The following is a 57,671-nucleotide window of genomic DNA, read 5'->3' on the forward strand; positions in this document are numbered from 1 at the left end:
CTGCTTGTTGCCGAACGTGAAATTGTTCATCGTGCCCGGCGCCGACGCCAGCACACCCAGCGCGCCATACAAGGCGTTGGTGATGCAGCTGGAGGTTTCCACATTGCCGGAAACTACCGCTGCCGGGTAGTGCGGATTGAGCATGGAACCGGGAGGAATGATGACGTTAAGCGGTTTCAGGCAGCCAGCATTGAGCGGGATTTCATCGTCCACCAGCGTGCGGAATACATACAGCACTGCGGCCATGCAAATGGCGCTGGGGGCGTTGAAGTTATTGCTCAGTTGCGGCGAGGTACCGGTGAAGTCGATGTCGGCGGTTCGCGCTGCGTGGTCGATGCGCAGGGCAACCTGAATCACTGCGCCGTTATCCAGCTTGTATTCGTAATGGCAATCCTTGAGCGTGCTGATGACGCGGCGCACGGCTTCTTCGGCGTTGTCCTGCACATGGCCCATGTAGGCTTGCACCACGTCCAGACCATAATGCGCGACCATTTTCAGCAGCTCTTCCACGCCCTTTTGGTTAGCCGCAATCTGCGCCTGCAAATCGGCCAGATTGTGCGGGATATTGCGTGCCGGATACGGGCCGGAGGACAAGAGCGCAATCGTTTCGGCTTCCAGGAAGCGACCACCGCGCACTAGCTGGAAGTTATTGATCAGAATGCCTTCTTCTTCCACGGTGGTGCTGTTGGCAGGCATTGATCCTGGTGTGATGCCGCCGATATCGGCGTGGTGGCCGCGTGAGCCGACGTAGAACAGGATGTCGCGCCCGCTGGCCTCGAAGACGGGCGTAATGACCGTAATGTCGGGCAAGTGCGTGCCGCCGTGATACGGATCGTTGAGCATGAACACATCGCCGCGCGTCATCTTGCCGGCATTGTCGCGGATGATGGTTTTGATGCTGTCGCCCATTGAACCCAGATGCACTGGGATATGCGGTGCGTTGGCGATCAGGTTACCGTCGGCATCGAACAGGGCGCAGGAGAAGTCCAGCCTTTCCTTGATGTTGACGGAAATGGCCGTGTTTTGCAGTCGCAAGCCCATTTGTTCCGCAATGCTCATGAAGAGATTGTTAAACACTTCCAGCATGACCGGATCGGCCGTGGTGCCCATGGCCTTGCGTTGCTGGCGCACTTCGTAGCGGGTCAGGAGCAAGTGATTGAGTTCGGTCACTTCGGCCATCCAGCCCGGTTCGACGATGTTGGTGGCATTCTTTTCCGCGATGATGGCAGGGCCGCGCACGATGTCGCCGGGACGCATGTCCTCACGTTTGTAGAGCGCGGTGGTGTGCCATTTTCCAGCCGAAAACAGTTGCACCGATTCTGCCGAGGGCAATGCGCCGTCGCGTGCGGGCAGCACTTCCACGGTTTCATTTTTGTCGGTCGACACGCCGATGGCTTCGACCGAAACGGCTTCGACCATCATCGGTTTGTCGTGCATCAGGAAGGAGTAGCGTTTCTGATAGGCGCTCTCGAATTGCCCGATCATCGCGGGCAGGGTATCGAACGGCACGACGATGACGGAATCAGTGCCGTCGTAGCGCAGGTGGACGCGCTGGACGATATCAATCCGGGCGGCTGCCACGCCTTGCGCCAGCAGATCGCTACGGGCGTCGTCGGCCAGCGTGATGAATTGTTGTTGCAGGGTTTCTACGGCGGCGGGCGATAACTGGATTTCCACGGCCTGTTCCCGCATGGCAGTCTGATCTGCCAGACCCATGCCGTAGGCCGACAGGACACCCGCCAGAGGATGGGCAAAGACGCGTGTCATGCCCAGAGCATCGGCGACCAGACAGGCATGCTGCCCGCCTGCGCCGCCGAAGGTGGTCAGGGTGTAGTCGCTGACATCGTGGCCGCGCTGCACCGAAATGAATTTGATGGCGTTGGCCATGTTGCCGACGGCAATGTCGATGAAGCCTTCTGCCACTTCTTCTGGTGTGCGTCGGTTACCGGTGCCCTGGAATATTTCTTCCGCCAGCAGCGTGAACTTGGCGACGACGGCGTCGCGGTCCAGCGGCTGGTCGGCGTTCGGGCCGAACAGGGAGGGGAAGTGTTGCGGCTGGATTTTCCCGAGCATGACGTTGCAGTCGGTCACGGCCAGTGCGCCGCCGCGTCGGTAGCTGGTGGGCCCCGGATTGGCACCGGCGCTGTCCGGGCCGACGCGGTAACGGGCGCCGTCGAAATGCAGAATTGAGCCGCCGCCAGCGGCGACGGTATGGATACTCATCATCGGCGCGCGCATGCGCACACCGGCGACCTGGGTTTCAAATTCGCGTTCGAATTCACCGGCGTAATGCGAGACATCGGTAGAGGTGCCGCCCATGTCGAAGCCGATGATTTTGTCGAAGCCCGCCGTCTGCGCGGTACGTACCATGCCGACGATGCCGCCGGCCGGGCCGGACAGGATAGAGTCTTTGCCCTGGAAGCGGTGGGCGTCGGTCAGGCCGCCGTTGCTTTGCATGAACAGCAGTTGCACGCCGTCCATCTGGCTGGACACTTGTTCCACATAGCGGCGCAGGATGGGGGAGAGGTAGGCGTCGACCACGGCGGTGTCGCCGCGCGAGACCAGCTTCATCATAGGGCTGACTTTATGCGAGACGGAAATTTGCGGGAAGCCGATTTCCTGCGCAATTCTGGCTACGGCTTCTTCGTGCGCGGTGAAGCGATAGCCGTGCATGAGCACGATGGCGACGGTGCGGAAGCCTTCGTCGTAGAGCTTGCTCAGTTCGGTTCTGACGTGGGCTTCATCGAGCGGCGTGATGATGTCGCCGCGCGCGCCGACGCGCTCGGTCACTTCGATGACTTTGGAATACAGCAATTCAGGCAGGATCAGGTGACGGTCAAACAGGCGCGGCCGGTTTTGATAGGCAATGCGCAAAGCGTCGCGGAATCCCTTGGTAATGAGCAGGACGGTGGGGTCGCCCTTGCGTTCCAGCAAGGCATTGGTCGCCACGGTAGTCCCCATTTTGACGGCTTCCACCAGATCGGGAGAGATGGCTTGATCCTGGGCAATCCCTAATAAGGACTTGATGCCGGCGACGGCGGCGTCTTTGTATTGCTCGGGGTTTTCGGAGAGCAGTTTATGCGTCAGCAGATGACCATCCGGGTGGCGCGCCACGATATCGGTGAAGGTGCCGCCCCGGTCAATCCAGAATTGCCAGCGTTTGTCTTTTTCACCGTGGGATGTCTGTTGCGGTTGGTTCATGTTGTTGACCTTTCGTTTTGGTGCGCTCAGGTGCGCTCAGGTGCGCTTAAGTGCGTCTGGTGTCACCGATCGCACCACTATTCCTATCATCTTGCACGCAAGTCGTGCAGCTCTTGGTATCTGTCGATCAATTTGCCGCGCCCGTCGGAGCCTAAATCTGCCCGGAATAATAATTTCTATAGGAGCGCGGTGGTTTTATCATCTATTCCCGATAATGTGGCACAGGAATTGCTAATGTTTTAATCTGCTAAATATCGATGAATTGTTTGATGAAACGATGATTATTTGTTGACATAGTATATTCACAAAAGATAGGATTCAACAAAAATTTGAACTAAATACGGCAGGAGATCTTCTTTATTCTTTCTTGGAACGGCATCAAAAAAATCATTTTTTCTGGGATTTTTTTGGCTTCCTTGCGCCTTCGATTAAGCGGTCTGCATGGCGCACTTCAAATGATCGGAGGTCTTATCGCCTCTGCTCAACGAAAGAATGGCAATAGACGAAGAACGGTGCGATCCTGTCTGCCGTCGGAATGGTTTTGCGGGCAGCGCAGGACGCATAAAAGAACTGTCCGGTAAGTAAGAGTAAGGCAGCAACTATTAATAGCGGTGAAATATCTCTGGCAATAATGGAGAGGCGCAGGATGAATGCAGATGGATGGGAGTATCTGTCGGATCATTAACCACAACAGAACAACAACAGGAGTGTCACACCATGCTTAAACAACTGTACAAGAAAACGCTGCAAGTCGGAGTGGTGATGTCGATTTGTCTGACTGCGCACGCGCAGCAGGAAGTCAAAATTGGGGTGATTTATCCCTTGAGCGGTGCGGCAGCCTCCAGCGGCGCAGAAATGAAAAATGCGCTGGAACTGGCAACTGACATTATCAATAACGGTGCCAAGGGCATTCCTAACCTCCCATTTTCAGCCGGCGGCGGTTTGCCCCGACTGAAAGGCGCGAAGATCAAACTGGTTTTCGCCGATTCGCAAGGCAATCCGCAAGTGGGTGCGACCGAAGCCGAACGCCTGATCACGCAAGAAAAAGTGGTCGCCATCGTCGGCAGCTATTTCAGCAACGTCACCGCGACCACCAGCCAGGTCGCCGAACGCTACAAGATTCCGTACATGAATCCTGAATCGTCCTCTGCTTCGCTCACGCAACGCGGCTTCAAATGGTTCTTCCGCACGACCGCGCACGATGATTTGTTCGTTTCCAATTTCTATGAATTCTTCAAGGACCTGGAAGCCAAAAAAGGCATCAAGATCAAACGCCTCGCTGCTTTCAATGAAAACACCTTGTGGGGCAATGAAACCACCAAGCTGGAAACCAAGCTGTCGCAGGAAAAGGGCTATGAGCTGACCAAGACCATTGTCTATCCCGCCAAAAGCACGCAGCTGACATCGGAAGTGCAGTTGCTGAAGGCCGCCAATCCACAAGTGATCATGCAATCGTCCTATCTGGGCGACGCCATTCTGGCGATGAAAACCTATAAGGAACTGGGATATACGCCTGACATGATATTGGCCAATGACGCCGGTTTCATCGACACCGAGTTCGTCAAGACTTTGGGCAAGGATGCCGATTACATCATTACCCGCGATGTCTGGTCGCTCGATCTGGCCAGCAAGAATCCGCTGATCAAGCAGGTCAACGATTTGTTCTTTGCCCGCTACAAAGCCAATTTCACCGGCAATTCCTCGCGCACCTTTACCGGTCTGATGACACTGGCTGATGCGATCAACCGCGCCGGTTCCACCGAACCGGAAGCGATCCGCAAGGCGCTGGCAGAAACCGACATTCCCGGCAACAAGCTGATCATGCCGTGGAAGGGCGTCAAATTCGACGACCATGGTCAGAACGTCTACGGCGCTGGGATTTTGCTGCAAATCATCAATGGCACTTACCACACCGTATGGCCGTTCGATGTCGCAACGACAGAGCTGGTCTGGCCTATGCCTAAATGGGATCAGCGTAAATAGTCCCTTGGTCTGAGTGAGTTGTAGTGAGTTGCAGCAAGCCGTCTGCCGCAGGCAGACGGTGCAGGATGCTGGCCGACGTGAATCCCCCGTATGCAGTGGGATTCATCGGCGGCAGCCGCGCCACCCTCAAGAGGAAACCATGACCTTCGATATTCTTTTGCAAACTTTCATTTCCGGCCTGTTGATTGGCCTGATTTACGCCCTGGTCGCCATCGGGCTGACGCTGATTTTCGGCGTCATGGATATCGTCAATTTTTCGCATGGCGAATTTATGATGTTCGGTATGTACTCCAGTTTCTGGCTGTTTTCGCTTTATGCGCTGGACCCTATATTTACCTTGCCGCTCACTGCTCTGTTCTTGTTTGCGCTGGGTGTCATTCTGTACAAGTTAGTCATCCGAAAAATCACGGATGCGCCTATGGTGTCGCAAATTTTCACGACCTTCGGACTGATGATTTTGTTTCGCGGCATCGCGCAGTTTTTCTGGAAGCCGGATTTCAGAACCATCGAGAATTCGCTCGTCAGCGGCCACGTCTCGTTCGGTGGGCTGTATCTCGGTTTGCCGCAACTGACTGCCGGTGTGGGCGCGCTGGTCGTCACTGCCGCGATTTATTTTTTCCTCACCAAAACCAAGCTGGGTGCGGCATTGGAAGCGACGGCCGCCGATAAGGAAGCTGCGCAACTGATGGGCATCGATTCGCAAAAAATGTTTGCGCTGGCCTGGGGACTGGGTGCGGCCTGCGCCGGCGTTGCCGGTGTGCTGCTATCGACCTTCTTTCCTATCTTCCCTGAAGTCGGTGCCAATTTCATCCTGATTGCTTTTGTGGTGGTTAACCTCGGCGGCTTCGGTAGCGTGGTCGGGGCGCTGATTGCCGGCATTCTGGTCGGCGTGATCGAAGTCATGGGCGGCTTGCTGCTCGGACCGCAATACAAACTGGCGATTGTGCTGGTGCTGTTTCTGGGTGTGCTGATGTTCCGCCCTCAGGGTTTGCTGGGCAAGGCTCAGTAAATTTTTCCAGTGCTTAGTTGCGGTGGTAAATCCAATTGATCAGCGGTTCTTAGTAAAAGGTTTTCCATGAACATGCATTCCAACCTCCTGCCTGCCGCAGAAGCGCCGCGCCGGCAGGTCTTCAGTAAAAGCGTACTGGCATTGATTGCGCTGCTGGCGATCGCATTGCTGCTGCCCTTGTTCGTCACCAATCCGTCGCACCAGAATCTGGCCATCCTGATTCTCATGGCGGCGCAGATGGGTGTGGCGTGGAATATCGTCGGCGGCTATGCCGGGCAGATCTCGCTGGGGAATGCGGCGTTTTACGGCATCGGCGCGTATTCCTCCTCGATCCTGTTCACGCTGCTGGGGGTCAATCCCTGGCTGGCGATGCTGGCCGGCGGTGTGCTTGCTGCATTACTCAGTCTGGTGATCGGCTTCTCCTGCTTCCGTCTCAAAGGCCATTATTTCGCGATGGCCACTATCGCCGTGGCCGAGATCATTCAGATCGTTTTTACCAACTGGGATTTCGCCGGTGCCGCAGTCGGACTGACCATTCCTATGGACAAGGACGGTTGGAGCGTCATGATTTTTTCCTCCAAGGAGCCGTACTACTACATTGCTCTGGGACTGTTATTGCTGACGCTGCTGGCCAATTTTCTGATCGAAAAAAGTTTCCTCGGTTATTACTTCCGCGCCATTAAAGATGAGCCGGATGCGGCGCGCAGTCTGGGCATCAGTCTGAGTCGCTACAAGCAAATGGCCTTTGCGGTCAGCAGTTTCTTTACCGCGCTGGGCGGCAGCCTGTACGCGCAAAAAGAACTGTATATCGACCCTGCCTCAGTATTTGGAACCGGACTGTCGATCAAGATGGCGCTGGTGTCTATCCTCGGCGGCTTGGGGACGCTGTTCGGCCCGGTGCTGGGCGCGGGAATTCTGACTGCCATCGAAGAAGGTACCCGCATGTTGTTCGGCGGTTCCGGGCGCGGCACCGATCTGATTATTTACGCCGCCATCATCATCGTCATTGCCGTGTATTACCCCAATGGCGTGATCGGCTGGGTGCGGGCATGGCTGTCCAAACGCAGGGCGGTGCGGCTGCAAGCTGCAGCAGGAGAAAACCAATGAGTTTATTGCGCGTAGAAAACGTCACCAAAAAATTCGGCGGCGTAACGGCCAATCAGGATATTTCTTTTACTGTCGGCGCGGCGCAAATTGTCGGTCTGATCGGGCCTAATGGCGCGGGCAAGACCACCATGTTCAATTGCATCGCCGGTTATGCGCCGCCCACCAGCGGCGCAGTATGGCTGGGCGACCGCAAAATCTCCGGCCTCAATCCCGAACAATGCGCTGCGGCGGGCATTGCCCGTACTTTTCAGGTGGCGCGCACTTTCACCAGCATGACGGCGCTGGAAAACGTGATGGTCGGCGCATTCCTCTCCAATCGTTCGGTAGCGGCAGCGCGCAAGGCGGCGCTGGAGTTGCTGCATTTCGTCAACCTCGGTCGTTTTAGCGACAAGCCCTCCGGCAGCATGACGATCAGCGAACAACGTCGTCTGGCCGTGGCCCGTGCGCTGGCGGTCAAGCCGAAATTGCTGCTGATGGATGAAGTCATGGCCGGTCTCAATCCGACCGAAGTGCGCGAAACCGTCGAGGTCGTGTTGAAAATACGCGAGCAGGGGATTGCTTGTCTGATCGTCGAGCATGTATTGGAAGGCATCATGCCGATCGCCGATGCGATTGTGGTGCTCGATTACGGCAAAAAGCTGGCGGAAGGCACGCCGCAAGAGGTGGCCAACGATCCGCGTGTGATCGCCGCCTACCTGGGGGATGAGTAATGTTAAAAATTCGTAATTTGCGGGTCAGCTATGACGGCGTGCTGGCGCTTTCCAAGGTCGATATCGATGTTAAGCCGGGACAGATCGTGGCGCTGGTCGGTGGCAACGGCAACGGCAAATCGACCACCTTGCGCGCCGTGGCGGGTCTGAACCGGGCGGATGCCGGGACGGTGGCTTTCGACGGCAAGGAAATTCAGCAGATTCCGGCGCACGACCGTGTCGGCCTGGGCTTGTCGCTGGTGCCGGAAGGGCGACGCATTTTTGCCCGGCTGACGGTGCAGCGCAATCTGGAACTCGGCGCTTACACGCGCCACGATGCGGCCGAAGTGCAGCAATCGCTGGAGGAAATGTACGACATTTTCCCCATCCTGAAAGATCGTAGAACTCAGCTCGCCGGCACCATGAGCGGCGGCGAGCAGCAGATGCTGGCGATTGCGCGCGGATTGATGGCCAAGCCAAAAATGCTGTTGCTGGATGAGCCGTCGTGGGGCATTGCACCCAAATTCGTGACCAAGGTGATGGACACGATTCAAGAGGTGAATCAGCGCGGCGTGTCGATTCTGCTGGTAGAGCAAAACCTGCATAAGGCGCTGGCCATTGCGCATTACGGCTATGTGATCCAGACCGGCCGCATCGTCATGCAAGGACAGGGGCAGGAATTACTGCATAACGACGATATTAAAAAAGCTTATCTGGGAGGTTTGTGACATGAGTGCATCTCCACGCAATTCAAGTAATTTAAGCGCAGCGGCCATTCGCGGCATGTGTCGTTCCGGTGAACTGACCGGGCCGACCAGCGGACTGGCGGACGACCATGTGCAAGCCAATCTGATGATCGTGCCGCGCGAATACGCCTTCGATTTCCTGCTGTTTTGTCAGCGCAACCCCAAGCCCTGTCCACTGGTTGAGGTGCTGGAGCCGGGCCAGTTCATGCCGTCTTGCGCTCCCGGTGCCGATATCCGCACCGATTTGCCCGGTTATCGCGTGTACCGCGACGGTGTGCTGACGCAAGAGCCGACAGATATTCTCGACTTATGGCAAAACGATTTCGTCAGCTTCCTCATCGGTTGCAGCTTCTCATTTGAGAGCGCGCTCACCGACGGCGGCATCCGATTGCGCCATATCGAGCAGCAGCGCAATGTCGCGATGTACAAGACGAATATGCCTTGCCAGCCGGCAGGTCGCTTTCAGGGTAATGCCGTAGTCAGCATGCGGCCGATCAAGAGTCGCGATGTGGCGCGGGCGGTGGAAATTACGGCCAGACTGCCGCAGGTGCATGGCGCGCCGGTGCATATCGGGCACCCTCAGGTCATCGGGATTGAGGATCTGGCGCTGCCCGATTTTGGCGATGCGGTCGAGATACTCGACGACGAATTACCCGTCTTCTGGGCCTGCGGAGTAACGCCGCAATATATCGCTGAAATGAGCCGGATTCCCCTGTGCATTACCCATGCGCCGGGACGGATGTTTGTGAGCGACAAAAGAAATTAATCTGTCCTGTAGTGGGCGTTTCCTCCACACAGACGTGGCTCGACGTGCTGATCTGGCCGGCGGCGCTGTTCAGGTTCGTCAGTGCATAGTGAACCTGCGCCCGGACTAATCGCCAGCCTGACTGCACGATAGTCGCGTGGAAGTAAAATAGCCCTCAATTGACTACCGACCCATTTAGCCTGGAGTGCCACATGGCCGTTCCCAAAGACCAAAAACAAAGCACTGTCGCCGCCCCCGAGTCTCCCAAACCCAAGCAGCCTATCGTGTCGTCGCTGCATCTGGCCTCCGGCCGCAGCGTGGAGCTGAGTGAATTCGAATTCGGCCTGATCATTGCCACCAATGCCTTCAATCGCTGGGCGGTACGCTGCATGGCGGCCGCTGGCGTGAAAGACATGACGATTACCGACGTTCTGGTCTTGCATCACATCAATCATCGCGCCCGTGAAAAGAAGCTGGCCGACATTGCGTTCATCCTCAATATCGAAGACACGCATGTAGTCAATTATTCCCTGAAAAAACTGCACGGATTGGGACTGGTCAGCACCGAGCGCAAAGGCAAGGAAGTCTTGTATTCCACCAATGACGCAGGGCAAAGCCTGTGCAAAAAATATTTCGAAATCCGCGAGCAAGTGCTGGTGTCCGGCTTGTCCGGCGACGGCACCGAAAGCTTTGAACTGGCCGAGCTGGCGCGTTTCCTGCGGCAGTTGTCCGGCTTGTATGAGCAGGCGGCCCGTTCCGCTACCTCCATGTAGGGATTTGGCACAGTGCTGGAATAAAAACAAAAACCACTGTTTATTTGTACAGTGTTTGTGCTAAAGTACAAACTCTTACAACGACAGGAACTACTGCCATGACACAATTCGAACTCGCTTCGGCTACTCGCTTCGGTCTGCAAACCAGTCCTTCCACTTTCTATATGCGTCTTGGCCGGCGCGAATTGTTCATTTGCCGCGACACCTATGTGCGCCGCTATCGTGTCAACCCGCTCATCGAATGCAGCGCCGGCGTTGAAGCCGGACATCTGCAGATTCTGCTGCTGCGCCGCTGGTTGCTCGTACTCTCTCGCGCCCCCGGCTGAGGAACCACTGATTAAGCTACTGCGCGACGCAATCTCAGGGCTGCGATGCTCGTCGTACTTGAGTACGACTGCGCTTCTTACCCTGAGCTTGCGGCGCTCGCTACGCTTACTCAGCGGTTCCTGTGCAGTGCGGAGGGAATGCTGCTGCGGGCGTAATCATAGGGGTGTGATGCTCGTCGTACTCAAAGTACGACTGCGTTTCTTATCCTGACCTTGCGGCGCTCGCCACGCTTACTCAGGGGTTCCTGTGCAGTGTGTGGATTAGGGAAAAGCTGCTTCCGGTGATGACGGGGGTCTTTCTCCTCACTGAATCATCAGATGCTTATTTCTGAACCAACCGCGCTGAATCTGTTTATCGCGTAGGATGCCTGCAACAGTCTTTGCCATCATTAGCGTGACTTCTTTGCCCCAGCCGGGTGAGAGTGTGTGGCAAGACGTACCGGCATTCAACAGCTTCAACACATTCAAGGCGCGAGATTCATTTCATGAGTACATACGATTACGATTTATTGACGATAGGCGCGGGTTCCGGTGGCGTACGCGCCAGTCGCTTTGCGGCGCAATACGGTGCAAAAGTCGGTATTGTGGAGCAGCAATATCTGGGCGGTACCTGCGTCAACGTTGGCTGCATTCCCAAAAAACTGATGGCGTACGCGGCGCATTTTCATGGTGAAGTCGAGGATGCGCGCGGCTTCGGCTGGCAGGTAGAGAAGGCCGTTTTCGATTGGGCTACGCTGATTGCCAACAAGGACGTGGAAATCGCCCGGCTCAATAGCGTTTATCGCCGTCTGCTGGACGGGTCGGGGGTGGACATTCTGGATGGTCATGCTGTCATCGAAGATGCGCATACGGTATTGGTCGGTGATCGTCGATTGACCAGTGCGCATATCCTGATTGCCACCGGTGGCAAACCAACGGCTGCGGAATTTCCCGGCAGCGAGTACGCCATTAGTTCCGACGAATTTTTCCATCTTGATGCCTTGCCGGCGCGCAGTGTTGTGTATGGCGGCGGTTATATCGCCGTCGAGCTGGCGTCCATTCTTAACGGACTGGGTAGCGAGGTCACGCTGATTTATCGCGGGGCGCAATTGCTGCGCACGATGGATGCTGACCTGGGTGTTTTTCTGGTCGAGGAAATGCGCAAGAAGGGCATGCGCGTTTTGCTCGATACCCGTATCGAGGCCATCGATGCCGGCGAACAAGACAGCGCCGGATGCGCCGTGCGACAAGTGCGACTGAGCGGCGGCGCGAGCCTCGATGCCGACTGCGTGCTGCTGGCCACGGGCCGTGCGCCGAATACCTATGGACTGGGTCTGGAAGCCGCAGGCGTCACGCTCAAGCCGAATGGCGCGGTCATCGTGGACGATCAGTTCCAGACCAGTGTGCCGTCGATTCATGCCATCGGCGACGTTATCGACCGTATCGCACTGACGCCTGTGGCGCTGGCGGAGGGGATGGTCGTGGCCTCACGCCTGTTCAAAAAGGGCGCGGATAGTGCGCGTGAAATGTCGTATGACAATGTGCCGACAGCGGTCTTCAGCGATCCGAATATCGCTACCGTCGGCCTCACGGAACAGCAGGCCCGGGAACGCTTTGATGATATCCGGGTGTTCAAGTCGAGTTTCAAGGCACTCAGGCACACCCTGAGCGGCCGCGATGAAAAAACACTGATGAAATTGCTGGTTGATGCGAAAACCGACCGTGTTCTTGGCGTCCACATGGTGGGTGCTGACGCCGGAGAAATCGTGCAGGGCTTTGCGGTTGCCTTGCAGTGCGGCGCGACCAAGGCGCAGTTCGACGCCACGATAGGGATTCATCCGACTTCCGCAGAGGAATTCGTCACCATGCGTACGCCTATCGACTGACGCAATTTCCATCCTGATTGCAGAGCCTTACCCGCCCTCCGTGTGCAGTCAATCGTGCGCGTAGGGCGTGTAGCCGATTCTGGTTTCACGACCCCTTGGCATCATTGCCTCCCTGCTTGGGCCTATCTACTTCACATCAAAAATGTCAGCGCGACAAAGCGTAGCCGATGCGAAATTGCGACGTCTGCTTTTGGTTATAGGTCAGCAGACTTTCGCCGTAGCCAGAAAAATAACTTGCCATCAGATAGCCAGCGGTACCCGGAATCAGCTCGGCCATGGGATACGTGAATTGGGTCTCGATGCTGCCGGTACTGCTTTTACTTCCCTTGCGTAAGGTCGTGGCAAGACCGAATCCGTTCGGTTGTTGCAACAGGATGCGCAAATCCATGTGGCCGCGGTACTGGGCGATATCAGGATTGTCGGATGTGGGGCCGACATAGGCATACAGCTTAGGCTGCACTGTCAGGTGGTAATCGTTGAGTTTGCCGAAAGTGATCGAAGGCTGGATAAAGGCATCATTCATGCTGCGTGAATCAGCGCCGTCGCGGCCGTTCGATTCATGTTCCAGCCCGGCGCGAAAACTGAGTCGGGTGAGGGGGCCATACGAAACGCCGAGGTCGGGCAGGTCATAAAACACAGCGGGATGATAATTGGTGTCGCGGAAAGGAGCCGATTGGCTGTGCAAATCCCACAGCGAAAACTGGGTGTAGCTGATGTAAAGATTATCCAAGAGTGTTCTGGAGCGCGGATCATCTGGCTGAAATAAGCGGTACTTGAAACTTAATTGGAATTTGGCATTGCGGCCACCGTTGCTGCCGCCGACAAAATACATGGGATCGTGAGCGGAAAGTCGCCGCAGATAACTCAGGTCCATATCGGCCGTCGTCGTGGCGCTACCGACCGGGGAGGGGGATGAATTCGTCGCGATGGTGGCATCTTTATCGCCGGCATTATCCAGCAGCGCTAAGTCGATGGGTGCCGGTGCGGGAAGCGGTCCATAAGCTGGATTGGGGCGTACCAGAGACGCCAACATGGGCGCGGCGTCCATGCCGACAGGCTCGATGCGCACCACACCGCGCAGCGTCGGCGGAATCTCGCCACTGAAACTGACTTTGCGGAATTCCCCTTGGTGCAGCCTGAATTCGGCAGGCGCGTCCTTTTCTTTACGCAAGCGCAACTGAATGGGCGGAATCATATCGCCCGAAACAGCGATCACTAAATTAGCAGGAATCTTCAACACGTCCTCGTCGCCATCGTTACTGATCAGTAAGGTGAGGGTCAGTGGCGCAGTGGCGTCGATGCGTTTGGGAATTTGCAGCAGCGACACGCCAGCCAGCGCAGGGTGAGCGGTCAGAAAGAGTAAAAGACTGGTCATCGCGGGCAAGAAGCTGCGGGGACGGAGAGGGGCTGGAGTCGGTGAAGTGGGCATGAACGATCCAGGGAAAGAGGCGGAGAAGCAATAGAAACAATGGAAAAAATAGAAACAGCATCTGCCGACGCAATTTACAGTACTTTCCCCGGATTCATCAGATTCAATGGATCGAGCGCCTGCTTGATCGTGGCCATCAGTTGCAGTTCGGCTGCCGGTTTGTAACGCCGGATTTCCTCGCGTTTGAGCGCGCCCAGGCCGTGTTCGGCGGAAATCGACCCGCCAAAGCGGTCGACGCTGTCATAGACGATACGGTTGATTTGCGGCTGGCTGTCGAGCAGGGCGTCGCCGGGCAAGTCGGCAGAGGGAGACACGTTGTAATGCAGGTTGCCGTCGCCCAGATGGCCGAAAGTCACCATGGCGCAGCCCGGGAAATGTTGTTGCAGCAACGCATCAGTGTCGCGCATGAACTCAGGAATCGACGAGATCGGCATCGAGATGTCGTGCTTGATATTTTTTCCTTCGCGCGCCTGCGCGTCGGAAATATGTTCCCGCAGCGCCCACAGCGCGGCGGATTGGGCGATGGAAGAGGCAATCGCGGCATCTGCCGCCAGTCCCTGATCCAGTGCTGCGCCGATCACCTGTTCCAGCAAACCGTTGGCATGTTCTGTTGATTCGTTATCGGAAATTTCCAGCAGGACCAAGTAGGGATAGCGCGTCTGGAATGGGGAGTGCAGCGCAGGAAAATGGCGCTCGACCAATTGCAGGCAATAGTCGGAAATCAGCTCGAAGGCAGTCAGTGAGGCATCGCAGGCCTGCTGCGCTTGCCCCAGCAGTTGCAACGCTGCCTCCGGTGTAGCGACCGCCACCAGCGCCGTGACTTGCGCCTTCGGTTGCGGAAACAGTTTCAGCACTGCTGCACTGATCACGCCCAGCGTACCTTCGGCACCGATGAACAGGTGACGCAGATCGTAGCCGGTATTGTCCTTGCGCAAGCCGCGCAAATTGCTGATGAGCGTGCCTTGCGCGGTAATGATTTCCAGGCCCAGACAGAGTTCGCGCGTGTTGCCATAGCGCAGCACGCCGGTGCCGCCGGCATTGGTCGCCAGATTGCCGCCTATGGTACAACTGCCCTGCGCTGCCAGCGCCAGCGGGAAGAGCAGGCCAGCCTCGGCGGCGGCTTGCTGAATATGTTGCAGAATGCAGCCGGCTTCCACTGTCATGGTGTGGTTGATGGTGTCGATGGCGCGGATGCGGTTGAGGCGCATGAGTGACAGCACGATGGCTGTGCCGCTGGTATCAGGCACGCTGCCCAGTACCAGACCGGTATTGCCGCCTTGCGGCACGAGTGGTACGCGGAACTGGTGGCACAGGGCGACGATGGCGGCCGTTTCTTCCGCACTGCCGGGCCGCACGACGGCCAGCGCCGCGCCGGTAAAACGGCCGCGTCGGTCAGCCAGATACGAGGCCATGTCGGCGGGGGAGGTCAGTACATACTGTGCGCCGATGGCTGCCGCACATGCCTGGAGGAATTCTTGCATGACAGGCATACGCCGGGGCCGCTAGCGCGACGCCTTCTGGATGGCCTGACGCGCGACTTCCTTGGCGACTTTTTTATACGGCCGCAGATACATCACGGCGCAGAAAAAGTAGATGCAGGTCAGCGCCACTTCGGTCCAGCCCAGCGGGATCGATAAAGCCACGCGGTCGCTGGTGGCGCGGACGATGCCTTCAGCAAAAAAGAGCAGGATCAGCATGGACGACCATTGCATCGTATAAAGATCGCGTTTGAGTACGCCGCGCAAGGGCAGTAGCAAGAAGATCACTTTGAGCACCAGCCAGGAGCCGCCCGGACGCAGGGGCGATAGCACCAGTTCCCAGGCCACGCCGAGCAGGATCAGCGTAATCAGGCTGGATGCCGCGCCGTAATAGTAAAGGTCGGCAGACGTGCGCTTCATGGCTGTTCCTGGAGTTTGAGGGCGGTTTCCGCCAGACGACGGCCGAGCGCGATGGCCAATGTGCGGCTGTCTTCGGTGAACGGCTGCTTGCCGTCGGCACCGGCCCAGTGGCTCGCGCCGTAGGGTGTGCCGCCGCTGGCGGTAGTCATCAGGCGCGGTTCGGTATAGGGCACGCCTAGCAGCAGCATGCCATGGTGCAGCAGCGGCAGCATCATGGTTAGTAGCGTGGATTCCTGACCGCCATGCAGACTGCCGGTAGAGGTGAACACGCAGGCAGGTTTGCCGGCCAATGTGCCGGATACCCATTGTGCGGCGCTGCCATCCCAGAAATATTTCATGGCGGCGGCCATGTTGCCGAAGCGGGTCGGCGAACCGAGCGCCAGTCCGGCGCATTGTTCGAGGTCTTGCATTTCCACATAAGGGGCGCCATCGGATGGCACCTCTGCGGCGGTCGCTTCGGTCACGGTCGAGACGGCCGGTACCGTGCGCAGTCGCGCATCGCAGCCGGCGACGCTTTCCACGCCCTGGGCGATGCATTCAGCCAGTTTGCGCGTGGCGCCATGCCGGGAATAATACAAAATCAATATGGTGATGGGAGAAGGACTTATCATCTTGGTATTATAGAAGGCTTGTTGCTTGCCTGGTGAATGCGATAGGAAAAACCTAAGGTGCTGTTTCGGCCTAATGCCCTTGAATACCCCGCTATACCCTGTTACACCCCGACCTTATCACCCCCTTGTTGAGATGGCTTGCCGATGGTGCTTTTCCGCTTACCGCATTTGCATGGACTGACCTGGCCCAAGGCCAGATTGTTTGCGCGCTTCATCCTCCAGCGTTTGAATGAAGACCGCCTGCCGCAAGTGGCGGGCAGCCTGACGTTTACGACCATTCTGTCGCTGGTACCGGTCCTGACAATTGCTTTGGCCTTGTTCACTGCGTTCCCGCTGTTCGGCACGTTCCGCGCCACGCTGGAAGCCTATTTTGCGCAGAGTTCCATCCCGCAGGGCATGGCGTCCACCATTCTTGGTTATCTCAATCAGTTCGCTTCGAAATCGGCGCGGCTGTCGGCGCTGGGCGGCGTGGCGCTGATTTTCACCACGTATATGACGATGGCGACCATCGATCGCATCTTCAACCAGATCTGGCGCGTCAAACAATCGCGGCCGCTGATGCGGCGGGTATTGGTGTACTGGGCCATCATTACACTCGGGCCTTTATTGATAGGCTTGTCGGTATCGGTGACGTCGCACTTGTATGCCGCCACCAACGGGGTGGTGGCGAGTCTGCCTCTGGGCGGTGCTGGTTTATATACGCTGGTGTCGATTTTGCTGACCACCGCCGCGTACACCTTGCTTTACAGTACCGTTCCCCATCAGCAAGTCGAATGGCGCGATGCGCTGTGGGGCGGGCTGCTGGCGGGTATCTGTGTGGAAGGGGCCAAGCGCCTGTTCGCTGTCTACGTTCTCCAGTTTCCGACTTACACCATGATCTACGGAGCGGTTGCCGCGCTGCCGATTTTTCTGATCTGGATTTACATGCTGTGGCTCATTACGCTGATGGGTGCATTGCTGACCGCGATTTTGCCCGTCATCCGTTATGAACGCTGGTGGCATGTGCCGCGTCCTGGCAGTGAATTCGTCGATGCAATGACGCTGCTGCGCGTGCTGCACGAGGCGCGTAGCAAGGGGACCTCGGCGCTGGCCGATGCGCGTACGCTGCGCCGGAAGACGCGCATCGGGTATTCCGAAATCCGCTTGCTACTGGGAAAAATGGTTGCCGCCGGTTGGGTCGGCACCATTAACACTGAGATTAGCCCCGACGCCAATGGCGGGCGCTGGAACCGGCATGCCGCTGATCGCATGGGGTACTGGATGCTACTGGCCCATCCGGATCAACTGACGCTGGCCGATGTATATCGCTTGTTTGTTTTTAATGCGGCCGCTCATGCATCGGGCGACCGGCGACTGATCCGGCAAGTCGGGGTGGCGGTGGAAGATGCCTTGGGGCAAACCCTGACAACGTATTTTTCCGGCTCGGCAGACGCGTCGACGGCGACAGCGGCGACGAGCAGCGCAGGCTATCCGGTGTGAATGCGGCCTGATTTTGCCTGCGTCTGGATTTTTCGCTCCGCTTGGGCTACAGTCAGACACCATATCCAATAAACAGATAAAAAGAGACAAGCACACTGGCGCCGGACAACACAGGCCGGGCCATTCCACAGCAGACGGTCGTCGCCGGATGCTCCCGGTAATCCACATTTACTTCAGGATGGCATCATGAAAGTTTCCGAAATTCTCAAAGCCAAAGGCAACATTCTCTACACCGTTACGCCTGATACCTCCATCGCAGATGCCGTCGATACCATGGCGGAAAAAGATATCGGTTCGCTGGTCGTGATGGAATTCGGCGAGCTGGTCGGCATGCTGACCTTCCGCGAAGTGCTGCTGACCCTGCATTTGAACAAGGGATCGGTCGGCAGCAATACCGTACGCAAGCACATGGACGACCATCCCATTACCATTACCCCCGATACCGATATCAACGAAGTGCGCCGCATCATGCTGGAAAAACACGCGCGCTATGTGCCGGTGATGGATGCCAAAGTGCTGATGGGCGTGATGTCGTTTTACGATGTCGCCAAGGCGGTGCTCGATGCCCAGGGTTTTGAAAACAAGATGCTCAAGGCCTATATCCGTGACTGGCCTGCGGGCGAGACCGAAACTGCCTAGTCAGGCATATAAGTCGCGTTCGTATTGATGCGGTCGCCCCTCCCGGGGTGGCCGTGAGTTATCCGGCAGTTTTCTGTTGTACCCGTCTGAATTTCCCCCACTATCCGCGCTGCCCGGGCCGGATGCCACTCCTTAGCGCATCCACCGCCGTACTTTTCTCCTTGCGCATGGCAGAATGTGCGCTCTCACCATTCCCTCCTCACCCTCACTGCTCTTATGACCCGATCCGCTCCAGCGTCGCCCACTGGCGAGTCCCCCGCGCCGAATCAGTTCGCACTTCTGTCGCAACGCCGCTTCGGGCCTTTTTTCTGGACCCAGTTCCTGGGCGCGCTCAATGACAATGTCTTCAAGACCGCGCTGCTGACCATTCTGACTTTCGACGCGCTGAGCTGGACCACGCTCGACAGCGGTTTTCTGACCAACCTGATTCCCGGTTTATTCATCTTGCCCTTCGTCCTGTTTTCCGCGACGGCAGGGCAGTTGGCCGATAAATTTGAAAAATCGCGGCTCACGCGCTACATCAAATTATTGGAAATCGCCATCATGGCGCTGGCTGCCTACGGCTGGATGGGACACCATCTGTGGCTGCTGGTCGCGGCCGTCGCCGGCATGGGATTGCATTCCACGCTATTCGGCCCGGTCAAGTACGCCTACCTGCCGCAGCAACTCACGCGCGAGGAGCTCGTCGGCGGCAACGGCGTCATCGAAATGGGGACCTTCGTCGGTATCCTGCTGGGTGAAATTCTCGGTGCCGTGCTGGTGGTCTATCCGGTCTGGGGCCTGCAAATGGTGGTGGTCAGCACGATTGCTCTGGCGCTGCTGGGCTGGCTGGTCAGCCTGCGCATACCGCTTTCACCGGCACCGGCGCCGACCTTGCGCATCAACTGGAATCCGCTGACGGAAACGATGCGCAATTTCCGCTTTTCGCGCAGCAACCGGGTGGTGTTTCTGGCCCTGCTGGGCAATTCCTGGTTCTGGTTTTACGGCGCGACCATGCTGGCGCAATTTCCGGTCTATGCCAAAACCTATCTGCATGGTGACTACAGCGTATTCGTGCTGCTGCTGGCCGTATTTTCCATCGGCATCGGTGCCGGTTCTCTGCTGTGCGAGCGCTTGTCCGGCGGCAAGGTGGAAATCGGACTGGTGCCGTTCGGCGCGATCGGTCTGTCGGTATTCGGCATCGACCTGTATTTTTCCAGCATGGCCTACGTCAACCGGGAGACGGTCGGTCTGCTCGGTTTCGTCGTCCAGCACGGTAGCTGGCGCATTCTGGCCGATTGTCTGCTGATCGGTCTGTTCGGTGGTCTGTACATCGTGCCGCTGTTCGCGCTGATCCAGACGCGCTGCGACCCGGCGCATCTGTCGCGCACGATTGCCGGCGTCAACATCATGAATTCCCTGTTCATGGTCGCTTCGGCCTTGTTGGCGATGCTGCTGCTGCGCGCCGGTTATACGATTCCGCAGATTTTTCTGATTACCGCACTGCTTAACGTGGTCGTAGCGATTTACATTTTTTCACTGGCGCAGGAATTTCTGATTCGCTTTCTGGCCTGGCTGCTGATTCATACGTTTTACCGGGTGCGCACTGTCGATGGCTGGCGTATTCCCCATTCCGGCGCGGCATTGCTGGTGTGCAATCACGTCAGTTATATCGACGCTCTCGTCATCATGGCAACCAGTCCGCGGCCTATCCGTTTCGTGATGGATCATCGGATATTCAAGATCCCGCTGCTGTCCTGGGTGTTCAGGACGGCGCGCACCATTCCTATCGCCCCCAGGAGCGAAGATCCGTGGGTGACTGAAAAAGCCTATATCGATATTGCGCAGGCTTTGCATGAAGGGGAGCTGGTCTGCATTTTTCCCGAAGGCAAGCTGACCTTGGACGGTGAAATGAATGGCTTCAAGGGCGGGGTAGCCAAGATACTGGCGCGTTCTCCGGTGCCGGTAGTGCCGCTGGCTTTGCGCGGACTATGGGGCGGTATGTGGTCGCGTCACCGCGGAAATTTTCTGGAACGCGGTTTCCGGCGCGGCCCGTTTTCCCAGCTGGAACTGGCCGTCGGCGCACCGCTGGCCGCCGCCGACGCCACGCCGGAGTCGCTGCACGCGCAGGTATTGGCGCTGCGTGGCGACCGCCGCTGAGGGCAAACGACCCCTTGCAATGAGGTGCAGAGGCGGGGTTTGCCCATGAGGCTGGTAAAATCATGGCTTCCCGTCTCTCGCCCCCTTCTCCTATGTCCGGCAATACTCTCGGCACGCTCTTTACCGTCACCACCTTTGGCGAATCCCACGGACCCGCAATTGGTTGCGTCATCGATGGCTGCCCGCCCGGCATGCTGCTGTCGGAATCCGATATCCAGCCCGAACTGGACCGGCGTCGTCCCGGCACTTCGCGCCACGTCACGCAGAGGCAGGAGCCGGATACGGTCGAAATCCTGTCCGGCGTCTATGAAGGCCGCACTACCGGCACCCCCATTTCCCTGCTGATCCGTAATCAGGATCAGCGCAGTAAAGATTACGGCAACCTGCTCGACACCTTCCGTCCCGGCCATGCCGATTACACCTACTGGCAAAAATACGGTATCCGCGATCCGCGTGGCGGCGGTCGTTCTTCGGCGCGTCTGACCGCGCCGGCCGTGGCGGCGGCGGCGGTTGCCAAAAAATGGCTGTTCGAGCAGTACGGCACCACCTTCCGGGGCTATATGAGCCAGCTTGGCGAGATCGTCATCCCGTTCGAATCCTGGGAGCATGTCGCGCAAAATCCGTTTTTCGCGGCCAATGCCAGCCTCATCGACCAGCTCGAAACCTATATGGATGACTTGCGCAAAGACGGCGATTCCTGCGGCGCGCGCATCGACGTGGTCGCGCACAATGTGCCGCTGGGACTGGGCGAACCGATTTACGACAAACTTGATGCCGACATCGCCTATGCGCTCATGGGCATCAACGCGGTAAAGGGTGTGGAAATCGGCGCGGGTTTTCGCTCAGTCGCGCAAAAGGGCAGCGAACACGGCGACGAACTCACACCGCAAGGCTTCCTCGGCAATAACGCCGGCGGCATTCTGGGCGGCATTTCCACCGGACAGGACATCACCGCTTCGATAGCGATCAAGCCCACTTCCAGCATCCGCACCGCCCGCCAGTCGATCGACAAGAGCGGCCAGCCGGTCGCCGTGGAAACTTTTGGCCGTCACGACCCCTGCGTCGGCATCCGCGCCACGCCTATCGCCGAAGCGATGCTGGCGCTGGTATTGATGGATCACGCCTTACGCCACCGGGCGCAATGCGCCGATGTCTCGGTGAGTACTCCCAGGATAGAAACGCCGGACTGACCGACGCAATGTCGGTCTGCTCCCAGGGAGCCTGTTGATCAGACCCGATCTTCTTACCAGATGTAAGTCTGGCGCCGATAGCCGTGGATAAGGGATATGCCTTACCTATACAAGGAGCTGGCGGTGCATGTCCTGCGCGCTGTCCTCCTTATCCATGCAGGCCAATCCACGATTGAACTCACCGGGTAACGATCCTCCTATGCGTATTCCTTGCATCCCTTGCATCCCTTGCATCCCATTCTTGCGGCTAGTCCCGCTGTGTTTATTACTTTTTGCGCCGCTGACGCAAGCGATCACGCTCACCAATGCCGGCTGGAAAATTGAGATTGATCCGGCGACCTTAGCGACTTCCGCCACATTGCCTTCCGGGGAAGTACTACCCATTTCCTCTCCTGGTGCAACTGAAGCTACCGGGCAGCTCAAGAAGGAGGCGTCCAGCGCCAGTTGGCAATTCGGCGCAGACACCGTCGTCCGGGCGCAACTCAAGGATACGATTCTGAGCGTGCAATTCACGCGCACGACCCCCGGACAAATTCAATGGCCAGCGACGCCCTCCGGCGCGCGTGGGCTGATACTGCCGATTCACGAGGGCTACTATGTGCCGGCCAATGACAAGGACTGGCGCGCGGCATTAGCGGGCGACTATAGCGGCATCAACACCACCGAAGATCTGAGCTTGCCCGTACTCGGGATGGATTACGGTAAGCAGGTGCTGTCTGTCCTGTTCGCCAATCCCTTCAATAATTCCCTGAGCTTCACGCCTGATGCGAAAGGGATTGGCTTTGCCGTCAATCACAGTTTTACCGAGCTCGATACTAAGCGCCCGTATGAAGTGCAGATTGCACTCAACGGCCCGGACTGGCTGGCTCCGGCCAAGCAATATCGGCAATGGCTGCAAGCGCGGGGGGAGTTCGTCCCGCTAACAACCAAATTGGCCCAGGCAAAAGACGGTGAGCGCCTCATCGGCGCCAGTCATATTTACGTATGGGGCGAGCGGCTCTTTGTTGCGCAAGACGTGAAAAACTGGCCAGCGCTGCAAAAGGCGATTCCCCCCGACTGGATCGCGGGTGGCGAGGGCTGGATTCACGATGCGGCAAAAAAAGCACTGGAGGCCTCTGATCTGAGCAGCAAACCGCATTTGCAGGACATGTTGGTCAATGCCTTGAATCAAACGCTGACCCGGCTCGTACCGGGCAATGAGGCTAAGCAGATAGAGCAGCGCAAGCAACTGGCAATGAAAACATTAGGTGCGGCGCTCAATCCCCCCGATAGCTGGGGCGATTCCAATTCCGGGAAAATGATCCACCAATTGCAGGCGGCCGGTTTATCCAAACTATGGATAGGACTACCGCAATGGACGGCCGGGTTTGCCAGTCCGGAAGGCATACGGGAGGCACGCAAGGCAGGCTATTTGATTGGCCCCTATGATTCCTACGACACGGCACTGCCCGAGGGGAATGACAATCCAAGCTGGCTGTCGGCGCAATTAGGAGCGGATGCGTTCCAGCGTTGCGGCATTGTGCTGGCAAATGGCAAACACAAAACCGGCTTTGGCGGAAAAGGGGTGTACACCAATCCGGCATGTGTTCGCCCCTTGATGGAAAAACGCGTTCCTGAAATTCAGGCGGTAAGTCACTACAACAGCTGGTTTATTGACGTCGATGGCACCGGCATGGTGTTTGATGACTATGATCCCGCCAAACGCACTTCGCAGGCGCAGGATGCCAAAAATCGTATTGCCGCCATGGCCTGGATTGCCAAGACTCAGGGAATTATCGTCGGGTCCGAAGTCGGCGGAGCGGTGGCCAATTCCAGCATCGCCTTTGCGCATGGCATGCAAACTTCCGGATTTGGCTGGAAGGACCCCGATATGCGCAAGGACAAATCTTCTCCCTATTATCTGGGCGCATGGTTCCCGCACGATGAGCCAGGATTTTTCTTCAAAACCAGTTCAATCAAACCGCTCTATCAAGCCTTGTATTTCGACCCGGCCAAGCGCTTGCCGCTGTTCCAGGCGGCATTCCATGACAGCGTGATAACGACGCACCACTGGACCGTCGATAGTCTGAAATTCAAAGAAACGCGGGTGACGACAGAACTGTTGCAGCAACTCTACAATGTTCCTCCGCTGCTCAATATGAGCCTGGGTACCGCCAGCAAACGGATTCCCTATTTGTTGCGGCTCGATGCTTTCTTCCGCCCTCTGCATGAGCGTTTGTACGAACGGGCGCTCACCGGTTTTCGCTGGCTGACGCCCGAGGGGCAGGTACAGGAAACGCAGTTTTCTGACGGCACCCGCATTATTGCTAACTTTGGCGATAAGGTCTGGCCGGGAAAAAATCAACACGTCGCCGCGCATAGCGCGTTAGCGACTCTTCCTGACGGCAAGACGATGCGTTTTCAATCCAATTAGCGTGTGGGAAAAGCTTAGGCGGCCCGGCTGGTTTGCCATAGTTTTGCCATGATTTTTCCGTGTTTTTGTCGGATTCAGTCGCAGTAGGGTCGGTTACCCACGCTTACACCCGCTGCCATAGGGCACGGGTATGGCATAATCGTTGACCATTTCGAGAAAATTCGAGAATTTTCCTCGCCGGTTTGTCCGGCCTTAGCTTGTTTTACCAGAGACTGAATCATGCTCAAGACACTTTACGACAAATTGTGGGAATCGCACGTCGTCCATACGGAACAAGATGGCACAGCCACCCTGTATATCGACCGCCATCTGCTGCACGAAGTCACCAGCCCGCAAGCCTTTGAAGGTTTGAAGCTGGCTGGCCGCGAACCCTGGCGCAATGCCGCCAATCTGATGGTGGCCGACCACAACGTCCCGACTACCGGCCGCGCCAATGGCATCGCCGATCCTATCTCCCGTTTGCAGGTAGAGACGCTGGACGCCAACGCCAAGCAATATGGCCTGACCTATTTCGGCATGAACGACCGCCGACAAGGCATCGTCCACGTCATCGGACCCGAGCAGGGCGCTACTTTGCCCGGCATGACCGTGGTGTGCGGCGATTCGCATACCTCCACCCACGGCGCATTCGCGGCGCTGGCGCATGGTATCGGCACCTCGGAAGTCGAGCATGTGCTGGCCACGCAAACCCTGCTGGCGCGCAAATCCAAATCGCTGTTGGTGCAAATCGACGGCGCGCTGCCGACCGGCGTCACCGCCAAAGACATCGTGCTGGCCGTGATCGGCAAAATCGGCACGGCCGGCGGTACCGGCTACGCCATCGAATTCGCGGGTTCGACCATTCGCTCGCTGTCGATGGAAGGCCGCATGACGGTCTGCAATATGGCCATCGAAGCAGGTGCGCGCGCCGGCATGATCGCCTTCGACGACACCACGCTCAATTATTTGAAAGGACGGCCCTATGCGCCGTCCGGCCCGCACTGGGAACGAGCGGTCGGCCTGTGGCGCGATCTGCATACCGACGTCGGTGCCAAGTTCGATCTGGTCGTCAATCTCAATGCTGCCAGCGTGCAGCCTCAAGTCACCTGGGGCACGTCGCCGGAAATGGTGGTCGGCATCGATAGCCGCGTCCCCGATCCGGACAAGGAAAAAGACGCCACCAAGCGCGACGGCATGGAAAAAGCCTTGATTTACATGGGACTCAAGCCCAATACGCCGATTGCCGATATCCGCATCGACAAGGTATTCATTGGTTCCTGCACCAACTCGCGGATTGAAGATTTACGCGCTGCCGCGCAGGTGGTGCGCGGCAAATTCCGTGCTTCCAACGTCAAGCTGGCGATGGTGGTGGCCGGTTCCGGGCTGGTCAAGGAACAGGCCGAACGCGAAGGACTGGATCGTATTTTCCGCGACGCCGGTTTCGAATGGCGCGAGCCGGGCTGCTCGATGTGTCTGGCGATGAATGCCGACCGTCTGGAACCGGGCGAGCGTTGCGCCTCGACCTCCAACCGCAATTTCGAAGGACGGCAGGGCGCGGGCGGCCGCACCCATCTGGTCAGTCCGGCGATGGCGGCAGCGGCGGGAATTGCGGGTCACTTTGTCGATGTGCGCGGGCTGTAAGCCGACACGCTTGCTTGAATAACCAGACAACACCGGTCAGGGAAAAAACGATGGATAAATTTACCGTACATGAAGGGTTGGTCGCACCGCTGGACCGCGCCAATATCGATACCGATGCGATCATTCCTAAGCAGTTTCTGAAGTCGATCAAGCGCACCGGTTTCGGCCCTAATCTGTTCGACGAGTGGCGCTATCTGGACCACGGCGAACCCGGCATGGATAACGCCGTTCGGCCGCTCAATCCCGATTTCGTGCTCAATCAGGCGCGCTATCAAGGTGCCTCGATTCTGCTGGCGCGCAAGAATTTCGGCTGTGGTTCCTCGCGTGAACATGCGCCGTGGGCGCTGGTGCAGTTCGGTTTCCGGGTAGTGGTTGCGCCCAGTTTTGCCGATATCTTTTTCAATAATTGCTACAAAAACGGATTGCTGCCGATTGTCTTGCCGGAAGCGCAGATCGATACGCTGTTCGATCAAACCAAGGCTTTTCCCGGTTTTCGCCTGATGGTGGATCTGGAACAGCAGCGCATTGGCACTTTGGACGGCGCGCAATCGTTTTCCTTCGACATCGGTGAATTCCGCAAATACTGTTTGCTGAATGGTTTCGACGATATCGGCCTGACCTTGCTGAATGCGGAAAAAATCCGCGCCTTTGAAGAGCGTCGGCTGCAAGAGCAACCCTGGCTGGCCAATACAATCTAGACCATCTGAACACCCCGGCCGCGTCGTTCCGCGTTCTTCAGCGTTCTTTAATGACGCAAACATGACCGGGCATTTTCTGAATGCATCAGGCGCTCACTGCGCTGTTTTTCCTTCTGACTAACGAATACATTCCCCATTATGAAAATAGCTATTCTGCCCGGCGACGGCATCGGTCCTGAAATCATGGAGCAGGCAGTGCGCGTGCTCAATTGCCTCGATGAACCATTCGAGATGGAAACCGCGCTGGTCGGCGGCGCAGGCTATGAAGCGCACGGACATCCGCTGCCCGACGCCACGCTGGCGCTGGCCAAAGCCGCCGACGCCATCCTGTTCGGCGCGGTCGGTGACTGGAAATACGACAAGCTGGAACGGTCGCTGCGACCAGAGCAGGCACTGCTGGGCTTGCGTAAACAGCTAGGCCTGTTTGCCAATTTGCGTCCAGCGATTTTGTATCCCGAACTGGTGGGCGCCTCGTCGCTCAAGCCTGAAATCGTATCCGGACTGGACATCCTGATCGTGCGCGAACTGACCGGTGACATTTATTTCGGCCAGCCACGCGGCGTGCGCAGCGCCCCCGATGGTCAGTTCAAAGGTCAGCGCGAAGGTTTCGACACCATGCGTTACGCCGAAGGCGAAATCCGCCGCATCGCGCATGTGGGTTTTCAGGCAGCGCAAAAACGCAGCAAGCGTCTGACCAGCGTCGATAAAGCCAATGTGCTGGAAACCTTCCAGTTCTGGAGAGATATCGTCACCGAGGTGCATAAGGAATATCAGGACGTCGCGCTGGATCACATGTACGTCGATAACGCCGCCATGCAACTGGTGCGCGCGCCGAAAAATTTCGACGTCATCGTCACCGGCAATATGTTCGGCGATATTTTGTCCGACGAGGCGGCAATGCTGACCGGTTCCATCGGCATGCTGCCTTCGGCCTCGCTGAATGAACGCAATCAGGGCATGTATGAGCCTTCGCATGGATCGGCGCCTGACATTGCCGGTAAGGATATTGCCAATCCACTGGCGACGATTTTGTCGGCAGCGATGATGTTGCGTTATTCCCTGAACAAGCCGAAGCAGGCTGACCGGATTGAAACAGCGGTGAAGAAAGTGTTGACTCAGGGTTTCCGCACTGTCGATATTCACGAAGCCGGTACGACCCGTGTCGGCACGCGTGAAATGGGCGATGCGGTGGTCAAGGCGCTGGCAGCGTAATTAAATAAAGCAACAAATAAGGCGGTAAATACCGCATTGAGTGATGTAACGGCTGACTATTACGGTCAGTCCCTATTGGCAGGGATAGATGATGAAACTCGTAGGCTTGGTTGGTTGGCGCGGTATGGTGGGTTCGGTCCTGATGCAGCGCATGCAGGAAGAGGGCGATTTCGAGCATATCGACGCCGTATTCTTTTCCACCTCGAATGCAGGCGGCAAAGCGCCTGCCGTGGCAAAAAACCACGCCACGCTGAAAGATGCGCATCAGATTGTTGAGCTGAAAAAGTGCGACATCATCATTACTGCCCAGGGCGGCGATTACACCACCGACATTTTCCCTAAGCTGCGTGCCGCCGGCTGGACCGGCTACTGGATCGACGCCGCCTCAACGCTGCGCATGGAAGACGACGCCGTCATCATCCTCGACCCGGTCAATCGCAACGTCATCGACGCTGCACTGCAACGCGGCGTCAAGAATTACATCGGCGGCAATTGCACCAACTCCATCCTGCTCATGGGCGTGGGCGGTCTGTTCCGCGAAAATCTGGTGGAGTGGGTCAGCTCCATGACCTATCAGGCCGCTTCCGGCGGCGGCGCGACGCACATGCGCGAACTGCTCAAGGGCATGGGCGTGATCCATCAGGCGGTAGCGGCAGAACTGGCCACTCCTTCTTCGGCGATTCTCGATATCGACGCCAAGGTCGCAGCGACCATCCGTAACGAGGTGCCGACCGAATTTTTCGGCGCGCCGCTGGCGGGCGGTCTGATTCCCTGGATCGACCAGCAACTCGATAACGGTCAGTCCAAGGAAGAATGGAAAGGCCAGGCCGAAGTGAACAAGATTCTCGACACCGACGCCATCATCCCTATCGATGGACTGTGCGTGCGTGTCGGCGCGATGCGTTGCCATAGTCTGGCACTGACCATCAAACTCAAGCGCGATCTGCCCCTGGCGGAAATCGAAGCCATCATCCGCGCGGGGAATCCCTGGGTCAAATGGGTAGCGAACGAGCGTGCGCTGACGGTCAAGGAATTGACTCCCGCCGCCATCACCGGCAGTTTGCAAGTCGGCGTTGGCCGGGTGCGCAAACTCAATCAGGGGCCGGAGTATTTGTCGGCGTTTGTCATCGGCGATCAGTTGCTCTGGGGCGCGGCAGAACCGCTGCGCCGCATGTTGCGCATCATTCTGGAAAAATAAGGGGTACGGCCTTGTTGTCGGGCAAGATTGCGCTGCGCGGACGTCGATGCTATCTTGAGGTCGGATTTGTCTGATATCCGCCTGATATATGCGCGCCGGTGACGATGCTTTCTGATGCCTCATTCGTGATCAGGCGGCCCGCTCCGCCGGTATTGCCAGCAGGATTGAGCGCAGGGCAGACCACAGAATAGACAGTACGTATTGCACGCGACCAGAGGGACACCGTCGGTGTCCTGAAAATGCATCACTAACTACAGAGACAAATGCATTCGACCCCACCTCGCAAAGCCTCTTTGATTCGCCTGCATCTGTTGAGCGCCACGACTGTCCTGGCCTTGTCGCTTCCAGGCAGCGCCGGCGCCATGGAACTTGGCAAACTGACGGTACTCTCGACACTAGGCCAGCCGCTGCGCGCTGAAATTCCCTTGTCGGACGTGACGCGAGCGCAAGCCGGATTTTTGTCGGCATGGCTGGCTCCTGCGGCCGCATTTGCCCGCGCCAAGAGGGAATTCAAGCCGATTTTGAATTCCCTTTCGTTTTCTGTGACGCAACGCGGCTCCGGCTACGTCGTCCTGATTAACTCGGATCGTCCAGTCAATGAGCCAGTGATTGACATGCTGCTGGAAGTGCAGGGGGGTACGACCCGTCTGACGCAGGAATACACGCTGCAAATCGAACCGTCGGCCATGCGCATGCCTCTGGCTGCGCAAAGTGCGGGCAGCGCCCAAACGGCAGCAAGCATCACGCCCACCGACAATGCGGACGGTGAGCCGCAAACGACCATTCGACTCAATCCAGGGCCTTCCGAACTGGCACGCGAACTCATGCGCAGAACCGCGCAGGGCGACATGCCTTCCAGCGCCAGTCAGTCCGTCGATGTTGCCCCAACGCAGAATATAGCTGCCAGCAGCGCGTCCTCCTCCTCTTCCTCGAATGCCGCACCCTCTGCTGGCCCCGCCAAAGCAGCAAACGGGGCCGCTGCCGCCAAATCGAATGCCAAGTCCGACGCCTATCGCGTTAAACCGGGCGATGCCTTGGCTGCCATTGCCTTGCGCACGAAGCCGGCTGGCGTTTCGCTCGATCAGATGCTGATCGCCTTATACCAAGCCAATCCCGATGCCTTTGTTGACAACAACATGAGTCGTTTGCGCGCCGGTCAGATATTGAAGTTGCCGGATGCCGCCGCAGCAGCAGCGATTGATAACAGCGCAGCGACGAGCCAGGTGGTAGCACAGGCGAAAGATTTCGCCGCTTACCGCGCCAAGCTCGCCGGACGGGTCGCCAATAGCGCCGCCAAGAAACCCGCTGCCAGCACCCAAAGCGCCAGTGGAAAAATTACGGCCAAGGTGGAAGATACGGCCGTTGCCGCGAAAGCCGGGGAAGATCGTCTGCAACTGTCCAAAGCCGGTGCCGACAAGCCCGGAACCGCCGGTGCGTCTGTAGAGAAAATTGCCGCCGACAAGGAAACTGCCGAGGCAGAAGCCCGGGTTGCCGAACTCGAGAAAAATGTCAGCGATTTGCAAAAGCTGCTGGACATGAAGAATAAAAATCTTGCTGACCAGACAACGCCTGAGAGCAAACCGACGTTGCCGGCACCTGTCGTGCCAGCGGTCGTGTTGGCCAAGCCTGTGCCGCAGCCGCCAGCGCGCTTTTTTGACGGCTGGCGTAGCAATCCCATGCTCTTGCCTGCGGGCGGCGGGATCGCTGCACTGCTGGCATTGCTCGGAGGATTGATATTCTGGCGCAAACGGAAGAAAAATGCGGACGCCGAACCAGACATACAGGAAGGCGCATCCGATCCGCACGGAGAGGAAGAACACGCTCCTGCGGCCGAGAGTGAATCCGAAGTCATGCAAACGCCTGCTTCCGAAATGTCCGAAAGCGCCCCTGAAGAGCCGCCTACTACGGCCAGGGAGGAAGAAGTCTTTGATCCTATCGAAGAAGCGCAAAGATATATCGCCGAAGGCCACGATGAGCAGGCCGAGGAAATCCTGAAGGCCGTGCTGTTATCCGAGCCGGATAACATCGCCATCCATCTGAAACTGGCAGAAATCCATGCGCAGCGCGGCGACGTGCCGGCGTTTGATAAGACCGGCGAAAAACTGCACGCACTGACTGGCGGCAAAGGCCCGGTCTGGGAGCAGACAGTGCAGCTGGGTGAGGGAATCGATTCGCAGCACGCGCTCTTCGCTCGTGCGGTTCCGGTGCTGGCTGAACCTGTTGCACCAGTAGTACCAGCGGCACCAGCAGTACCGATTCCGGTGATTGAGCCTGAAGAACCGAAAGAACTCGGCCCATCTTCGTTTGCCGTCAACAATGCCGTCTCCGATGCTTTCGAAGACGCCGCCATGGCCGCACCGCCCTTACCGGTACCCGTAGCAGCGCCAGTCCCCGCAGCGGCCCCGTCGGTGGATGAGGATGCACTGAACATCGATCTGGGTGCTGCCGCAGCGACACCGGCTTCAGCAGAACCACCGCCAGCGCCAATCGCCAGCAAGATCGATTTTGACCTCGATCTCGACAAGTTTGAAGATGACGGCAAGCCCCTGACGGTAACGCCAGCGGCTGCACCGGCACCGGTGACGCCACCACCCGCGCCGCCGGCACCTGCCACGGTAACTCCGCCACCAGCACCCGCAGCTCCAGCTCCAGCACCGGTGACGCCGCCACCAGCACCGGTAACTCCGCCACCTGCACCGGTGACTCCACCACCAGCACCGGTGACTCCACCACCAGCACCGGTGACTCCACCACCAGCCCCTCCAGCCCCACCGCCAGTTGAAAAAATCGATCTCGACATGAGCGAAGCGGATTCCCCGGCCGCAGGCGCTAACGGCGCGGAAGCCGATTCGGACGAAGTGTTCAGCGCCGAAATTTCCGCCAAGCTCGATCTGGCTGCTGCTTATCAGGAAATCGGCGACCAGGATGGCGCGCGCGAATTGCTGGAAGAAGTCATGCGCGGCGGCAGCAATGTGCAGCTCGAACGTGCGCGGGCGATGCTCGATAAATTGAAGTAAGTTCGCGCCGGGCGGGGGCAGGGGCATGAACGCCTGCCGCCGTCCCGGGCAACTGATGATGAACATGGATACCACGCTGACTGCTGCATCTGCTTTTGCATCCTCTATTGCACACCCAGCTGCACACCCTACTGCACACCCTACTGCACACCCTACTGCACACCCTATCGCACACCCTATCGCACACCCTATCGCACACCCTATCGCATCTCCTATAGCGCCCCCTATCACCCCTCCGACCAGCGGCAAACGCATCGTGCTCGGCGTGCAATACGACGGTACTTCCTGGCAGGGCTGGCAAAAACAGCCGCATGGCCTGACGGTACAGGACCGGCTCGAAGCCGCCTTGCAGCGCTTCACCCTGACCCCGATTGCCACCACCTGTGCCGGACGCACCGATTCAGGCGTGCATGCGCTGGAGCAGGTTGTGCATTTCGATACCGACGTCGTGCGCGACAATTATTCCTGGGTGCGTGGCGTCAATGCCTTCTTGCCGGAGAGCATTGCCGTGCGCTGGGCGTGCGAAGCGCCCCCGCCGCCGGAGTTGTCCGTCCTGCCGCCGGGTAATTTGCCGGTGTATGAACGCAGCGGCGGTTTCCACGCCCGTTTCAGCGCACTGACCCGCACTTATCACTATCTGCTGTACAACCACCCGGTGCGCGCCCCCTTGCTGGTCGGCAAAGCCGGCTGGACTTTTCGCCCGCTGGACGTGGGGCGTATGCAGGCGGCAGCGCAATTTTTGCTGGGCGAACACGATTTCAGCGCCTTCCGCGCCATCGAATGCCAGGCCAAAACGCCGGTGCGCGATCTGCAGCGGCTGGATATAGAGCGTCATGGCGACATGATCGTGCTGACCCTGACTGCCAGCGCTTTCCTGCAGCACATGGTGCGTAATATCGTCGGTTCGCTGATTTATGTCGGCAATGGCCGTGAGCCAGTGGAGTGGATGCAGCATCTGCTTGAGCAGCGCAAGCGCAGTCTGGGCGCGCCGACCTTCATGGCCGATGGTTTGTATCTGGCCCGGGTCGATTACCCGCCGCACTGGAATTTCCCCCGACCGCCGCCTGCCGTATGGCCGTGGTGGTGAGTCCAGACCTCACTCCATCCGATGGCGACGAGCTTCTCCGTATTCCAGTACAGTAGCGGCACTTGCCCTGAACGTGAGTCGTTTCTACGCATTTCCCCGATATCGTCCCGTGAGCTGCCCATGAACCTGCACCGTACCCGAATCAAAATTTGCGGCCTGACCCGCGCGGAAGACGTCGCTGCGGCCGTCGCTGCCGGTGCCGATGCGATCGGCATGGTGTTTTATGCCCCCAGCCCGCGCTGCGTGACAATAGCGCAAGCGGCGGCACTGACGGCAGCGCTGCCGCCATTCGTCAGCAGCGTCGGTTTGTTCGTCAATGCCGATGTGGACTACGTGGCGCAAGTGCTTGATTCCGTGCCGCTTTCGGTCCTGCAATTTCATGGCGACGAGACGCCGCAGCAGTGCGCCGCCATCGCCGCCGCTGTCAAGCGCCCCTTCCTGCGCGCGGCCCGCGTCGGTTCCGCAACGAATGCGGCCGATTTGTTACAATGGGAGCGGGATTATCAGTCCGCCAGTCCCTACTTCACAGGACTACTGCTCGACACCCTCGTTGAGCAATACGGCGGCAGTGGAAAGGTTTTCGATTGGTCTGTCATTCCAGAAGAGCTCGCACCTCGGGTCGTTTTGAGTGGTGGCTTGAGCGCACGCAACATCACTGACGCCGTCCTGCGGGTGCGTCCGTATGCGATCGACGTCAGCAGCGGCGTCGAGCAAGCCAAAGGCATCAAGGACCCTGCGCTGATCGAGAGCTTCGTCGCCGCAGTCCATGCCGCCGATGCAGCCGATGTGGCTGCCGGTCAACGCACACCATCCGTACTCAAGCAATCACGCTGACACAAACACTTTTTCATTTGCATCGTTGCGCGACCCGTCGATATCCCTATATCCGTCGTCGATATCGCCAGTCGCGGACGATGCAGTAACGCTCAAGGACTTCTCATGACAACGTCATCCGCTACCTCCGCCGCTGTTGAACAGCCAGCCGCCCATTACGACTTGCCCGATGCCCGAGGCCATTTCGGTCCCTATGGCGGCAGTTTCGTGGCCGAAACCCTGACCCACGCGCTCATCGAATTGCGCGCCGCGTATGCGCACTATCAGAACGATCCTCAGTTTCTGGCCGAATTCCATAGCGAACTGAAACATTTCGTCGGCCGCCCCAGCCCGATTTACCACGCCAAACGCTGGTCGGAAATCGCCGGCGGCGCGCAGATCTATTTCAAGCGCGAAGACCTCAACCACACCGGCGCGCATAAAATCAACAATGTGATCGGACAGGCGCTGCTGGCAGTTCGTATGGGCAAGAAACGCATCATTGCCGAAACCGGCGCTGGTCAGCACGGCGTTGCTACCGCCACCATTTGCGCCCGCTTCGGCCTGGAATGCGTGGTCTACATGGGCAGCGCCGATATCAAGCGCCAGATGCAGAACGTGTACCGCATGCAACTGCTGGGCGCGACCGTGGTGCCGGTGGAATCCGGTTCCAAGACCCTCAAGGATGCGCTCAACGAAGCCATGCGCGACTGGGTAACCAATATTGAAGACACCTTTTACATCATCGGCACCGTCGCCGGGCCGCATCCTTATCCGATGATGGTGCGCGACTTTCAATCGGTCATCGGCAAGGAATGCCTGTGGCAGATGCCGGAAATCTCCAGCCGCCAGCCGGATTACGTCATGGCCTGCGTCGGCGGCGGTTCCAACGCCATGGGGATTTTCCATCCTTACATCGACTATCCCGAGGTGCAACTGATCGGCGTCGAAGCCGGCGGCGAAGGGCTGGACGGCGACCGTCACTCCGCCTCGCTGACGCTGGGTACGCCCGGCGTGCTGCACGGCAACCGCACCTATCTGCTACAGGATGCCAACGGACAGATCATTGAAACGCATTCCGTGTCGGCCGGTCTCGACTATCCCGGCGTCGGCCCCGAACACGCCTGGCTCAAGGACATCGGCCGCGCGCAGTATGTCTGCATCGGCGACGAGGAAGCCCTGGCGGCTTTCCATACCTGCTGCCGCATCGAAGGCATCATTCCGGCGCTGGAATCGAGTCATGCGCTGGCCTACGCCGCCAAACTGGCAGCAAGCTTACCGAAAGACCGTCTCATTCTGGTCAATCTGTCGGGACGCGGCGATAAGGACATGCATACCGTTCAGGAACATTTGAAAACGCCTGTTTAAGCGACCAAGCGACGCAATCACGGACTCTGGTCCCGCCTTGCGTCGCTCGCCAGGCTTCCTCAGTGATTTTGGTTCCGACGCAAGAGCGCGACGGCTTTTTACCTTCAACAACAGATTGACCATCCCCACCATGTCCCGTATCCAAGCTACTTTCTCTGCACTGGCCGCGCAAAAGCGCAAGGCGTTGATTACCTTTATTACTGCGGGCGACCCGTCGCCGGAACTGACGGTGCCGCTGCTGCATGCGCTGGTCGCCGGTGGTGTCGATATTCTGGAGCTGGGCGTACCGTTTTCCGATCCGATGGCGGAAGGTCCGGTCATCCAGCGTGCTTGTGAACGGGCGCTGAAATTCAACGTCGGTACCCGCGATGTGCTGGGCTATGTGCGGGAATTCCGTAAAACCAATGCCACGACCCCGGTGGTGCTGATGGGCTACGCCAACCCGATCGAGCGTTTCGGCGTGGATGCTTTCATTGCTGCGGCGAAAGAAGCTGGCGTCGATGGCACCATCGTGGTCGACTATCCGCCAGAGGAGTGCGAAGAATTTGCGCGCAAGATGCAGGCAAACGGTCTCGACCCCATCTTTTTGCTGGCACCGACCTCGACCCCCGAGCGCATCGCTCAGGTGGCGTTAGTCAGCAGCGGATTCAGTTATTACGTATCGCTCAAGGGCGTGACGGGCGCGGCCAATATCGACACCGCAGCAGTCGAAGAACGCATCGCCGCTATTCGTCAGCATGTGAAATTGCCGATTGCCGTCGGTTTCGGTATCCGCGACGGCGCAACCGCCAGAGCCGTGGCGCAGTTTGCCGACGGTGTGGTCATTGGCAGCCGCATTATTCAGGAACTGGAAAACACCCCGCACGACCAGGCAACCGCCACGGCGCAGCGCTTTGTCACTGAAGTACGGCAGGCATTGGATGCCTGAGCCGACCCGCGCCGTCTGCCTCAGACGGCCTCTGATACAATGCCCCACCCTGAAAACAGAAAGAGGTCTTCATGAGCTGGCTTGAGAAACTACTGCCCCCCCAGATTCAACGTAACGATTCCTCCAGCCGGAAGTCGATACCCGAAGGCTTGTGGGTCAAGTGCCCCTCCTGCGAAGCAGTGCTGTATCGCACCGATCTGGAGTCCAACCTGCACGTTTGCCCCAAGTGCAGTCACCACATGCGTATCCGCGCCCGTGCGCGACTGGATTCCCTGCTCGACGAAGGCGGTCGCTTTGAAATCGGACAAGAAACCTTGCCGGTCGACACGCTCAAGTTCAAGGACAGCAAAAAATACCCGGAACGCCTGAAAGACGCGATGGAAGCCACCGGCGAAACCGATGCCATGGTCGTCATGGGCGGCGCGATCATGACCTTGCCGGTCGTGGTGGCCTGTTTCGAGTTTGCCTTCATGGGCGGCTCTATGGGTTCGGTCGTCGGCGAACGCTTCGCCCGCGGCGCGCAAACGGCGCTGGAACAAAAAATCCCCTTTATCTGCGTGACGGCCACCGGCGGTGCGCGCATGCAGGAAGGTTTGCTGTCGCTCATGCAGATGGCCAAAACCACCTCCATGCTGACCAAATTGTCGGAAAAGAAACTGCCTTTCATCAGCATCCTGACCGATCCCACCATGGGCGGCGTGTCCGCTTCCTTCGCCTTCATGGGCGATGTGGTGATTGCCGAACCACGGGCGCTGATCGGTTTTGCCGGTCCGCGTGTGATTGAAAATACGGTTCGTGAGAAATTGCCTGAGGGTTTCCAGCGCGCTGAATTCCTGGTGCAAAAGGGCGCGGTTGACATGATCGTTGACCGTCGCAAGATGCGCGAAGAAGTCGCTCGTCTGCTGGCGCTGCTGCAAAACCAGGCCGCCGAATCGGTGGCATAAGCTTTTCACGCGCTCCACGCAAGCTGAGGGACGGCTTTTTCTTCCCCTCAGCGTCTTTGATTTGCCAGCTCCCGCTGCGGCGGGACTGATCACCTCCCTATCATGCCCACAAGCCCCCCCGTTTCTGCTTCTTCCGGTTCCGCCCGTCCCGCTACGCTTGCCGAGTGGCTGACGCTGCTCGAAACCCGGCACACCAAGTCCATCGACATGGGGCTGGAACGCGTCGGTCAGGTCAAACAGCAATTGGGAATTGATTTTTCCTGCCCGGTCATTTCCGTTGCCGGCACCAATGGCAAAGGCTCGACCTGCGCCATGCTGGAGTCGATTTTCTTGCGCGCCGGTTATCAGGTGGGCTTGTACATCAAGCCACATTTTCTCGAATTCAACGAGCGCGCCCGTATTGGCGGCGCTTCCTGCTCCGATGAAGCGCTGCTGAAGGTCTTCAACCAGGTCGAAACGGCGCGTGGTGAAATCTCGCTGACGTATTTCGAATTCACTACGCTGGCCATCATGAAATTGCTGGCCGACGCGCAACTCGACGTGGTGATCCTCGAAGTCGGGCTGGGCGGCAGGCTGGATGCGGTCAATGTGATTGATGCCGACGTCGCCATTGTGACCAGCATCGATATTGACCACACGGAATATCTCGGCACCACACGCGAAGCCATTGCGCTGGAAAAAGCCGGCATCTTCCGCGCCGGAAAAATCGCCGTCTGCGGCGACCCGCTGCCGCCGGAGTCGCTGATCAAGCACGCCGAGGCCATCGGTGCCGATCTCTGGCTCATGGGCCGTGACTTCAATTACTCCGGCGACCAGCAGCAGTGGGCTTACGGCGGCCGCGAATTGCGCCGTAATTCGCTGGCTTATCCAAGTCTGCGCGGCGCGAATCAGTTGCTCAATGCCGCTGCCGCGCTGGCGGCGCTGGAGGCCTTGCAGTTCCGCCTGCCGGTTGGCGCGCAAGACGTGCGTACCGGTCTGGCCACGGTCGAACTACCGGGGCGCTTTCAGGTTCTGGCCGGGCAACCGCTGGTGGTGCTGGATGTGGCGCATAACCCACATGCCGCCGCCACGCTGGGGCAGAATCTCGACAATATGGGATTCCATCCTTACACCTATGCCGTTTTCGGCGCGATGCAGGACAAGGATATCGAGGGCATGATCAAGCAGCTGGCGGGACGGATCGACCACTGGTGTCTGACCGAGCTGCCCGTCGCACGCGCGGCGAGCGTCGCACAGCTTACGGAAACATTGCTGGCGGCCGGGGTGACGCCGCAACAAACGCGGGATACTTCTTGCACGATTGAGGGCTTTGCCTCGCCGGGGGCGGCTTTCACAAATGCGCTCGGCCGGGCCGGTGAGAATGATAGAATCGTGGTTTTTGGGTCCTTCCTCACGGTTGCCGGGGCGATGCAAGCACGCAACACGGCATTTCACTAAAGAATGGCGTCGAAGGGGCGTCGGGGCTGTGACGAAGCAGCCGTGCTGTCTGGTTTCATGAGGACGTTTCGTTTTTTGTTTTGTCCTTGTCCTTGCTCTCGTCCTGTCCTTGCTCTGTTGTTCTCGCCGGCCCGGGATTTTCCTGGGTGCTATTAATCCGGTTTATCCGGTTTTATTAATTTATTCATCAGATACTCCATGGGCTTGTTCTCGTTTTTTCGCAAAAACAAGCCGCAGACTGCTACCAGTCAGCGCGAGTTTCGTTCGCGCTCCGACGACGAGTCTGTGGCCATCCGAGGCGCCGTGCGCGGCAAACCTGTCAAAAACTCCCGTAGTGCCAGGGAAGATGCGGCCGATCCTATGCTGCCGGAAAAAAAACGTGCACGCCGTCGCCTTATCGGCGCTGTCGCGCTGGTACTGGCGGTCGTGATTATCCTGCCCATGATTCTCGATTCCGAGCCAAAGCAAGCGCCCGGCAATATCGAAATCCAGTTACCGTCCAAGGACTTGCCCGCGACCGCAGACGACAAGCCATTGACCGCTGCCGCCTCCGGCGCAGCGCAAAAAGAAGCCGTGGACGACTTGGCCGCTTCGGAGCCGCTTGCGCGGGAGTCTGATGCCGCCGTCGTGCCATCGAAGCCACAACTGCTACCGCCATCGCCGCTGCAAGCGTCCAAATCGCAACCGGTAATAGCCATTCCAGAGCCGGCACCTGAAAAAGAAGTGGTCAAGCCTCAGGCACGCAAGCCGGAAGCACCGGCCGCCGCATCCAAAAAAGACGACGATACCGCGCGCGCGCTGGCCATTCTGGAAGGAAAGCCAGTATCGGCCCCGGCCAAACCGAAGGCGGAAGCAGCTAAATCAGGCCAGTTCGTCATTCAGGTGGCAGCTTTGGCGACTCAGGAAAAAATTGATGAATTGCGCACCAAACTGCGCGAAGCCGGGATCGCCACCTATACGCAAAAAGTAGCAACCAAAGGTGGAGACCGCACGCGCATTCGGGTTGGCCCGTTTGCAAGCCGGGAAGAAGCGGATAAAATGCGCGCCCGGATTGCTAAGTTGGGGCTCAACGGGACGCTGGTGCCGACGTGATTGTCTGGCTGATCGCTCGCCTTTCTACCTTTAACCCTGGGCTGTTGTGACGATTTTCGATTATCTGGTGCTGGGCATATTGCTTTGCTCGTTTGTCATCAGTACTTTGCGTGGTCTGACGAAAGAAATGCTGTCGCTGGCGAGCTGGGTTGCGGCGCTGGCGGTTGCCAATCTCTACTGCGAACCGCTGGCAACGATGTTGCCCGACCTGATCCCCGGGAATTCAACCCGCCTCATCGTGGCGTTTATTGCGCTGTTCATCGGCGTACGGCTCTTGATGGCGCTGCTGACAAGAGCCTTGAGCGAAGTGATCAAGGCTGGCGGCTTGTCGGTCGCTGATCGGGGTCTGGGAGGCTTGTTTGGTCTGGCGCGTGGCGCGGTGATTGTGGTGATAGCGGTCTTGTTATGCGGTACGACCTCGATTCCGCAACAGCCTTTCTGGACCAATGCGATGCTGAGCCCGGCTTTTGTCATGGCGGCCGAAAGGGTGAAACCCTATCTGCCCGGACAGTTTGGGCAGCATATCCATTTTTGAATACCGGTTTTGAAGATCTGTTGATCCTCCGTTTTTGAACACCCCTACCTGGCGCAGGCTTTGCGCGCCGGTTTATTTTTAGGAGTCCACCATGTGTGGCATCGTCGCAGTCTATTCTCATGGCAACGCCAATCAGCTGATTTATGACGCCTTGCTGCTTTTGCAGCACCGCGGGCAGGATGCCGCTGGTATCGCCACCAATCATGGCAATAAATTCTTCATGCACAAAGCCAATGGCCTCGTGCGCGATGTTTTCCGTACCCGCAACATGCGCTCCTTGCCCGGCAATACCGGCATCGGCCAGGTGCGCTATCCAACCGCCGGTTCCGCCAGCGAAGAAGAAGCGCAGCCGTTTTACGTCAATGCCCCGTTCGGCATCATCCTCGCGCACAACGGCAATCTGACCAATGCCGAGCAGCTCAAGATAGAGCTGTTCAAGATTGACCGTCGCCATCTCAATACCGATTCCGACACCGAAGTGCTGCTCAACGTATTCGCGCATGAACTACAGCAATCGACGAGCGGTTATTCGCTCGATCCGGTCGCCGTGTTCAAAGCCGTTGCGATGGTACACAAGCGGGTGCGCGGTTCCTACGCCGTAGTGGCGCAGATCGCCAGCCATGGCCTGATCAGTTTCCGCGATCCGTTTGGCATTCGCCCCCTGTGCATCGGTTTCAATGAAACCGACAAGGGCACCGAATACGTGCTTGCCAGCGAATCGGTTGCCCTGGAAGGACTGGGTTTCCGCTTCCTGCGCGATGTGCAGCCGGGCGAAGCGATCTTCATCGATCAGGATGGCCAGATGCACACGCAGCAATGCGCGGAGAATCCTTCGCTCAATCCCTGCGCGTTTGAATTCGTCTACATGGCACGCCCCGATTCGATCATGGACGGCGCTTCGGTCTACGCCACCCGCCTCAAAATGGGTGAATATCTGGCTGAAAAAGTGCGTCGGCAATTCCATAACGGCGAGATCGATGTCGTCATGCCTATCCCCGATTCCTCGCGGCCGGCAGCGATGGAACTGGCGCTCAAGCTCAATCTGCAATATCGCGAAGGCTTCATCAAGAACCGCTACATCGGCCGCACCTTCCTGATGCCGGGACAAGCCGTACGTAAAAAATCGGTGCGCCAGAAACTCAATGCCATCGCGTCCGAGTTCAAGGGCAAGAATGTGTTGCTGGTCGATGACTCCATCGTGCGCGGCACCACCAGCCGCGAGATCGTGCAGATGGCACGCGACTCCGGTGCCAGGAGCGTGATTTTTGCCTCGGCTGCGCCGCCGGTGAAATTTCCGAACGTGTATGGCATCGACATGCCTACCCGTAACGAGCTGATCGCCTACGGTCGTACCGACGAAGAAGTGTGCCGCGAAATTACTGCCGATGCGCTGGTCTATCAGGACGTTGAGGCGCTCAAGCGCTCGATTTCGGACGCCAATCCGTTGTTGAAAAATTTCGAGGCTTCCTGTTTCGACGGCAATTACATTACCGGTGATATTTCCCGCGATTATCTCGATCGTCTGGAATTCGCCCGTAATAACCCTACGCCCTACAATGAAGAAGCCGTGCGTTCGCAGCTGAATCTGAATCTGGCGCGTGCCGATTAAGTACGAGTAAGCACGATTAAGCACGATTAAGTGCGGTTGGCAGCCCGCTGACGGATAGAAACGGCCCGCTGTATGCGGGCTGTTTTGTACCGGGTGCAGCAAGTGCCATGTCTTTCCCTGATTTTCTCTACTGTCTCTCTCTACTGTCGCCACACCACCGATCATGACTGAAGCAAAAAAATACGGATTCACCACCACCATCCTGCACAGCGACCGCCAAAAATCGATAGAGCATGGCTCGCTGCACAAGCCTATTCATACCTCGGTAGCCTTCGGTTACAAGGACGCGCGGCAACTGGCCTCGGTATTTCAGGGCAAGGAATCCGGGTATCGTTATGGCCGTCAGGGCAACCCGACGGTGTCGGCGCTGGAAGACAAAATCACCGGCATGGAGGGCGGCTTGTCCACCATCTGCTTCGCTACCGGCATGGCGGCAATCGGTGCGGTGGTGCAGGGTCTGTTGCGGGCGGGCGACCATGTGGTGTCGTCGGCTTTTCTGTTCGGCAATACCAACAGCCTGTGGCAAACCGTGGGCGCGCAGGGAGTGAGCGTGTCGATGGTCGATGCCACCGACGTGGCCAATGTCGAAGCCGCGCTGACCGAGGCCACCCGCCTCGTGTTTGTCGAAACCATCGCCAATCCGCGCACGCAGGTGGCCGACATGCAGCGTATCGGCGACCTGTGCCGGGCGCGCGGCATTCTGTTCATTGTCGATAACACGATGACTTCGCCTTACCTGTTTCAGCCGAAACGGGTCGGCGCCGGGCTGGTGGTCAATTCACTGACCAAGTCGATTGGCGGTCACGGCAACGCATTGGGTGGCGCGCTGACCGATACCGGCGAATACGACTGGACCCGCTATCCGCATATCGCCGCCAACTACCGACGCAATCCCGCTCCGCAGTGGGGCATGACGCAGATCCGCGCCAAGGGCTTGCGCGATTTCGGTGCCTCCTTAGGGCCGGAAGCAGCGCACAAGATTGCCGTCGGCGCAGAAACCATGGCGCTGCGTCAGCAACGCGAATGCACCACGGCGCTGGCGCTGGCGCAGATGCTGGAAGCAGACCCGCATGTGGCGGCCGTGCATTACCCGGGACTGGCATCGCATCCGCAGCACGCACTGGCCACCGAGCTGTTCCGTAGCTACGGCAGCCTGCTCAGTTTTGAATTGCGGCCGGAAGTCGATTGCTTCGATTACCTGAATCGTCTGCAACTGGCAATTCCCGCCAGCAATCTGGGCGATACCCGCACCCTGGTTATCCCGGTCGCACACACCATTTTTTACGAAATGGGCGCAGAGCGTCGCGCTGCCATGGGCATTGCCGAATCGCTGATCCGGGTGTCGGTGGGTCTGGAAGATACGGCTGATCTGGTGGAAGATTTCCGGCAGGCCATGCCGGATTGAATGTGCTGTAATACATGCTGTAATACATGCAACAGACGGCCGTGAGCGGCGTCTGATAAGGCTTTTACGGCAGCAGGTTTTGCACCGCTTCCGGGTCGTGCCACTTGCTGCGATAGGTGGGCGTGAACTGTTGCAGTCGGGTGATCAGGGCGACGGCATCCGTTTCATGCATCATCAGCAAGGCTTGCTCGGCACTGACGAAACGTTGCGTCACCATGTGCTCCATGAAGGCAATCAGCAGGCCGTAAAATCCATCGACATTGAAGAGCGCCACCGGTTTGGCGTGAAAGCCGAGCTGGGCCCAGGTCAGCACTTCGAATAACTCTTCCAGCGTTCCCATGCCGCCCGGCATGGCGATAAATCCGTCCGACAATTCCGCCATCAAGGCCTTGCGTTCGTGCATGTCCTTGACCACATGCAGTTCGGTCAGCCCGTGATGTCCCAGTTCCTTGTCCAGCAGCGCATGCGGAATCACGCCGGTCGCCTGGCCGCCCAGCCGCATGACTTCGCTGGCCACGATGCCCATCAGCCCGACATTGCCGCCGCCGTAAACCAGGGCAATATTTTCTTGCACCATCTGTCCTGCCAGCGCGCGCGCAGCTTCAGCATAAACCGGCGAAGCGCCGGGGGAGGAACCGCAATAAACGCAAATGGACTTCATGTTTCTCCAGATAAATGACCAACGGGAAATGGTTCAAGGTCTGACTTTGTTGCTTCAGCAATCAGGATGCCGGTGTTTTGTAACGGTTGTAACCCCACAGGTACTGGGTCGGCATGCGGCGAATCATTTCTTCCATCTGATGGTTGATTTCAGTCGCGGCGCTGACCGGATCGGCCGACAAGGGCTGCGGCATCGGATGGATGTGCAGACGATAACCGCGGCCTATCCCTTTGCGCTCCGCACCGATAATGAAAATGGTCGCGCCTGACAGACTTTGCAAGCGCTGCACCAGCGTCATGGTGTACGCGGGCCGGCCAAAGAAGGGGGCCCACACGCCTTCGCCCAGCGTCGGCACCTGATCCGGCAGGATGCCTATGGTTTGTCCCCGCAGCAGGGTCTTGACCAGCGTTCTGACGCCCGACAAATTGGCCGGGGCCATCGTGAGCTGCGGGCGCGAACGCATTTTGACGATCCAGGCTTGCAGCCAGATCTGCCGTGGTGGACGAAAGAGAACCGTGGACTTGTGCCGGCTGCTATAAATCGGGCCGAGCAACTCGAAGCACCCCACATGCGGCGATAGCAGGATAACGCCTTTGCCGCTTTGCAAGGCGGCGTCAAACAGCTGCCATTCCTTGCATTCCACCTGACGATTCAATTGCGCCTCGTTACGTCTGACCCACCAATAGGGCATTTCCAGCATCATTTTGCCGACCGATAACATGGCGGCGCGGTGCATCGAAGCATTGCTCGAAGGGAAGGCGCGGGAAAAATTTTCTTCAGCACGGCGTTTGTAGGTGCCCGGAAATTGCCAGGTCAGCCAGCCGACGCAGGCTCCCAGCGCCTGCAACAGCGACAAGGGCAGCCAGGCCAGACTACGAAATATCAGCGTGACCACAGCGGGTCCCAGCACCTTGCGCATACATCGTCCTTTTATATTTTTCCGGTCGGGCGTTCTTGATTCATGTTAGTTTCGATAACAATCAGCGCCTGGTTTTGCTCAACATGCCCTAAAGCAGACAGTATAAGAGAGAAGCGACCGTAAGGCCGCGTCTTGCTTCCCACGATGTGTTGCTCAACGAGACTCTGGAATCTATGCCAAACAAAATCGTAACGCTGGCGCTGCAAGGCGGCGGTTCGCATGGCGCGTACACCTGGGGCGTGCTGGACCGCCTGCTGGAAGACGGTCGTATCGATATCGAGGGCGTCAGCGGGGCCAGCGCCGGGGCGATGAATGCGGTGGTGATGGCGCATGGTTATCTGGAAAACGGCCGCGACGGCGCACGCGCAGCACTGGCCCGATTCTGGGGCGGTCTGGGTACTCAGGACACGCAATTTTTTACTGCTCCGGATTTCAGTGGATTTGGGCAGGGCATTCTGCCCTCGGTCACCTCCAGCGTGACGCCGGGAATCATGGACGCCTATCTGACGATGAGCCGTTTTTTTGCGCCGACGCAACTCAATCCGTTCAACGTCAATCCGCTGCGCGACATGCTGGTGGCGCAAATCGATTTTGAACGTTTGCGTCAGCCGTCTGCACTCAAGCTGTTCATCGCCGCCACGCAAGTGAGCACCGGCACGCTGAAGATTTTTCGCAATCAGCAACTGACGCTCGACAGCCTGCTCGCCTCGGCCTGCCTGCCGTCGGTGCATCATCCGATCACGATCGACGGTGAAATTTACTGGGACGGCGGATTTACCGCCAATCCGCCGATTTTTCCTTTGCTGCATCTGTGCGGCGCGCGCGACATCATGGTGCTGCTACTGCATCCATGTCGTCGGCCGGACAATCCGGTGACTGCCGAAGCGATTGTCCAGCGCATTAGCGAAATCGGTTTCAGCGCCGCTTTTTTTGCGGAACTGGGCGGTCTGGCGCTGGCCAAGCGCGAAGCCGAACGCGGCATGTTTGCTTTCGGTTCGCTGGAACGCCGCTTGCGTAACCTGAACATGCATGTCATCGATGCCAACGACACCATGAGCGAGTTGAATGCCTCCAGCAAAATGGATGTCCGCGCGAGCTTCCTGAGCGATCTGTTCGAGCAGGGACGCGATCGCGCCGAGCTGTGGCTGAAAGAGCATTACAGCCGGATTGGCGTGCGTTCTTCGTTTGATCTGAGTCGCTACCTGCAATAGTCGCCCGGCCCGGCAGGATGTCTGTCAACCGCTATACTGGACGATTCTTTCTACGTCCAAAGCGCCCCTCCGATGAAATCTTCCCGCAGCGAATTCCTGGACGTGCGCGGTTTGCGCTATCACCTGCGCCAGTGGGGCGAGCCGGGCATGCCGGTCTTGTTCATGCTGCACGGCTGGATGGATGTCTCGGCTTCCTTTCAGTTTCTGGTCGATGAATTGCAACGCGACTGGTATGTGATTGCCCCCGACTGGCGCGGTTTTGGCCTGACCCAGTACCCCGCCACAGACGCTTACTGGATACCCGATTATCTGGGCGATCTGGATGCCATCCTGCATCATTATTCTCCAGAGCGGGCCGTGACTCTGGTCGGTCACAGCATGGGCGGCAATGTCGCCAGTCTGTATGCCGGTACGCGCCCCGAGCGCGTGCGCAAGCTGGTCAATCTGGAAGGTTTCGGTTTGCGCGAAATTGCCGCGTCGAAAGCACCTGCCCGCTACGCCCGCTGGCTGGAAGAATTACGGCAACCGCAGCAACTGGCTCCCTATGCCAGCCAGGCCGACGTGGCGCGTCGTTTGCAAAAAAACAATTCTCACCTCACCGATGCGCGCGCGGCTTTCCTGTCGCAGCATTGGGCCGCGCCGGACGCGCAAGGGCAGTGGACCATCCTCGGCGACCCGGCGCACAAGCGCATCAATCCGGTGCTGCACCGGCTCGATGAAATGGAAGCCTTCTGGCGCGCTATCCGTGCGCCGGTGTTGTGTGTCGAGGCGCAAGAAAGCTCGCTGTGGCAGTGGTTTGGCGAGAAAGGCGGCGCACGCGAGGAAATCGATCGCCGCATTGCTTGGCTGGCCGATGCCCGGTTTTTGATGGTGGCCGATGCCGGTCATATGGTGCATCACGATCAGCCGGCATTGCTGGCGAAAGCCATCGAGGATTTTCTGGCTTAGTTCCTGGCTCAATTCCTGGCTTAATTCCTGGCTTAAGCCCGCGCCCCGCAAGCCTTGGCAATGCGGCGTACAATGAATTTCCCCTGTCCGATTGCTTTTTGCCGCTTTTTATCGCTTTTATCGGTATGCAGCGATTTGCTACGTGCGCCAATTTTTTTTCAAAAACATGCTCAATTTCGACCTGCATTGTCATTCCAATATCTCCGACGGCATGCTGACGCCGGCGTTGGTGGCTACACGCGCCAAGGCCAATGGCGTCGATGTCTGGGCGCTGACAGATCACGATGAAGTCGGTGGTATTGCGGTAGCGCGGGCGACGGCGGAGGAACTTGGATTGCGCTATGTAACCGGCGTGGAAATTTCCGTCACCTGGGCCGGGCAGACAGTTCACATCGTCGGTTTACGTATCGATGAAACCAATGCCGCGCTGGTGCAAGGTCTGGCCGATACCCGCAACGGCCGTGAGCGCCGCGCACGCGATATGGCGGCGCAGCTGGAGAAGGTGGGCATCGTCGGTGCCTTTGAAGGTGCTTTGCGGCATGTTGGCAATCCTGATCTGATTTCGCGCACGCACTTCGCGCGCTATCTGGTCGAGCAGGGCGTGTGCGCGGATACCAAAACCGTGTTTGCCAATTATCTGATCGAGGGCAAGCCGGGCTATGTAACGCATCGCTGGGCCTCGCTGGAGCAGGCGGTAGGCTGGATTCTCGGTGCGGGCGGCATAGCGGTGATTGCGCATCCGGGGCGCTACAAATTCAGTCTGGTGGAATTCGGTGCTTTGTTCGATTGCTTCCGTGACTATGGCGGAACCGCGATCGAAGTTGTGACGGGCAGTCATTTCCCTAACCAGTACGAGGAATATGCGCGTGTGGCACGTCATTATGGTTTCCTGGCTTCATGCGGTTCCGACTTCCACGGTCCCAGCGAGTCACGCATCGATTTGGGCGGGCTGCCGCCCTTGCCGCCGGGTCTGAAACCGGTCTGGCATGACTGGGATATGGCGGCGGCTTAGCGGTGGCAAGCGCTTCACCGGAAACCCCTTCCTCTTGAAAATGGCCTGATTCGCCGCATCTAAGGTGCTCTTTCATTGAGTGGCCCCAGAGGAGTATTCCCATGAAACGCATCTTCCTGTTCCTCGCGACCAATATTGCGGTGCTGGTCGTCATGAGTGTTGTCTTGTCACTGCTCGGTGTCGACCGCTTCCTGACCAGCGCCGGTCTGAATTTGCCGATGTTGCTGGTGTTTTCGCTGGTGGTTGGTTTTACCGGCTCCATTATTTCCTTGCTGATCAGCAAGCCCATGGCCAAATGGTCGACCGGGGCGCAAGTGATCGTCACCCCGGCCAATGCCACCGAAGTCTGGTTGCTCAATACGGTGGCAACACTGGCGCAGCGCGCCGGTATCGCGATGCCGGAAGTGGCCGTCTACGATGGCGAGCCGAATGCTTTCGCTACCGGCGCGTTCAAGGATTCTGCCTTAGTGGCGGTATCGACCGGCTTGCTGCAAGGCATGACCCAGCAGGAAGTGGAGGCCGTGCTCGGCCATGAAATCGCCCACATCGCCAACGGCGACATGGTCACGATGACGCTGGTGCAGGGCGTGGTCAATACCTTCGTGGTCTTTCTGTCACGCGTGGTGGGTTACGCTGTCGATCGCGCCCTGTCGCGCAATGATGATCGTGGGCCGGGCATCGGCTATATGGTCACGGTGCTGGTGTGCCAGGTCGTTTTCGGTATAGGCGCCTCGATGATCGTTGCGTGGTTTTCGCGGCATAGAGAGTTCCGCGCCGATGCTGGTTCGGCCCGTTTGTTGGGTTCGCCGCAGCCGATGATGAATGCTCTGGCGCGACTCGGCGGCGTCTCGGCCAGTGGTTTGCCCGAGGCAATGGCGGCGATGGGCATTAATGACAAGCCGGGTTTCAGCGCCTTGTTTTCCAGTCATCCGCCGCTGGAAGAGCGGATCGCCGCTTTACGTGGACAAGTCTGAGGACGCACAGATTCGCTGCTCGGGCGTGACAGAGTAGTAATACGGCGGCATGGCCGCCGTTTTCTTTTGCGGGACTTACGCAAAAGGGCGCTGGCGTTGTTGCATCGCCTTGCCGTGCTGTTCGTACTGTCTACGACAATGCGCCTAGCCAGCGGCCTTTTGCCTAAGTCCTATTTTTGAAGTATTGAATAAAAGGTTGCGTTAGCACCATGAGTCAATTTTTCCAGATTCACCCCGATAATCCGCAGTCGCGACTGATCAAGCAGGCGGCCCAGATCATCCATAGCGGCGGCATTGTCGCGCTGCCTACCGATTCCTGTTACGCGCTGGTTTGCCAGCTTGATAACAAGGACGCGGTGGAACGCGTGCGTCGCCTGCGCGGCGTTGACGACAAGCACCACCTGACGCTGCTGTGCCGCGATCTGAGTGAAATTTCGCAATACGCCAAGGTGGATAATCGTCAGTACCGTCTGCTCAAAGTGGGTACGCCGGGACCTTATACCTTCATTCTGGAAGCGACCAAGGAAGTGCCGCGTCGCCTGAGCCATCCGTCGCGTAAAACCATCGGTTTGCGCGTGCCGGAAAGCGCCGTGGCGCTGGCCTTGCTGGAGGAGCTGGGCCAGCCGTTGATCGGCACCACGCTGATCCTGCCGGGCGAGGAGATGGCGCTCAGCGATGCGGAGGATATCCGCGTCAGATTGGAGCGTCAGATTGAACTGGTCATCGACAGCGGCGCGGGCAGTCTGGAGCCGACTACCGTGATCGACATGAGCGGCGATCTGCCGCTGCTGATCCGCCAGGGACGTGGTGCCGCTGCGCTCTTCGGCTTGTGAAAATGCCCCTCCGGTTTGCTTTTCGGCATGACATTTTCCGGGCCGACGCCTCCCTCTGCTAGAATTCGACCCCATGAACGATCTTATTCAGACGGTTGCCGTCTATGCCTTGCCCGTCCTGTTTGCAATTACCTTGCATGAAGCGGCGCATGCGTATGCCGCCAAATATTTCGGCGACAACACTGCCTACATGCTGGGGCGCATGAGTCTCAACCCCCTCAAACACATCGACCCCTTCGGGACTATCGCCATTCCGATAGTGCTGTACTTTGCCACTGGCGGTGCTTTCCTGTTCGGTTATGCCAAGCCGGTGCCGCTGGATTTCGGCAAGCTGCGCAAACCCAAGCGCGACATGGCCTGGGTTGCCCTGGCAGGGCCGATGGCCAACTTCGTCATGGCGCTGATCTGGACGCTGGTGATTTATGCCTTGTTCATTTTCGATGTAAGCGAAGACTTCTTCATGCTGATGGCCAAAGCCGGCGTGCTGACCAATCTGGTGATGCTGGCATTCAACCTGTTTCCCATACCCCCGCTCGACGGCGGTCGGATTCTGACCAGCTTGCTTCCCCCTAAATACGCTTACAAATTTGCCCAGATTGAACCCTACGGTTTTTTCATCGTTATGGCGCTGGTCATGCTGAAGGTTATCTACTTCTGGTGGATGGCGCCTGTCATGTACCTGGCAAATAGCTTGCTTCAGCTGATTACCTATCCACTCACTTTTCTTTTTAATTGACCACTTCCCACTATGTATCCTGACCGCGTCGTTTCCGGCATGCGCCCCACGGGCGCACTGCACCTTGGCCACTATCACGGCGCGCTGAAAAACTGGGTCAGGCTGCAATCCGAATTGCCTTGCCTGTTTTTCGTTGCCGACTGGCATGCGCTGACCACGCATTACGACGATCCTAGCGTGATCGAACACAGTACCTGGGAAATGGTGATCGACTGGCTGGCCTCGGGCGTCGATCCGTCGCAATCCACCTTATTCATCCAGTCGCGGATACCGGAGCATGCGGAGCTGCATTTGCTGCTGTCCATGGCCACGCCATTGGGCTGGCTGGAACGGGTGCCGACTTACAAGGATCAGCAGGAAAAACTGGCTGACCGTGATCTGGCCACTTACGGCTTTCTTGGTTATCCCTTGCTGCAGGCTGCGGATGTGCTGATTTATCGCGCTAGCCAGGTGCCTGTGGGCGACGACCAGATTCCGCATATCGAAATGATGCGCGAAATTTCGCGCCGGTTTAATCATTTGTACGGCAAGGAAAAAGGCTTCGAGGAAAAAGCACGGGAAGCCGTCAGAAAACTCGGTGGCAAGCGCGCCAAGTTGTATCTGGAGCTGCGCACGCAGTTTCAGGAGCAGGGCGATGACGAAGCATTGGCGCAGGCCAAGGCCATGCTCGATGAAGCGCAAAACCTGTCGATGATCGACCGCGAGCGTTTGTTCGGTTATCTGGAAGGCAGCCGCAAGCTGATTCTGACCGAGCCTCAGGCCTTGCTGACGGAAGCATCGCGTCTGCCGGGACTGGATGGCGCCAAGATGTCCAAGAGTTACGGTAACGCGATTGCCTTGCGCGAAGACGCGGACAGCGTTACCCGCAAGATACGCACTATGCCGACGGACCCGGCGCGGGTGCGCCGCGCCGATCCTGGCGATCCGGCAAAATGCCCGGTCTGGCAATTTCATCTGGTGTATTCGGATCTGGCTGTCAGGGAGTGGGCTGACAAGGGATGTCGCTCGGCCGGTATCGGTTGTCTGGAATGCAAGCAACCGGTGATCGACAGCATCCTGAAAGAACAGCAACCGATGCTTGAGCGCGCTCAGCAGTATATTGATGATCCTAGTCTGGTGCGGGCAATCATCGCGGACGGTTGCGATACCGCCCGCAAGCTGGCGCAGGATACGATGCGCGATGTGCGCGAAGCCATGGGCCTTGGTTATTAAGCAATGTAAGCTCTGGTGAACATTCGCCCAACGGGAGCGGCTATCCGCTACAATCATTCTTTTAACGTTCACATGATGGCCTCAACATGATTAACGGCAGCATAGTCGCCATCGTCACGCCCATGCACCCTGATGGCAGTCTCGATTTCCCAGGTTTGCGCAAGCTGATTGATTGGCATATTACGGAAGGAACCGACGGCATCGTGATTGTCGGTACTACGGGCGAGTCGCCAACGGTTTCCGTAGAAGAGCATTCCGAACTGATCAAAGTCGCCGTGGAGCATGTCGCCGGGCGGATTCCGGTCATTGCCGGCACTGGTGGCAATTCCACTGCGGAAGCGGTCGAGCTGACCGCTTACGCCAAACGTGTCGGCGCTGACGCATCGCTGCAAGTGGTGCCGTATTACAACCGGCCGACACAGGAAGGCATGTACCGGCACTTCGTGAAAATCGCCGAGTCAGTCGATTTGCCGGTCATTTTGTACAATGTGCCAGGTCGTACCGTGGCCGACATGAGCAACGACACCATCCTGCGTCTGGCCAAGGTGCCAGGCATTGTCGGCGTCAAGGACGCTACCGGCAATATCGGGCGCGGTACCGACCTGATCCGTCTTGCTCCGGCATCGTTTGCCGTGTACTCGGGCGACGATCCGACTGCATTCGCATTAATGCTGTACGGTGGCAAGGGAAATATCTCGGTTACGGCCAATGTTATGCCGCGTCTCATGCATGAAATGTGCGTGGCGGCTATGTCCGGTAATGTTGCTCGCACTATCGAACTGAATAATCGCATGCTGCCTTTGCATGTGAATTTGTTTGTCGAACCCAATCCTGTGCCTTTGAAATGGGCCATGGTTGAAATGGGTTTGATCGAAGACGGTATGCGTTTGCCGCTGGCACCGTTGGGTGAGGCGTTTCACGCGGTCGTGCGCGCAGCAATGCGCGAATCCGGGGTATTAAAATAATCGAGCGTTGATGTTGCGGTGATGTTCATTCGCTCTCAATGCGCTTCCTTTTGACTGTTTTTATAGCAACGATATGACTATTCGCAAGAACGCTGATTTTCACCTACATGCGATACCCGTACGCTCCATTGCTGCCGCGCTTGCTCTTGCCGGACTGGCAGGGTGCACCTCCGTCGGCAATCTGCTTGAGGGAGAGCGCATCGACTATAAAAGCGCGACTGAAAAAAGTAAGACGCCGCGGCTCGAAATTCCGCCCGATCTGACCAAGTTGCAACGCGATAATCGCTACGCTATCCCCGAGTCTAACAAGGGCGTGGCAACGGCTTCCGGCTACAGCCTGGACCAAGCGACAAAGCCGGTTGAGACGGCCGCAGCGATTGCGCCGAAAACGAACGGCGATATCCGCGTCGAACGCGATGGTTCGCAGCGTTGGCTGGTAGTCAAGCTGGCACCTGAAGTCCTGTGGCCTCAAATCAAGGATTTCTGGCAGGATGCCGGTTTTGTCGTCAATATCGATTCGCCCGAAACCGGCGTGATGGAAACCGATTGGGCGGAAAACCGCGCCAAGATTCCACAAGATTTTATTCGCAATGCCTTGGGTAGCGTGCTCGATTCACTGTATTCGACCGGTGAGCGCGATAAATTCCGCACGCGTCTGGAGCGTAATGCAGATGGCTCGACCGATATTTTCATCAGTCATCGTGGCGCGGAAGAAGTCCTGACCGGGTCTCAGAAAGATAGCTCGGTATGGACCGCACGTCCTTCTGATCCAGGACTGGAGGCAGAATTTCTGTCGCGTCTGATGCAGCGTCTGGGTACTGAAGAAGCCAAGGCCAAGGTTGCCGTGGCGACGGCGCCGACCTTGCAGGCACGGTCTAAGCTGGTTAAAAATCCAGCGGGGAACTCCGTGCAGGTCGATGAAAGTTTCGAACGTTCATGGCGTCGTGTGGGCTTGGCGCTGGACCGCGTCGGTTTCACTGTTGAAGATCGCGACCGTTCGCAAGGGGTGTATTTTGTGCGTTACGTCGATCAGGCGGTGGAAGCCAAGGATAAAGAATCCAGTGGCTGGTTATCGAACATCTTCTCCCGCAGCAAAGACAAGGACAAGAGCGCAGTGCGATATCGTATTGCGATCAAGGCTAGCGGCGACGGTAGCGTGATTACTGTGCAAAACAATAACGGCCAGCCGGAAATCTCCTCTTCCGCTGACAAAATACTGGGCTTGCTGAACGATCAGCTGAAGTAAGTCCTGCTCGCCATCTTGCAATCACCGGGCGGCTGTTGAAGTTCGCCAGCCTCGGTAGCGGCAGCGAAGGCAACGCTCTGCTCATTTCCACCACATCCGGCATGACCGCAACAACGGTCATGCTGGATTGTGGTTTTGGTATTCGCGAAACTGAGCGGCGTTTGTTGCGACTCGGTAAAACTCCTGCAGACATTACCGGCATTGTCCTTACCCACGAACATTCGGATCATGTCGGCGGAGCGTTTAAATTCGCCCGTCGGCATAAAATCCCGGTCTGGCTTAGTTATGGCACCTATCAGGCAGTCGGCGAGGCCAGCAAGGGTGTAGAGCTGCATTTTTGCCGCGACGGTGATCAGCTGGCTATTGGAGGCCTGGAGTTTTTCCCTTATACCGTTCCTCACGATGCCCGGGAGCCATTGCAATATGCCGCGAGCGACGGTGTGCTCAAGTTAGGAGTGCTGACCGATGCGGGACAAGCGACGGCGCATCTGATTGCTGCATTGGGTGCTTGCGATGCTTTGGTTCTGGAGTGCAACCACGATAGAAAAATGCTCGAAGATTCGGTTTATCCCGCTTCTTTGAAGCGTCGTATCGGCGGTGCTTACGGGCACTTGTCGAACGATTCCAGTGAGGCTATTCTCCGCGCACTGGATAGATCCCGGCTCAAGATGGTGATCGGTGCGCATCTGAGTCAGCAGAACAACACGCCGGAACTGGCTGGGCAAGCGCTATCGCGGGCCTTGCAGTCGACTACGGTGGAGGTGAGGATTGCGTGTCAGGAGCAGGGATTTGACTGGGTCGCTATGTGAGCGGGCTGACGAAGAGCATGAATGATTACTCTGGGTGTAGTAATGGATTTGCTAAGGACATAAAAAAAGCCGACTCGAAAGTCGGCTTTTTAAATAATCGGTAAAGATTATTTTGCAGGTGCGGCTTCAGCTGGAGCTGCTGCTGGTGCAGGAGCTGCTTCAGCAGGAGCTGCTGCTGGTGCTGGAGTTGCTTCTGCAGCTGGAGTAGCAGCTGGAGCTGGAGTTTCAACAACTGGTGCAGGTGCAGCAGCTTCTTCTTTTTTGCCGCAAGCAGCCAGGGTAACAACAGCCAACAACGATGCTATCAACAGAGTCTTTTTCATGGAATTTCCTTCAATTGTAATCAAAATTTTGCGATGAATAATTACCGGTAATTATCGCTCTAGAGAATGAATTCGCCGACTTTGCAACGATAAGACCTGTTGCACAAACGACGAAAGCTTTCCAGCCCAATAGTATAGCGATTTTTGGGAAAATTCACAGATGAATTTGCCGTAATGGTAAGTATATGTAACACAATCCTGTATTCATCCTCTTTCATCCGCCCCATTACGGGCTTCGGCGGCCGTATTCTCTGCAAACCGGCCGCCATGCAAGGTCTTGTATGTTTTGCATCTCTTTGTACGAGGCGTCAAGGCCAGATCAACCATCCATCGTGGTACCACTCAAGCAGGGCGTCCAGCACGTCTGTGGAGCCGGCAGAAGCCAGCTCCGGGGCCAGGCGACGGGTGTCGGCCAACACAGTCAGAACAGCGCGGTCCTCGCGGCTGAGCGCAAACGACTCACCGTTAATGAACAGATGACGGTTGCGGTAAAGCATGAGCGTGCGTGGCGACAGCGCTATTCCGGTCTTGCCCAATTTTTGCAGAAACGCAGCGCGTGGAATCGTGCGCCGTGGTGGATCGAAGAAAACGGATGCTTTGGGTTCCGACAAATGCTGTCCGAGAAAAATGGTGATGTCTTCTTCGGTAAATTGCAATTTATTGAGTTCGGCCGTTACTTGCTCCAGCATGGGCTTGCCAATCTCGGCCGGATGTTTGCTCAGTGTCAGATCGGGATCGGCATAACGACCCGGTAAATCGATGGTGTCGGCCATGAATTGCAGGAATGCCACGCCCAGCTCCTGGAATGTGGGTGCCCGGAAACCGATTGAATACGTCATGCACTCGCCGAGGGCCACTCCCTCATGCGCATAATCGGGTGGCAAATAGAGCATGTCGCCGGGTTCGAGAACGTATTCCTCTTCAGGCTGGAAGTTCTTCAGTATTTTTAGCGGCGCGCCTTCTATGAAGCTTTGATCTTTTTGAGCGCTGATGCGCCAGCGACGTTGTCCCTGAGCCTGGAGCAAAAAAACATCGTAAGAATCGACATGCGGGCCAACGCCGCCGCCGTCAGTCGCGTAGCTGATCATCAAGTCGTCCAACCGCGCATCGGGCAGGAAGCGGAATTGCCGCAATAAGGCATCTGCAGCCGGAAGATGCAGGTTGACGCCCTGGAGCAGCATGGTCCAGCGTTTTTGCGTTATCGGAGGTAAAGAGGTCAACGGACCGTTCTGCATGTCCCACTGGCGAGCGGTACGGGTAACCAGTCTGGATTCGATCGCATCATCAGCCGCCATGGCAAACAAGGCGTCTCTATCCAGAATGGGGGCAAATGCAGGAAAGGCTTGTCGAATCAGTAGGGGTTTTTTATGCCAGTAATCGCGCAGGAATACGGCGGGCGTAATCGCCCCGAGGAGGGAATGTTTTTTCATGCCGCTATTAGACCGCATTTCCTGTGCTGCGGCGAGTGGGGCGAGGGCGGATTGGTTGAGCAGATAGCAAAACGGAGAAACATTATGCTGCGAGTCGGGGTGGTGAATCTGGAAAAGGTATAATTCCGGCCTCCGTCAAAGAAAGGAATGATCATGAAAATTGCCAAGAACACCGTCGTCACTGTGCATTACAAATTATCCGATGCGCAGGGCAACATGATCGAGGAAAGCAGCGAGCCGATGGTCTATCTGCATGGTGGATATGAAAACACGCTGCTCAAAATTGAAGAAGAACTCGACGGCAAGGCTGTCGGATATAAAAACACGATCCAGGTCGAACCGGACGACGCCTTTGGCGAGTACGATGCCGCCCTGGTGAAAATCGAAGAGCGCAGCCATTTGCCGACACCGCTGGAAGTGGGCATGCAATTCGAAGGCACACCGGATGGCGCCGATGAGGAATCGCTGCTGTTTACCGTCACCGACATTACGGACGATAAAGTCGTCCTTGATGGCAATCATCCGCTGGCCGGCATGGCTTTACGTTTCGAGCTGACGGTGAGCGAAGTGCGCGCAGCAACAGAGGAAGAAATCACACATGAGCATGTCCACGGTGCGCACGGTCATCACCATGGTCATGACCACGATGATGATGACGCTATGGGAGATGAATTCCGCAGCCATCCCCTGCACTAATCAGCAAGGAACTGCTGGTCAAGTGTACTGACCGGCGCAGGCGAAACTGCCGCTGTCCTAACCCACCTTTGCGGTGGGTTTTTCTTTTTAAAGAGCGCTAGTGTCAGCCAACTAAGGTCTTGCATTAGTAGTGGCAGGTTTGGCTACCGAAAACAAGCCTGGCGATGTCGGGTCAACCTGCACACTGATCCAGCCAGGCCCGATACCAAGTTCGCCCAGATTCCGGCGCCAGACGATACCGGCAGGTGGCAATGACTTGTCCGTTTTCCCATGTATGAGCATGACCCGGCCGTGAAACTCTCCAGAAAATTTCAGCAAATTCTGTCGTAAGCTCGCGAAACCGTCGCGCTGCCCACGCTGAAGTTCGTGTGCCGTCGGGGTCTCCCAGGGATCGCCGTCACTAAAAAGCACGATGCCGTGCAGTTTTTTGAGCGCGGCCAGCGCGAACAAGCGTTGCAGCCACTCGTGATTGGCGATTTGGCGATCTTCAA

Annotated in this window: 50 protein-coding genes (2 of these 50 running past the window's edge); 40 read left to right on the forward strand and 10 right to left on the reverse strand. The window is 57.7% G+C overall.

Annotated elements, in window-relative coordinates; genetic code table 11:
- Nucleotides 1-3,201 carry the 5' portion of a hydantoinase B/oxoprolinase family protein gene (locus RGU70_RS06740; protein WP_322208626.1) on the reverse strand. 435 nt of this gene lie to the left of the window's left edge, so the window shows 3,201 of its 3,636 coding nt (coding positions 1-3,201); it begins with the start codon at nucleotides 3,199-3,201; its stop codon lies off the left edge, out of view.
- Between the two features lie 717 nt (nucleotides 3,202-3,918).
- On the opposite strand from RGU70_RS06740, the gene RGU70_RS06745 reads away from it, so the two are divergent.
- From RGU70_RS06745 to gorA, 9 genes are all read left to right on the forward strand, one after another.
- Nucleotides 3,919-5,184 (forward strand): ABC transporter substrate-binding protein, encoded by a 1,266-nt coding sequence (locus RGU70_RS06745; RefSeq protein WP_416186486.1) that lies wholly within the window; start codon nucleotides 3,919-3,921, stop codon nucleotides 5,182-5,184.
- A gap of 139 nt (nucleotides 5,185-5,323) precedes the next feature.
- Nucleotides 5,324-6,193, forward strand: coding sequence for a branched-chain amino acid ABC transporter permease (locus RGU70_RS06750; RefSeq protein ID WP_322208627.1), 870 nt, complete (start codon nucleotides 5,324-5,326; stop codon nucleotides 6,191-6,193).
- A 66-nt stretch (nucleotides 6,194-6,259) separates the two neighbouring features.
- Nucleotides 6,260-7,300, forward strand: coding sequence for a branched-chain amino acid ABC transporter permease (locus tag RGU70_RS06755; protein WP_322208628.1), 1,041 nt, complete (start codon nucleotides 6,260-6,262; stop codon nucleotides 7,298-7,300).
- On the forward strand, nucleotides 7,297-8,010 hold the full coding sequence (locus RGU70_RS06760; RefSeq protein WP_322208629.1) for an ABC transporter ATP-binding protein: 714 nt from the start codon (nucleotides 7,297-7,299) through the stop codon (nucleotides 8,008-8,010). The genes RGU70_RS06755 and RGU70_RS06760 overlap by 4 nt, the downstream gene beginning before the upstream one ends.
- Nucleotides 8,010-8,717 carry an ABC transporter ATP-binding protein gene (locus tag RGU70_RS06765; protein ID WP_322208630.1) on the forward strand — a complete coding sequence of 236 codons (708 nt, stop codon included), beginning with the start codon at nucleotides 8,010-8,012 and terminating at the stop codon, nucleotides 8,715-8,717. The genes RGU70_RS06760 and RGU70_RS06765 overlap by 1 nt, the downstream gene beginning before the upstream one ends.
- Before the next feature lies 1 nt (nucleotide 8,718).
- Nucleotides 8,719-9,501, forward strand: a complete 783-nt coding sequence (locus tag RGU70_RS06770) for a putative hydro-lyase (protein WP_322208631.1) — start codon at nucleotides 8,719-8,721, stop codon at nucleotides 9,499-9,501.
- Between the two features lie 191 nt (nucleotides 9,502-9,692).
- Entirely contained in the window at nucleotides 9,693-10,253 is a 561-nt protein-coding gene (locus RGU70_RS06775) for a winged helix DNA-binding protein (RefSeq protein WP_322208632.1), read from the forward strand.
- A gap of 98 nt (nucleotides 10,254-10,351) precedes the next feature.
- Nucleotides 10,352-10,579 (forward strand): hypothetical protein, encoded by a 228-nt coding sequence (locus RGU70_RS06780; protein WP_322208633.1) that lies wholly within the window; start codon nucleotides 10,352-10,354, stop codon nucleotides 10,577-10,579.
- 485 nt (nucleotides 10,580-11,064) lie between these two features.
- Nucleotides 11,065-12,444: a glutathione-disulfide reductase gene (gene gorA / locus RGU70_RS06785; RefSeq protein WP_322208634.1), complete on the forward strand. Its 1,380-nt coding sequence runs from the start codon at nucleotides 11,065-11,067 to the stop codon at nucleotides 12,442-12,444.
- A 145-nt stretch (nucleotides 12,445-12,589) separates the two neighbouring features.
- Here gorA and RGU70_RS06790 read toward each other — a convergent pair whose 3' ends face one another.
- The 4 genes from RGU70_RS06790 to wrbA form a co-directional block, all read right to left on the reverse strand.
- Nucleotides 12,590-13,819 (reverse strand): phospholipase A, encoded by a 1,230-nt coding sequence (locus tag RGU70_RS06790; protein WP_322208635.1) that lies wholly within the window; start codon nucleotides 13,817-13,819, stop codon nucleotides 12,590-12,592.
- Between the two features lie 128 nt (nucleotides 13,820-13,947).
- Nucleotides 13,948-15,354, reverse strand: a complete 1,407-nt coding sequence (locus RGU70_RS06795; RefSeq protein WP_322208636.1) for an FAD-binding oxidoreductase — start codon at nucleotides 15,352-15,354, stop codon at nucleotides 13,948-13,950.
- Between the two features lie 21 nt (nucleotides 15,355-15,375).
- The gene (locus RGU70_RS06800; RefSeq protein WP_322208637.1) at nucleotides 15,376-15,771 is read right to left on the reverse strand and encodes a DUF2069 domain-containing protein; all 396 of its coding nucleotides are present in this window, start codon (nucleotides 15,769-15,771) and stop codon (nucleotides 15,376-15,378) included.
- Complete coding sequence (gene wrbA / locus RGU70_RS06805) at nucleotides 15,768-16,382, reverse strand: NAD(P)H:quinone oxidoreductase (RefSeq protein WP_322208638.1); 615 nt, start codon at nucleotides 16,380-16,382, stop codon at nucleotides 15,768-15,770. Before wrbA ends, RGU70_RS06800 begins: the two co-directional genes overlap by 4 nt.
- A gap of 144 nt (nucleotides 16,383-16,526) precedes the next feature.
- Here wrbA and RGU70_RS06810 point away from each other — a divergent pair, with 144 nt between their 5' ends.
- From RGU70_RS06810 to RGU70_RS06905, 20 genes are all read left to right on the forward strand, one after another.
- Nucleotides 16,527-17,861 (forward strand): YihY family inner membrane protein, encoded by a 1,335-nt coding sequence (locus RGU70_RS06810; RefSeq protein WP_322208639.1) that lies wholly within the window; start codon nucleotides 16,527-16,529, stop codon nucleotides 17,859-17,861.
- Between the two features lie 186 nt (nucleotides 17,862-18,047).
- A complete protein-coding gene (locus RGU70_RS06815) occupies nucleotides 18,048-18,500 on the forward strand; it encodes a CBS domain-containing protein (protein WP_322208640.1) in 453 nt (150 codons plus the stop codon).
- 216 nt (nucleotides 18,501-18,716) lie between these two features.
- Nucleotides 18,717-20,639 (forward strand): MFS transporter, encoded by a 1,923-nt coding sequence (locus RGU70_RS06820; RefSeq protein WP_322208641.1) that lies wholly within the window; start codon nucleotides 18,717-18,719, stop codon nucleotides 20,637-20,639.
- Between the two features lie 92 nt (nucleotides 20,640-20,731).
- Nucleotides 20,732-21,829 carry a chorismate synthase gene (gene aroC / locus RGU70_RS06825; RefSeq protein WP_322210727.1) on the forward strand — a complete coding sequence of 366 codons (1,098 nt, stop codon included), beginning with the start codon at nucleotides 20,732-20,734 and terminating at the stop codon, nucleotides 21,827-21,829.
- A 127-nt stretch (nucleotides 21,830-21,956) separates the two neighbouring features.
- Nucleotides 21,957-24,242, forward strand: coding sequence for a glycoside hydrolase (locus RGU70_RS06830; RefSeq protein ID WP_322208642.1), 2,286 nt, complete (start codon nucleotides 21,957-21,959; stop codon nucleotides 24,240-24,242).
- Between the two features lie 219 nt (nucleotides 24,243-24,461).
- Nucleotides 24,462-25,862, forward strand: coding sequence for a 3-isopropylmalate dehydratase large subunit (leuC, locus tag RGU70_RS06835; RefSeq protein WP_322208643.1), 1,401 nt, complete (start codon nucleotides 24,462-24,464; stop codon nucleotides 25,860-25,862).
- 50 nt (nucleotides 25,863-25,912) lie between these two features.
- Nucleotides 25,913-26,560: a 3-isopropylmalate dehydratase small subunit gene (gene leuD, locus RGU70_RS06840; RefSeq protein WP_322208644.1), complete on the forward strand. Its 648-nt coding sequence runs from the start codon at nucleotides 25,913-25,915 to the stop codon at nucleotides 26,558-26,560.
- Nucleotides 26,561-26,698: 138 nt separating this feature from the next.
- Nucleotides 26,699-27,772, forward strand: coding sequence for a 3-isopropylmalate dehydrogenase (gene leuB / locus RGU70_RS06845; RefSeq protein WP_322208645.1), 1,074 nt, complete (start codon nucleotides 26,699-26,701; stop codon nucleotides 27,770-27,772).
- 91 nt (nucleotides 27,773-27,863) lie between these two features.
- Entirely contained in the window at nucleotides 27,864-28,970 is a 1,107-nt protein-coding gene (gene asd / locus RGU70_RS06850; RefSeq protein WP_322210728.1) for an aspartate-semialdehyde dehydrogenase, read from the forward strand.
- 263 nt (nucleotides 28,971-29,233) lie between these two features.
- A complete protein-coding gene (locus tag RGU70_RS06855; protein WP_322208646.1) occupies nucleotides 29,234-31,987 on the forward strand; it encodes a FimV/HubP family polar landmark protein in 2,754 nt (917 codons plus the stop codon).
- 25 nt (nucleotides 31,988-32,012) lie between these two features.
- On the forward strand, nucleotides 32,013-33,074 hold the full coding sequence (locus RGU70_RS06860) for a tRNA pseudouridine(38-40) synthase TruA (protein ID WP_322208647.1): 1,062 nt from the start codon (nucleotides 32,013-32,015) through the stop codon (nucleotides 33,072-33,074).
- A 120-nt stretch (nucleotides 33,075-33,194) separates the two neighbouring features.
- On the forward strand, nucleotides 33,195-33,908 hold the full coding sequence (locus tag RGU70_RS06865) for a phosphoribosylanthranilate isomerase (protein WP_322208648.1): 714 nt from the start codon (nucleotides 33,195-33,197) through the stop codon (nucleotides 33,906-33,908).
- A 105-nt stretch (nucleotides 33,909-34,013) separates the two neighbouring features.
- Nucleotides 34,014-35,255, forward strand: coding sequence for a tryptophan synthase subunit beta (trpB, locus tag RGU70_RS06870; protein ID WP_322208649.1), 1,242 nt, complete (start codon nucleotides 34,014-34,016; stop codon nucleotides 35,253-35,255).
- Nucleotides 35,256-35,385: 130 nt separating this feature from the next.
- On the forward strand, nucleotides 35,386-36,183 hold the full coding sequence (gene trpA / locus RGU70_RS06875) for a tryptophan synthase subunit alpha (RefSeq protein ID WP_322208650.1): 798 nt from the start codon (nucleotides 35,386-35,388) through the stop codon (nucleotides 36,181-36,183).
- Nucleotides 36,184-36,254: 71 nt separating this feature from the next.
- Complete coding sequence (gene accD, locus RGU70_RS06880; RefSeq protein ID WP_322208651.1) at nucleotides 36,255-37,127, forward strand: acetyl-CoA carboxylase, carboxyltransferase subunit beta; 873 nt, start codon at nucleotides 36,255-36,257, stop codon at nucleotides 37,125-37,127.
- Between the two features lie 102 nt (nucleotides 37,128-37,229).
- Complete coding sequence (gene folC, locus RGU70_RS06885; protein ID WP_322208652.1) at nucleotides 37,230-38,564, forward strand: bifunctional tetrahydrofolate synthase/dihydrofolate synthase; 1,335 nt, start codon at nucleotides 37,230-37,232, stop codon at nucleotides 38,562-38,564.
- A 198-nt stretch (nucleotides 38,565-38,762) separates the two neighbouring features.
- Complete coding sequence (locus RGU70_RS06890) at nucleotides 38,763-39,656, forward strand: SPOR domain-containing protein (protein WP_322208653.1); 894 nt, start codon at nucleotides 38,763-38,765, stop codon at nucleotides 39,654-39,656.
- Between the two features lie 46 nt (nucleotides 39,657-39,702).
- Nucleotides 39,703-40,191 carry a CvpA family protein gene (locus RGU70_RS06895; RefSeq protein ID WP_322208654.1) on the forward strand — a complete coding sequence of 163 codons (489 nt, stop codon included), beginning with the start codon at nucleotides 39,703-39,705 and terminating at the stop codon, nucleotides 40,189-40,191.
- Between the two features lie 91 nt (nucleotides 40,192-40,282).
- On the forward strand, nucleotides 40,283-41,800 hold the full coding sequence (gene purF, locus RGU70_RS06900; RefSeq protein ID WP_322208655.1) for an amidophosphoribosyltransferase: 1,518 nt from the start codon (nucleotides 40,283-40,285) through the stop codon (nucleotides 41,798-41,800).
- 163 nt (nucleotides 41,801-41,963) lie between these two features.
- Complete coding sequence (locus tag RGU70_RS06905; RefSeq protein ID WP_322208656.1) at nucleotides 41,964-43,205, forward strand: cystathionine gamma-synthase family protein; 1,242 nt, start codon at nucleotides 41,964-41,966, stop codon at nucleotides 43,203-43,205.
- A 64-nt stretch (nucleotides 43,206-43,269) separates the two neighbouring features.
- Here RGU70_RS06905 and RGU70_RS06910 read toward each other — a convergent pair whose 3' ends face one another.
- Together RGU70_RS06910 and RGU70_RS06915 are read right to left on the reverse strand one after the other, a co-directional pair.
- Complete coding sequence (locus RGU70_RS06910; RefSeq protein ID WP_322208657.1) at nucleotides 43,270-43,866, reverse strand: TIGR00730 family Rossman fold protein; 597 nt, start codon at nucleotides 43,864-43,866, stop codon at nucleotides 43,270-43,272.
- Nucleotides 43,867-43,927: 61 nt separating this feature from the next.
- Nucleotides 43,928-44,785 (reverse strand): lysophospholipid acyltransferase family protein, encoded by an 858-nt coding sequence (locus RGU70_RS06915; RefSeq protein ID WP_322208658.1) that lies wholly within the window; start codon nucleotides 44,783-44,785, stop codon nucleotides 43,928-43,930.
- A 173-nt stretch (nucleotides 44,786-44,958) separates the two neighbouring features.
- Here RGU70_RS06915 and RGU70_RS06920 point away from each other — a divergent pair, with 173 nt between their 5' ends.
- The 10 genes from RGU70_RS06920 to RGU70_RS06965 all read left to right on the forward strand — a co-directional run bounded on the left by RGU70_RS06920 (nucleotide 44,959) and on the right by RGU70_RS06965 (nucleotide 54,731).
- Entirely contained in the window at nucleotides 44,959-45,996 is a 1,038-nt protein-coding gene (locus RGU70_RS06920) for a patatin-like phospholipase family protein (protein ID WP_322208659.1), read from the forward strand.
- A 72-nt stretch (nucleotides 45,997-46,068) separates the two neighbouring features.
- A complete protein-coding gene (locus RGU70_RS06925; protein WP_322208660.1) occupies nucleotides 46,069-46,944 on the forward strand; it encodes an alpha/beta hydrolase in 876 nt (291 codons plus the stop codon).
- A gap of 166 nt (nucleotides 46,945-47,110) precedes the next feature.
- Nucleotides 47,111-47,956 carry a 3',5'-nucleoside bisphosphate phosphatase gene (locus RGU70_RS06930; RefSeq protein WP_322210729.1) on the forward strand — a complete coding sequence of 282 codons (846 nt, stop codon included), beginning with the start codon at nucleotides 47,111-47,113 and terminating at the stop codon, nucleotides 47,954-47,956.
- 101 nt (nucleotides 47,957-48,057) lie between these two features.
- Nucleotides 48,058-48,930: a protease HtpX gene (gene htpX, locus RGU70_RS06935; protein ID WP_322208661.1), complete on the forward strand. Its 873-nt coding sequence runs from the start codon at nucleotides 48,058-48,060 to the stop codon at nucleotides 48,928-48,930.
- Between the two features lie 209 nt (nucleotides 48,931-49,139).
- A complete protein-coding gene (locus tag RGU70_RS06940; protein ID WP_322208662.1) occupies nucleotides 49,140-49,763 on the forward strand; it encodes an L-threonylcarbamoyladenylate synthase in 624 nt (207 codons plus the stop codon).
- 73 nt (nucleotides 49,764-49,836) lie between these two features.
- Nucleotides 49,837-50,499 carry a site-2 protease family protein gene (locus RGU70_RS06945; protein ID WP_322208663.1) on the forward strand — a complete coding sequence of 221 codons (663 nt, stop codon included), beginning with the start codon at nucleotides 49,837-49,839 and terminating at the stop codon, nucleotides 50,497-50,499.
- A gap of 12 nt (nucleotides 50,500-50,511) precedes the next feature.
- Entirely contained in the window at nucleotides 50,512-51,711 is a 1,200-nt protein-coding gene (locus RGU70_RS06950; protein WP_322208664.1) for a tryptophan--tRNA ligase, read from the forward strand.
- A gap of 86 nt (nucleotides 51,712-51,797) precedes the next feature.
- Nucleotides 51,798-52,676 (forward strand): 4-hydroxy-tetrahydrodipicolinate synthase, encoded by an 879-nt coding sequence (dapA, locus tag RGU70_RS06955; RefSeq protein WP_322208665.1) that lies wholly within the window; start codon nucleotides 51,798-51,800, stop codon nucleotides 52,674-52,676.
- Between the two features lie 73 nt (nucleotides 52,677-52,749).
- Entirely contained in the window at nucleotides 52,750-53,922 is a 1,173-nt protein-coding gene (gene bamC / locus RGU70_RS06960; RefSeq protein ID WP_322208666.1) for an outer membrane protein assembly factor BamC, read from the forward strand.
- 35 nt (nucleotides 53,923-53,957) lie between these two features.
- Nucleotides 53,958-54,731 (forward strand): MBL fold metallo-hydrolase, encoded by a 774-nt coding sequence (locus RGU70_RS06965; RefSeq protein WP_322208667.1) that lies wholly within the window; start codon nucleotides 53,958-53,960, stop codon nucleotides 54,729-54,731.
- Between the two features lie 107 nt (nucleotides 54,732-54,838).
- On the opposite strand, the gene RGU70_RS06970 is transcribed toward RGU70_RS06965, so the two are convergent.
- Both RGU70_RS06970 and RGU70_RS06975 read right to left on the reverse strand, forming a co-directional pair.
- Nucleotides 54,839-55,054: a hypothetical protein gene (locus tag RGU70_RS06970; RefSeq protein WP_322208668.1), complete on the reverse strand. Its 216-nt coding sequence runs from the start codon at nucleotides 55,052-55,054 to the stop codon at nucleotides 54,839-54,841.
- Nucleotides 55,055-55,362: 308 nt separating this feature from the next.
- Nucleotides 55,363-56,484, reverse strand: coding sequence for a cupin domain-containing protein (locus RGU70_RS06975; protein WP_322208669.1), 1,122 nt, complete (start codon nucleotides 56,482-56,484; stop codon nucleotides 55,363-55,365).
- 153 nt (nucleotides 56,485-56,637) lie between these two features.
- Here RGU70_RS06975 and RGU70_RS06980 point away from each other — a divergent pair, with 153 nt between their 5' ends.
- Complete coding sequence (locus RGU70_RS06980; RefSeq protein WP_322208670.1) at nucleotides 56,638-57,180, forward strand: peptidylprolyl isomerase; 543 nt, start codon at nucleotides 56,638-56,640, stop codon at nucleotides 57,178-57,180.
- A 111-nt stretch (nucleotides 57,181-57,291) separates the two neighbouring features.
- On the opposite strand, the gene RGU70_RS06985 is transcribed toward RGU70_RS06980, so the two are convergent.
- Nucleotides 57,292-57,671, reverse strand: the 3' end of a protein-coding gene (locus tag RGU70_RS06985) for a hypothetical protein (protein ID WP_322208671.1). Its footprint extends 553 nt past the window's final position; 380 of the gene's 933 nt are visible here — the last part of the coding sequence; the start codon falls outside the window, past its right edge; the stop codon is at nucleotides 57,292-57,294.

This window comes from Herbaspirillum sp. RTI4 (assembly GCF_034313965.1).
Classification (GTDB): Bacteria; Pseudomonadota; Gammaproteobacteria; order Burkholderiales; family Burkholderiaceae_D; genus Herbaspirillum.

Bases quoted from the DNA above. Each gene is read 5' to 3' on its own strand.
- RGU70_RS06795 (WP_322208636.1), bottom strand. From the start codon at position 15,354: ATGCAAGAATTCCTCCAGGCATGTGCGGCAGCCATCGGCGCACAGTAT.
- RGU70_RS06810 (WP_322208639.1), top strand. From the start codon at position 16,527: ATGGTGCTTTTCCGCTTACCGCATTTGCATGGACTGACCTGGCCCAAG.
- RGU70_RS06950 (WP_322208664.1), top strand. From the start codon at position 50,512: ATGTATCCTGACCGCGTCGTTTCCGGCATGCGCCCCACGGGCGCACTG.
- purF (WP_322208655.1), top strand. From the start codon at position 40,283: ATGTGTGGCATCGTCGCAGTCTATTCTCATGGCAACGCCAATCAGCTG.
- RGU70_RS06865 (WP_322208648.1), top strand. From the start codon at position 33,195: ATGAACCTGCACCGTACCCGAATCAAAATTTGCGGCCTGACCCGCGCG.
- RGU70_RS06920 (WP_322208659.1), top strand. From the start codon at position 44,959: ATGCCAAACAAAATCGTAACGCTGGCGCTGCAAGGCGGCGGTTCGCAT.
- gorA (WP_322208634.1), top strand. From the start codon at position 11,065: ATGAGTACATACGATTACGATTTATTGACGATAGGCGCGGGTTCCGGT.
- aroC (WP_322210727.1), top strand. From the start codon at position 20,732: ATGTCCGGCAATACTCTCGGCACGCTCTTTACCGTCACCACCTTTGGC.
- asd (WP_322210728.1), top strand. From the start codon at position 27,864: ATGAAACTCGTAGGCTTGGTTGGTTGGCGCGGTATGGTGGGTTCGGTC.
- leuB (WP_322208645.1), top strand. From the start codon at position 26,699: ATGAAAATAGCTATTCTGCCCGGCGACGGCATCGGTCCTGAAATCATG.
- RGU70_RS06945 (WP_322208663.1), top strand. From the start codon at position 49,837: ATGAACGATCTTATTCAGACGGTTGCCGTCTATGCCTTGCCCGTCCTG.
- RGU70_RS06760 (WP_322208629.1), top strand. From the start codon at position 7,297: ATGAGTTTATTGCGCGTAGAAAACGTCACCAAAAAATTCGGCGGCGTA.
- RGU70_RS06790 (WP_322208635.1), bottom strand. From the start codon at position 13,819: ATGACCAGTCTTTTACTCTTTCTGACCGCTCACCCTGCGCTGGCTGGC.
- RGU70_RS06770 (WP_322208631.1), top strand. From the start codon at position 8,719: ATGAGTGCATCTCCACGCAATTCAAGTAATTTAAGCGCAGCGGCCATT.
- RGU70_RS06930 (WP_322210729.1), top strand. From the start codon at position 47,111: ATGCTCAATTTCGACCTGCATTGTCATTCCAATATCTCCGACGGCATG.
- RGU70_RS06905 (WP_322208656.1), top strand. From the start codon at position 41,964: ATGACTGAAGCAAAAAAATACGGATTCACCACCACCATCCTGCACAGC.
- RGU70_RS06980 (WP_322208670.1), top strand. From the start codon at position 56,638: ATGAAAATTGCCAAGAACACCGTCGTCACTGTGCATTACAAATTATCC.
- RGU70_RS06830 (WP_322208642.1), top strand. From the start codon at position 21,957: ATGTCCTGCGCGCTGTCCTCCTTATCCATGCAGGCCAATCCACGATTG.
- RGU70_RS06755 (WP_322208628.1), top strand. From the start codon at position 6,260: ATGAACATGCATTCCAACCTCCTGCCTGCCGCAGAAGCGCCGCGCCGG.
- folC (WP_322208652.1), top strand. From the start codon at position 37,230: ATGCCCACAAGCCCCCCCGTTTCTGCTTCTTCCGGTTCCGCCCGTCCC.
- RGU70_RS06800 (WP_322208637.1), bottom strand. From the start codon at position 15,771: ATGAAGCGCACGTCTGCCGACCTTTACTATTACGGCGCGGCATCCAGC.
- htpX (WP_322208661.1), top strand. From the start codon at position 48,058: ATGAAACGCATCTTCCTGTTCCTCGCGACCAATATTGCGGTGCTGGTC.
- RGU70_RS06775 (WP_322208632.1), top strand. From the start codon at position 9,693: ATGGCCGTTCCCAAAGACCAAAAACAAAGCACTGTCGCCGCCCCCGAG.
- bamC (WP_322208666.1), top strand. From the start codon at position 52,750: ATGACTATTCGCAAGAACGCTGATTTTCACCTACATGCGATACCCGTA.
- RGU70_RS06750 (WP_322208627.1), top strand. From the start codon at position 5,324: ATGACCTTCGATATTCTTTTGCAAACTTTCATTTCCGGCCTGTTGATT.
- RGU70_RS06890 (WP_322208653.1), top strand. From the start codon at position 38,763: ATGGGCTTGTTCTCGTTTTTTCGCAAAAACAAGCCGCAGACTGCTACC.
- RGU70_RS06815 (WP_322208640.1), top strand. From the start codon at position 18,048: ATGAAAGTTTCCGAAATTCTCAAAGCCAAAGGCAACATTCTCTACACC.
- trpB (WP_322208649.1), top strand. From the start codon at position 34,014: ATGACAACGTCATCCGCTACCTCCGCCGCTGTTGAACAGCCAGCCGCC.
- dapA (WP_322208665.1), top strand. From the start codon at position 51,798: ATGATTAACGGCAGCATAGTCGCCATCGTCACGCCCATGCACCCTGAT.
- trpA (WP_322208650.1), top strand. From the start codon at position 35,386: ATGTCCCGTATCCAAGCTACTTTCTCTGCACTGGCCGCGCAAAAGCGC.
- RGU70_RS06925 (WP_322208660.1), top strand. From the start codon at position 46,069: ATGAAATCTTCCCGCAGCGAATTCCTGGACGTGCGCGGTTTGCGCTAT.
- RGU70_RS06765 (WP_322208630.1), top strand. From the start codon at position 8,010: ATGTTAAAAATTCGTAATTTGCGGGTCAGCTATGACGGCGTGCTGGCG.
- RGU70_RS06780 (WP_322208633.1), top strand. From the start codon at position 10,352: ATGACACAATTCGAACTCGCTTCGGCTACTCGCTTCGGTCTGCAAACC.
- leuD (WP_322208644.1), top strand. From the start codon at position 25,913: ATGGATAAATTTACCGTACATGAAGGGTTGGTCGCACCGCTGGACCGC.
- RGU70_RS06915 (WP_322208658.1), bottom strand. From the start codon at position 44,785: ATGCGCAAGGTGCTGGGACCCGCTGTGGTCACGCTGATATTTCGTAGT.
- accD (WP_322208651.1), top strand. From the start codon at position 36,255: ATGAGCTGGCTTGAGAAACTACTGCCCCCCCAGATTCAACGTAACGAT.
- RGU70_RS06855 (WP_322208646.1), top strand. From the start codon at position 29,234: ATGCATTCGACCCCACCTCGCAAAGCCTCTTTGATTCGCCTGCATCTG.
- RGU70_RS06975 (WP_322208669.1), bottom strand. From the start codon at position 56,484: ATGAAAAAACATTCCCTCCTCGGGGCGATTACGCCCGCCGTATTCCTG.
- RGU70_RS06910 (WP_322208657.1), bottom strand. From the start codon at position 43,866: ATGAAGTCCATTTGCGTTTATTGCGGTTCCTCCCCCGGCGCTTCGCCG.
- RGU70_RS06820 (WP_322208641.1), top strand. From the start codon at position 18,717: ATGACCCGATCCGCTCCAGCGTCGCCCACTGGCGAGTCCCCCGCGCCG.
- RGU70_RS06860 (WP_322208647.1), top strand. From the start codon at position 32,013: ATGAACGCCTGCCGCCGTCCCGGGCAACTGATGATGAACATGGATACC.
- RGU70_RS06970 (WP_322208668.1), bottom strand. From the start codon at position 55,054: ATGAAAAAGACTCTGTTGATAGCATCGTTGTTGGCTGTTGTTACCCTG.
- RGU70_RS06745 (WP_416186486.1), top strand. From the start codon at position 3,919: ATGCTTAAACAACTGTACAAGAAAACGCTGCAAGTCGGAGTGGTGATG.
- RGU70_RS06940 (WP_322208662.1), top strand. From the start codon at position 49,140: ATGAGTCAATTTTTCCAGATTCACCCCGATAATCCGCAGTCGCGACTG.
- wrbA (WP_322208638.1), bottom strand. From the start codon at position 16,382: ATGATAAGTCCTTCTCCCATCACCATATTGATTTTGTATTATTCCCGG.
- leuC (WP_322208643.1), top strand. From the start codon at position 24,462: ATGCTCAAGACACTTTACGACAAATTGTGGGAATCGCACGTCGTCCAT.